This window comes from Gallalistipes aquisgranensis, from assembly GCF_014982715.1.
GTDB lineage: Bacteria > Bacteroidota > Bacteroidia > Bacteroidales > Rikenellaceae > Gallalistipes > Gallalistipes aquisgranensis.
In genome coordinates, this window is sequence record NZ_JADCJY010000001.1 from 1,613,272 (window position 1) to 1,670,942 (window position 57,671).

Genomic DNA, 57,671 nt, shown 5'->3' on the forward strand with positions numbered 1-57,671 from the left:
CTCCACCGTACTGCACGTTTCGCTGGCCTGCGCGATCGTCTTCCAGCTGCCGCTGCTGGTCTATTTCCTGACGAAAATGGGGCTCATCACGACCGCTTTCCTCAAACGCTACCGCCGCCACGCGATCGTGCTGCTCACCGTCGTTTCGGCCGTCATCACGCCGCCCGACCTGTTCAGTCTGGTACTGGTGGTCATTCCCCTCTACGCACTCTATGAACTCAGCATTCATTTGGCCGCACGGGTGGAGCGCAAAATGGCCCGGGAAGAGGAACAGGAGAGCGGAGGGACGGACGACACGCCCGACAACGATCCGGATACCCCCGAAAGTTCCGCTCCGGCGGCAGCGGCCGTAACCCGGGGAAACGGGGAGCCTTCACCCGCAGAAGAGACGCATCCGGAAGGTGCGGAAGCGCAACCGGAAACAGAAAACGCACCGCAGGCCCCGGTCGCTCCGGCCGAGCCCAAAATCCCCGAAGACGATTACCGGTACATTTCGTTCGAAGAAGACGACGAAGAGGAAGACCCGGACACCATCTACCGGTAGCCGTTCCCGATGATTTTCCGAAACAGAAAAATTCCCCTGCCGCAGACAGTGCGGCAGGGGAATTTCACAACGGAGACAGAACGTACGACGGAAAGGGAAGCATCATCCGCAACTCGTTCCTTTTCTCTCCCGAAATCTCCGGGACAGGCTTTCCCATCTTCCGAAAACAGAATCAGAACGAGAGCACGGCTCCGGCCATCACATTGATTCCCATGGAACGGTAATGGTCGAACAGATAGAGCTTGCTGCATGCCAGATTGTGTCCCGCCAGAAAGACCCGCACCATACGGCTGACCTTGAGCTGCGCTTCCAGATTGACATCCACCACGGGCGAAAGTCTGACCGTTTCGTAGTCCCAGACGGTCGCGTCCTCCTTCAAATAAGGCATTTCGTAACAGTAGCGGCGGCCGGACAGTTCGGCTCCGGCCCGGATCGTGAACTTGTCGCGGTAATCGTAGCGCAGATTCAGCGAAACATCGAAATCGGGACGGTCGCCGGCCTTGTCCAGGTTTTTCAGCGTATAACCGTAATAATGGGCGGCAGCCTCGAGCGAAAAACTGCCCGAAACGCGTCCGTCCAGTTCGGCCCCGACCGTAAAACGGGTGGCGTTGTCGGTCAGATAACCGAACGTTGCATCGGGCAGATAGGCGAAAAAGTTGAGTTTGCGGAAGAATGTCACCCCCGCATAGGCCTTGTAGGAGAACGATGAGGAAAAACTTCCCGTGATACCGGCCCGGCCGTTGTACTCGGCCGTATTGGGCATCACGAGACCGGCCGCTGCGAAAGGATTCTGCAACGAGGTGCTGCGGTAACCGTTGTTCTGCAAACGGCCGTCCACCTCCACGAAAGGCACGAAATAGCCGCTCGTCACGTCGAACGTGATGCGGAAATCGGGAAAGAACCAGTTGTCCTGCGTCCCGCCGTCATAGACGTAATCGACGCCCAGCATGAACTTGAAACGCTCCAGGTCGATCCCGTAACGGATGCCTGCCGAAGCGATCCGGTCCGTATAGTCGAGCTTGTCGTTCCCCCAGTAGCCGTCGAACCCGCCTTTCAGCATGAACGTGTGGACACCGAACTTACGGCCCAATTCCGCCACGGCCTGCAGCCCCGTCTCTTCATAGTCGTACCGGTCGGTCATGTAATACCCCTCCAGTCCGATGCGGAAATTGAGCCGCGAAAGGTCCTTGAAATCGTTTCCCAACTCGACCCGCGCACGGGGCGTCGAATAGTGCTGGCGGGTGACATCCGGGAAACGGGTATTCACCCCCTCTGCCGGAGCGTCCGCAGCCAGCTGCGGCATGATCCCGTAGCGGGAAACCAGCCGGTAGTCGTAACCCACTTCGCCCCGGACCGCCGTACGCCCCCAGGCGTGCATTCCGTACGCCCCCACACGGTTCGAAGTACCCGTGGCAGGCTCCTTGCGGCCCGCATCGCCCTCGATGTCGGCATATTGTCCGTAGTGATTGACATAGACTCCGCCTCCTCCCTGGCGGCTGTCCCAATGGCCGTAGAAGTCCAGCAGGCTCTGCAAGGGATAACCCACCCCGGCCTTCAGAAAGAACGGAGCCGACGGACGGTAGGCGGCGGTACTGAGCCTCACCGGATTGATGGCCGGAACGCCGAAACCGGTATGCCACACCGACGGACGGATCGAGTAGCCGATCTCCGGACGCAGCGACACGGTGTCGGTCATGCGGGGCACGATACCGAGTTTCACGGCCTTCCCCACGTCGGGCACATACTCCTTGTTGACCTCCACCTGTTTGTTCAGTTCGCCCTCCTGGGCCATGGCCGATCCCGCTCCGCCGCACAGGTGGAGACAGACTCCGGCCGCGATCACCCCTACTATCCGGTTCATATCGTCTTGCTTTCTTTTTTTCAGTTCTGTTTTTTCATCCGGCCGCTCTTCCCGCGGCACACGCATTCTATTTCAGTGCCTTGATCCGCTCGCGGGCAGCCTCCACGATACCGTCGTCGGCAGGAGAATACCCCTCCACGATGCTCTGGTACGTGGCCCGTGCCTGGAAGGCATCGCCGGCCTTGGCATAGATGTCCCCCAAAAGCAGGAAAGCCCTGGCCACCCAGTAGGTGTGGGGGGAGTTCTGTTCGGAAAAGGCGAAAATCCGCTTCTCGGCCTCTGCCGTATCGCCCGCATCATAGAGCGACTCGATCACCCGGTAGGTCGCCTCGGCCCCTTCGGCCGTACGGCTCTCTCCGGCGAGCATTCCGTAAAGTTCCAGGGCTTCGCTCCTCTTCCCCTCCTTCTCCAACACGGACGCCTTGAGGTAACGGGCCCGGCGCGTCACATCCGCGTCGGCATAGGGCGATTCGAGCACCCGGTCGGCAGCGGCCAGCGTCTCCGCCGCATCACCCTGCGCCTCCACAGCGTTCAGATAGCCGCCCAGCGCTCCGGCCACCGTGGTCGGATTCGTAGCCGCACGGCTCAGTTTCAGATAAGCGTCCGCCGAGGTGGGATACTCCTTCTCCTCGAAACTCAGCGTAGCCAGCTTTTCGAGACCGCGCACCGTAAAATCGTTGAAATAGAGCGAAGACAGCTCTTCGAGCGTACCGATCGCCCCGGCACGGTTGTTCTCCCGGAGCAGACTCTCGCTCAGGTAGTAGAGGGCATTGGGCCGGTAGGTCCCGCGCGGATAGTTTTTCAGATAAGCGTTCAGTGCTTCCGAAGAACGGGCGGCATCGCCCGTGAGATAGATGCGCTCGGCGCTCACATAGGCCAGCGAATCGCGGCGGCGGGCTGTCAGATCGGTCTCGATGCCCGTTTTTTTCGCAAAGTCGAAATAGGCATCCACGTCGTTCTGATCCACGTAGATACCCCGGATGGCCAGCAGGGCGTCCTTGGCCTGCGGCGACGAGGGGGCTTTCTCCACCACCGTCTTGTAGTATTTCAGCGCCTGCGCGTTATCCCCCAGATTCTGGTAAACGAGCCCCAGGTCGGAGAGGGCGGCCGTATAATGGGTCCCGGCAGGATATTTGGCGATGTAGCGCTTGAGCTGGGCGGCTCCGTCCGCAAACCGCTCCCCGGCGATGTAGGTACGGGCCAGTTCGTACATGGCATCGTCCACATAGTCGCCCTCGCCCGCCGAGATGATCTCCTGCAGGGTTTCGATCTTCCGCTGGGGACGGTTCACCAGCCCGAGCGCGACGGCCCGCTGGAACTGGGCATAGAAACGCTCGTCGGTCGCCAGCCGGATCGCCCGGTCGTAGGCTTCGATCGCTTTCCAGTAGGAACGCTCGGCATACAGGATGTCTCCCTCGCGGTTGTAGGTGTCGGCCCGGTAACGGTCGCCGGTCTTGTAGCGTCCGAGGAACTTGTCGAACCATTCGCGGGCCTCGTCCCAGCGCTCCAGGTTGAAATAGCAATACCCCAGATTGTAATGCGCCAGCACATTCTCCGGCTCGGATGCTGGCGACAGGCGGATATAACTGCGGTAGAGCGGAATGGCCTTCTCCCATTCGCCCTTCCGGCACAGGATTTCGGCCTTCCAGAACGAGGTGAGCGCCGTGTATTTCGGATTGAAACGGTTCTCCGTCGAAAGGTCGAGCAGGCGGTCGGCATTGTCCAGGTCGCCGGCATTGAAGAACTCCAGTCCCCGGAAATAGGCGATCTTCTGATAGGCCGTCCGGATGTTGTTGTCCGGGTCGGGAATACGGCTGATCGCCTCCCAGGCGGCCTCGTAATTGCGGGAATTGTAATAGGCAGCGATCAGATACTCCTGCACCTGGTCGCGGCGGGGCGAATCGGGATATTCCTTCAGATAGCGGGTCAGCACGTTGATCGCCTCGTTGAAGACGCCGCCGCCCAACTCATACTGCAGTTTGCCGTAATTGAACAGCGCATCCTCCCGGATCGCCTCGTCCCACTCCCCGGACGAGGCCACCAGAAACGAGTGCATGGCACGAGGCTTGTCGCCCAACCTCAGATAACAGTCGGCCAGATGGTAGCTGGCGTTCTGCGCCAACCGGTCGTCGGCCGCACAGACGGGAGCCAGCTCCTTCGCCGCCTCGGCGAAATACCCCTCCATATAGTCGGAAAACCCTTTCAGATAGAGCTCCTGCCGCTTCATCTCCCCGCCCAACTCCCGGTAACGGTCGAGATAGGAGATCGTCCGGGCATAGTCCCCCTTGTGGAACCACGCTTCGGCCAGCAGGCGGGCCGCCTCTTTCGCCCGGGCATCGGTCGTCCCCTGCATCAGGGCGTCGCCGTGAACCGTGACATAGTCGTAATCGTTCTGCAGAAAAGCGATCTGCAGGAGGTAATAAGGGATCACCTTCGCATAGGCTTCATCCGACTGCAACTTCTGAAACCCCTCCCTGGCGGCATTGTAATTCTCCTTGATATAGTCGATGTACGAAAGATGGTAAAGGGCATGGCGGCCGTACTCACCGGCGGCATCCACCTGCCGGAAACAGGGATAAGCCTTGTCGTACTCCTCCTGCATGAACAGCGTGTGCCCCAGTTTGAACTGGTATTCGTCCTGCTCCTCCCTGGGCAATTCGAAGGGATTGACGGCCAGCAACGCGTCCCGCGCCGCACTCCACTCCCCCTTCGCATAGCTGAGCGAAGCCGAAGCGAAGCGCACGTCGTTGTTGTAGATCGAGTTGGGATACTCCTGCAGGAAGGCGGCCAGCAACGCAGGAGCGGTCTCCTGCTCCAGTTCGGCGGCACACATGGCATCGTAATAGCGCAGCTTCATGGCCAGACGCGCGTCGGCTTTCCCCGTCAGGGGCAGGGCCCGGGCGAACTCGGCCTGCGCGGCACCGAACTTGCGGGCCCGGTAGAGCTCCACTCCCCTGCGGTAATGGGCTTCGGGCCCCTCCGTCTGTGCGGATACGGACCCCGTTATGAGGAACAGGGAGGCGGCCAGCGCCCCGAAGAGAATCTTTCGCATAATCGGACTGTTTTTCCCGGACAAATTTATAAAAATTTATCGGACTTTCGGGAATGATTCTTGCACAATCCCTTTCCGGCCACAAAATACGCCGGATATGGAAACGATCGCACTCGAATGGAGGGGCGGAACGGGATTCGAACTGCAGGAGACGCCCCCTGCCCGTACGCTGGGAGCCAGACACCTGATGCTTCTGGCACTGGGAAAGTGTTCGGCCTCCACGGCCCTCGCCCTGATGGGGCGGATGAGGCTCCACATCACCCGTCTGCGGCTCGAAGTGTCGGGCCGCCTGTCGGACGACGCACGGCGGGAGACCGCCGTGTTCCTCTCGTTCCACCAGGTTTTCCGGATCGAATGCACTGAGCGGGAGGAGGCCGGACGGATCGCCCGGGCAGTCGAGCTCGCACTCTCCCGCTACTGCGGCGTGTCGCTGATGCTGGAGATGATCGCACCGCTCTCCTACGAACTGTACGTCAACCGGGAGGCTCTCGTCCCGGAAGAGGCCGGGGCATAGACTAAGGGAAAGGTTCGCCCGCCGCACGGCGGTACTGGGCGATCGACACCTTCTGGTTGAAGTTGGCCGTCACCGCATTGGTATAGAGCTGTATCCACGAAAGCTGGGCCGACAGGACATCCAGAATCGTCAACTGCCCCTCGTTGTAACTGAACGTACTCAGGTCGAGATTCTGCCGGGCTATGTCGAGGCTGCGGAGCGAGGCGGACACCTGCACCGTACTCTCCTCGATCCCCGTCCACGCGTCGCGGACCTCCTGCACGATCCGGTCCTTCGTCTCCAGAGCGGCATATTCGCTCGAGCGGACGGCGGCCCGCCGGGCCGCCACGGCATGCCTCCGCTCGCCCCAGGCGAAGATCGGAACGCTCAGCCTCAGGAAAGCCAGCCCGTCGAGTTCCGTGGCACCCCGGAAATTGGGCGACGTATTGCGCCAGACGCCGCTGACCCCGAGCGAAAGCCGGGGATTGTAGGGTGCCGCGGCCAGTTTCATCCCGTAGGTCTCGTAACCGACCCGGAGCAGGGCGGCCCGGTAATCGGGCCTGCGGTCCAAAATACGGGCCGGTTCCACTCTCGGAGGAACGAGCACCCCGGTCAGAATGTCGTTGGCCAGTTTCACCTCCCGGTCGGCAGGCGCGCCCATCAGCAGATTGAAATTGTGGAGAGCCACCCGGTACCCCTTCTCGGTATTGACCGCCTGGTATTCCGCCTCGCTCAGGCGCGATTCGATCATCAGCAGGTCGGTCCTGGCGATATACCCGTCCTCGAAACGGATCGCAATCACTCTTTTCAGCTCCCGGATAATCTCCACATATTGCAGGGTGGCCTTGTGCAGCTCCTGCGCGGCGGCCAGGTTCCAGTAGGCATAGTCGGCTGCGTAGACCACGTCCAGCAGCGTGAACCGGCGGTCGAGAGCCGACATTTCGTAGGCGGTCTGCGCCTGCCGGAAAGCATTGCGCACGCCGCCTCCGCCGTAGACTGTCTGGATCACCTCCGGCTGCAAGGCAAAGGAGTAGGGGTGCAGCCACTCGAGACCGGAAGGGCCCGTCGCCCAGCGGTCCCTGAAATTGACCGAGAAATCGCCCGAGGCATCCAGCCGGGGCAGAAAGGCCTTTTTCCGGCCCAGAGCCTCCTGCCAGGCGGTCTGCACGGTCTGGTCGGATATTTTGAGCCGGTAGCTGTACGCCACCACGGCATCGCGGTACTCCTCGATCCGCAGGGACGGCTGGGACCGGACCGGAAGTGCCGCCGAAACGGCCGCAAGCAGAAAAACGAATGCTCGTATCATGATCTGAAGTCGGTTTTGTCGGGTTTTACGCCGAAGAAAACGGAATAGGTGACGGGCAGTACCAACACCGTGAGGAACGTGGCCACGAAAAGTCCCCCCATGATGGTCGCCGCCATGCCTCCGAACATCGAATCGAAGAGCAGGGGCAGCATGCCGAGGATCGTGGTGCCCGAAGCCATCGCCACGGGGACTACGCGCGACCGGGTCGCCGACAGGAGTGCTTCGTAAGGTCTCTTTCCGCTGCGGTTCTCGATACCGATCCGGTCGACCAGCACGATGGCGTTCTTGATGTTCATGCCGACCAGTCCGAGCACTCCGAGCAGGGCGAAAAAGTCGAACATCCGGCCCGTGACGAGCAGTCCCGCCACCACGCCGATAAAGATCAGGGGCACCATCAGCAGGATGACAAACGGTTTCTTGAACCCGCCGAAAAGGAGCAGCAGCGCGGTGAAAATCAGCAGGAAGGTGAGGGGCATGTTGGCGGCCAGCGCACGGTTCGACTGTTCCTGGCTCTCCTCCTCGCCGAACACCTTGAGCGAATATCCCTCGGGGAGCTCCACCTTTTCCCGGATCGAAGCGAGCAGCTGGCCGAACACCTCTTTCGTGTTGGCTCCCCGCACCGGATCGCACTGGGCCATCATCACCCGGCGGCGGTTGTAGCGCTTCACCACGCCGAAATCGTACCCGAAATCGAAACGGTCCACCACCTGCTCCAGCGGCACGACCCGTCCTCCGGGCGTGTAGAGCGGAAGAGTGCGCAGATTGCTCAGATCGTAGTTTCCCAGACGCTCGTCCTTCATCAGGACCGGCATGAAACGGTCGCCCTCGCGGAACTCCCCCAACCGGTATCCCGTGGAGGCAAGGGTGAGCTGCCGGGCCATCGCCTGGCGCGATATGCCCATACGGAGCCCCTTGACCTGCGAATAGACCGGCGTCCAGACCGGAATCTTGTTGCCCCAGCTGTTTCGCACGGAGGTGGTCAGCGGATGTTCGGACATGATCTGCCGGGCCTGTCCCGTGAGGGCGACCAGCGTGTCGATATTCTCCCCGACGAAACCGATTTCGATGGCGGCTTCCACGGCGGGCGAGAGTTTGAAGAGCGAGGAACGCACCAGGATGTCGGGATAGCACTCCCGCACGTAACGGTCGAACCGCTCCTCGACCACGGCCGTGGAGTCTTTCGAATGGAGTTCGACCAGGATGTTGGCAAAATTGGGCCGGGGACCGAACGAACTGCTGGCCAGATAGTAGCGCGGAGGCGAACTGCCCATCGTGACCGAAACGTGCTTCACGGCCGGCTGGCGCCGGAGCCACGACTCGATCCGGGCCATGTTGCGTTCCACGTCACGGATATTGTAGCCGTCGGGCAGAAAGCAGTCGGCCCGGAAATAGGGCTTGTCCAGGTTGGGGAAGAAATTCTGCGGCATCGCCCCCATGACCGCCAGCGAAGCGGCGAAAAGAAGCGCCACGCACCCGAGTGTCAGCCACCGGCGGCGGATCAGTCCGGCCAGCAGACGGTCGAATCCCCGGTAGAAACGGTTGGCATAGGGGTCTTTCCGGACGGCGCTCCCGTTCTTCAGGATATAGCTGCCGAACAGGGGGGTCTGCGAAAGGGCCAGCACCCAGCTCAGCACCAGCGAAACGGCCAGCACCACGAACAGCGGCCTGACGATCTCGGCCACGGACGAGGGTGCCAGATAGAGCGGCAAAAAGGAGCAGACGGCGATGAACGTAGCCCCGAACAGGCCCCACTGCGGGCCGGTCGCCCCGCCGATGAGGGCGTCGCGCCGCGGAACACCCTGCAACATCGCCTTCTGGGCATTGTCCGTCACCACGATGGCATTGTCCACGAGCATACCCATGGCGATGATGAATCCCGCCAGCGAGGTACGGTTGAGCCCCTCGCCGATGAACTGCATGACCAGCAGCGTCCCCCCGATCGAGAAGATCAGCGACGACCCGATCAGCAGGCCGGCCCGGAATCCCATGACGGCCATGATGATAAGGATCACGATGGCCACCGACTCCAGCAGATTCGCAATGAAGACGTTGTTCGCCTCGCGGGCGATCCGGTTCTCGGGATAGAGCGTCGTCAGGTCGATCCCCACGGGAATCTGCGGGAGCAGAGCCCGAAGGCGGGCCTCGATCTCCCCGCCCGTCTTCACCACGTCCCTGTCCGAAGCGGTGGATATACCGATACCGATCCCCTTTCGGCCGTCGATCCGCATCAGGGACGACGGAGGCTCGGCGTATCCCCGTTCGACCCGGGCGATGTCGCGCAGACGGATCTGACGGCCCGAAGGCGTGGTCAGCAACTGGTCGGCGAGATCGCCGAGCGTCTTGTAGGTTCCGCTTTCGATCATCTTGATCTCCATCTGTCCGGCCAACTTCTCTCCGCTGGAAACCAGCGTGTTCTGCGACTGAAGAATCCGGATCACGTCGTCCGGTTTGAGGGCGAAGTTACTCAGGGCCGAAAGACTGACGAAGACATTGACCACGGGGCTCTGTTCGCCGAACAGGGTCACTTTCTGCACGCCGTCGACGGTCACCAGTTCCGTTTTGATCCGCTGGGCCCATTCACGCAGATTTTCGTAGTCGTATCCCTCTCCGGCCGAAAGGCCGTAATAGATGCCGTAAACATCCCCGAAGTCGTCCGAAACGCTGATTTCGGAAGCTCCGGAAGGGAGAAGCGGCTGTACGCCCAACACTTTGCGGCGCAGTTCGTCCCACATCTGGGGCATCTCGTCGGCCGGGGTGGAGGGAAGCAGTTCGATCATGATCTTCGAAAGGCCGTAATAGGAATCGGACGTGATCTTGTAGACCCGGCGCATGGACTGTATCTCGCGCTCGATCGGTTCGGTGACGAGCTCCTCCACTTCGCGCGGCGTGGCACCGGGATAGCGTGTCACGATGGCCGCACTCTTGATGACGAAGGGCGAATCCTCCTTCTTTCCGAGTTCTCCGAAAGCCACCACGCCCCCGACCAGCAGCACGGCCAGAAAGAACCACACGATCTTCGCGTTGTCGAGCGAATATTTAGGCAGGTTCGGCATGGGCTCAGTTCGTTTTCAGGATTTTCACCGTCTCCCCTTCCCGTATCTGGTAGACCCCCGCGGTCACCACCTCGTCGCCCGGGGAGAGCCCGCTGCGCACGATCACCCGGTCGGTGCCGAACAGTTCGCCCAGGATCACCTCCCGGCGCTCCGCCGTCCGGTCCGGCGTCACGATCCAGACACAGGGCCGGTCGCTCCCGTCGGGCGTGAAAACGGCCGTCACGGGGACGGAGGTTTCGGGCGCTTCGGCCGGATTGTCGATCCGCAGATTGACGGTACAGGACATGCCCGGCGTGATGACATAGAGGCTGTCGTTTCCGGCCAGACGCGGATCGTCGAGCACGAGGGAAACGGGCACGCCCGTCCCCTCCAGCGAAGTGGGCACATACTCCCTGAGCACGGCGGCGAACTCCACGCCCCGGTAATTGTCGAATTCGACAGTGAAATGCTTGTCCCTCTCCCGCAGCAGGGACAGTCCGCTCTCCGGCATCGTGAAACGCACCTTGCGCGTGACGGGCCGCACCAGCCTCACGACCGATTCGCCCGCCCCGACACGCTGGTAATTGTCCACGTACTGCTTCTCTACCACGCCGGGAAACGGAGCCCGCAGACGCGTGTCGTAGAGCAATCCCTCGGCATTCTCGTAAGCCGCCTTCGCCTCGGCATACTGTGTCCGGGCGATCTCGTAATCCTGCTGCGAAATGGCCTGCTGCTCCACGAGCCGCTTGCTGCGCTGCAACTGTGCCTGCGCCGTAACGTACGCGGAACGGGCCGACTCGACCGACAGCCGGAAATCGCGCGGATTGATCTCGGCGATCACATAGCCGGCCGGAATCCGTTTCCCCTCCTCGATATTGAGGGCCACGATCTGGCCGGAAACGGTGAAAGCCAGGTTGGTCGCCTGGTCGGCCACGGCCATGCCGGCGTAATCCTGGTTGATATACCCCATGGAGTGTACCCGGAAGACCTTCACGGGACGTACGACAGGAGCCCGTTCCACTTCTCGGGCACAGGAGACGGCAAGGACGAGCAGAAAAAGCAAAATCGGAGGACGCAGCATATCGGACATGATTCAGGATCGTTTCTTTCGGGGGAAAGAAGCGCCAACAATCATGCCAACGACAAGAAAAACAACCGTTTGAAATAACGGGAAGAGGCAGATATGTACCCCTTTAGGAGCGGAAGGCTACCGGAGCGGGAGATCGCGGCAGTTCCGCTTCTCCACGATCGTACCGCCCTCGAGCACCACGAGGCCCGCCCGGGCCCGGAGCAGGGTCTTGAGCGTCGTGCCGTCGATATTGTAACAGGGAACCCGTTCGGCACCCAGCCGGATCACGGAGGGCCCCTCCAGCGGTGCGGGCGTCACGCAAAGCACGCGCGCGCCCTCCTTCCGGGCCCGGGCGGCAGCCTGTTCCAGACCGAGCAGACAACGTCCCTTCACACGGGCAGGATCGGTGACACAGAGCAGCCAGACACGGCCCGGATCGTCCAGCACGTCGGAGGTCACGTCCTGCCGGGCGTCGAAAACGGCGAACTCCCGGACAGCCGGAACGCCCGCCTCCCCGGTGACGATCCGCGTATCGACATACTCCCAACGCACCGTATCGTACCACACGGTGTCGTTCAGGGTGAATTCGTGTTCGCTGCCGTCGAACCGGTCCCGGTAAACGAGTGTCGTCTCCGTATCCCCGCCTTCCGGAACCTGCATCGCCTGCGGGATATTCACTCCCACACGGAACGGCAGGAAATCGATCACGGGCAGGTGCAGCAGGGCATATCCCCCCACCCCGCACGAAAGGAGGAAAAACAGGACGAGCAGCACGACATCCCGTCTGCGGGTGCCCCGGCAGTTATCGCCCCGTCCGGCATGGATGCCGCCCAGCGACCGGACATAGACTGCCGCCGGATCGGCATACCCCCCTCCGGAACCTTTCCGCCCCCTTCGGGCCCACAGCCACACGGCGGCGCTCATCGGCCACAGGACGACGTTCTTCCAGAAGGTCTGCCAGTTGGTGAGTTTCACCGCATCGCCGAAACAGCCGCAGTCGGCCACCGGATCGGCCAGCGCGATCCAGAGGGTCAGCAGCGTGAACCCCGTCATGAACCAGAACGTACAGAAACCCACCGGACGCAGGCCTACCGCGAAAAGCAGGCCCAGGCCGAGGGTCATCTCCACGGCCGAAAGCAGCACGGAAAGCACGAACGTGACATCGCCCGCACCTCCCAGCCCGAAGGCGGAGAAATACTCGCCCAACTTGATGGCCGTCCCCCACGGGTCGGCACCCTTCACGAAACCGGAAAAGAGGAATACGGCCGCCAGGATGAGACGGAAGACAAGGATCGCAGGATTTTTTCGGCGGAGGGACATATCTTCGCTACATCATTCGTTTCTTTCCAGCAGGGGAGCGATCTTCGCGGCGATGCGGGCGAAAATCCGTTCGGGAGCATCCATGCCTCCGGCTCCGTCCGAACAGTCCACCACCTGCAGGCCGGGATCGCACCGGGCACTGTCGATATAGACCTGCCGCACCCGCTCCTGCAGGGAGAGATCGGCTTCGTGTATGTCCTCGCCCCCCTTCAGATAATCGCGGTCGTCGCCCTGACGGGCTTCGGTGAGGCGGCGGCGCGTAAACTCGAACGGCACGTCGAGGAAGAGGGAAAGGTCGGGCCGGGGAAGACGGTTGTAGCCGAATTCCAGATCGAGAATCCAGCGGCGCAGGCTTTCGCGGGCCTCCCCCGTGAGTTTCGCGCACTGGAAGCCCACGTTGGAATAGACATAGCGGTCGAGAATCACGAATTTCCCGGCATCGAGCCATCCGCGGATCATCGGTCCGGCATCGGCCCGGTCGCCGGCATAGAGCAACGCCGCCACATAGGGATCGACGCTCTCCACCGATCCCAGCTCGCCCCGCAGGAAACGGGCGATCAGCTCCCCGTAAACGGGTGCGTCGAAACGCGGAAAATGGAGGTACTCGCATCCGAAACCGCGCTCCCGGAGCAGGCCCTGCAGCAACCGCACCTGTGTCGATTTTCCCGCTCCGTCCAGACCTTCCAATACAACCAGTGGCATAGTCGTCAGTAGTTTTATCATTCCGGACCGGCCTCCGCCGGTCCGTCCGTTGAACATCCCTTTTCCGCCGGCCACTACCGCAGCATGGCCAGCGCCCGCTCCACCCCGTCGGCCAATGCGTCCACCTCGGCCAGCGTATTGTAGAGGGCGAACGAGGCCCGGCACATTCCGGTCAGCCCGTAGTGGGTCATCACCGGCTCGGCACAATGGGTTCCCGTGCGGATCGCAATCCCCAGTTTGTCGAGGATCATGCCTATATCCGAGGGGTGGGTACCCTCGGCCGTGAAGGAGACGATACAGCACTTGTCGGGCGTCGTGCCGTAAATCCGCACACCGTCCAGCGCCTGCAACCGTTCGGTGGCATAACGCAGCAGGGCCCGTTCGTGTTCGGCCACGGCCTGCGGGTCGAACCCGGCAAGGTAGCGGATCGCCTCGGCCATGCCGATGGCCCCGATATAGTTGGCCGTACCCGCTTCGAACTTGAGCGGCAGCTCGGCATAGGTCGTTCCGTTGAACGTCACGGTCTGCACCATGTCGCCCCCCCCCATGAACGGGGGCATTTCGGCAAGGTATTTCTCCTTCCCGTACAACACGCCCACGCCCGTCGGCCCGTAAAGCTTATGCCCCGAAAAGGCATAAAAATCGCAGTCCAGCGCGGCGACATCCGCCCCGCCGTGGACGATGCCCTGGCACCCGTCGACCAGCACGGGCACGTCGGCCGCATGACACTCGGCGATGATGCGCCGCAGATCGGGCCGCGTGCCCAGCACGTTCGAAGCCTGCGTGACGGCCACGATCCGGGTGCGGCCGTCGATCAGCTCCGACAGCTTTTCCGCCTCCAGCCGCCCGTCGTCGTCGAACGGGAGCATCCGTATCTCGGCGCCCTTTCGTTCGCAGACCAGCTGCCAGGGCACGATGTTCGAATGGTGCTCCATCTCGGAGACGATCACGTTGTCGCCCCGGCCGATGTAACGCTCGGCGAAACTGTAAGCCACCAGATTGATTCCGGCCGTGGCTCCCGCCGTAAAGACCACCTCCGAACGGCTTCCGGCACCGATGAAGGCCCGCACCGTCTCGCGGGCCTTTTCGTAAAGGGCCGTACTCTCCTCGCTCAGATAATGAACGCCCCGGTGGACGTTGGCATTCAGCTCGCGGTGCAGGCGGTCGACCTCCCCGATCACCCGCAGCGGCTTCTGGGCCGTGGCCCCGCTGTCGAGATAGACCAGCGGACGGCCGTGTACCGAACGGCCGAGAATCGGAAAATCGGCCCGTATTTTCTCCAGATCGAGCATCGCTATATCGTCGCTATTTTGTTTTCCGCCTGCGCGGTCATCCAGTCGCAGAAGCCCTCGCAGCAGCAATGGGAGATAATGTCGTTCACGAAACCGTGCAACTGAAGACGCCGGGCCTCCTCCAGCCCGATACCCCGCTGGCGCATGTAGTAGATCGCCTCCGTGTCGAGCTGTCCCACGGTAGCCCCGTGGCTGCATTTCACGTCGTCGGCATAGATTTCCAGCTGGGGGCGCGTGTAGATATGCGCCGCAGGGCTCAACAACAGATTACGGCTCTGCTGGAAAGCATCGGTCCGCTGGGCGTCCTGCGCCACGTAGACCCGTCCCGTAAAGGAGCCCTCGGCCTCGCCGGAAGCCACCCCCTTGACCAGTTCGTAGCTGCGGCATTCGGGTGCCAGATGGTTGACGGTCACCCCCACGTCGCAGCGTTCCCGCCCGCCGTGCAGATAGAGACCGTACAGACGCGCTTCGGCTTCCCGGCCCGTCAGATCGGTCGTGTAGTCGAGCCGGGCGGTTCCCCGCCCCAGGTCCACCGTATGAATCTCGCAGCGGCTCCCGGCCTCCTGCCGCACGTAGCTGCCCAGCAGCAGATGGCTGCCCTGCGCGAAATCGCACACCTCGGTCAGATGGACGTCGGCACCTTCGCCCACACACACCTCGCGGATGTAGTCGGCCAGACAGGAACCTCCTGCAGGTCGCCCGCCCGTATGGACGAACTGTATCCGGGCCCGGCATCCGGCCCCGAAAACGAGCAGCGTGCGGCCGAAACCCATCACATCCTCGTCTCCGGCCGCATAACGGTGTTCGATAAGAATCGGCTCGTCCAACTGCACGCCGGCCGGGATACAGACGAAACTGCCGTCCTGCATGAATGCGCTGTTGAGCGCCGTGAGCGATGCCCCCTTGTTGTCTGCGACCGTGTTGTAGTACGGAAGCGCGAGCCCCTCACCCTCCTGCAGGGCGACCCGGAGCGAGCCGTACACCACTCCGTTCTCCAACCGCCGCAACCCCGCGCCCTCCGGGCAGAAGCCGTTGCCGACCTCGATTCCGTACCGGGCCGAGGGGAAATTCTCCGTCCGCCGGGAATCCGTCCGCACCGGGGTGAAGTAGTGTTCCCACTCCCGGCTGCCGAACAGCGTTTTCAGGTCGCTCAACCCGTAGCGTTCGTCTTTCCTTCCGGGGATACCCGCCAGATTGAACGCCTCGATATACTCCCGCCGCTGGCCGTTCAGGACTGCGGGAAAACCCTCGCCCACGATATCCACATTGGCGATATAGAGGTCCAGCAGCCGTTGTTCCACAGATCGGTTCATGGCCTATTGGTATTGGTTGATCAGCCAGTCGTAGCCCTCGGCTTCGAGCTTCAGGGCCAGTTCCTTCGTGCCGGAATAGATGATCCGTCCCTTGTAGAGCACATGCACGTAGTCGGGCACGATATAGTCCAGCAGACGCTGGTAATGGGTGATGACGATCGTGGCATTGTCGGGCCGGCGCAGTTTGGTCACGCCCGTAGCCACGATCCGCAGGGCGTCGATGTCCAGTCCGCTGTCCGTCTCGTCCAGAATGGCCAGCTTCGGTTCGAGCATCGCCATCTGGAAAATCTCGTTCTTCTTCTTCTCTCCTCCCGAGAACCCTTCGTTCACGGCCCGGGTGGTCAGTTTGCTGTCCAACTCCACGATCTTCCCCTTTTCGCGCATCATACGCAGGAAATCGGTCGAGGAGAGCGGATCGAGACCGAGGTACTTGCGGCGCTCGTTGACGGCCACCTTCATGAAGTTGGCCATGCTGACCCCCGGAATCTCCACCGGATACTGGAACCCGAGGAAAAGTCCCGCCCGGGCACGGTCCTCGATACTCATCTCCAGCAGGTTCATCCCCTCGAAAGTCACTTCGCCCCCGGTGACCTCGAACTTTTCGTTCCCGGCCAGCACCGAGGCCAGCGTACTCTTTCCCGAACCGTTGGGCCCCATGATGGCATGCACCTCCCCGGCCCGCACCGAAAGGTCGATGCCCCGCAGAATCTCCTTATTGTCCACACTGCAATGCAGGTTCTTGACTTCCAACATATCTCGATAGTTTTATCATTTTTCCTGTTTTCCGTTTCCCCTCCGGCCCGGTCGCCCGGACACAGCCGTCTCCGGCCGGAAGAGAGCCGCTATCCGACGGAGCCCTCCAGACTGATCGACAGCAGTTTCTGCGCCTCGATCGCAAATTCCATCGGCAGTTTGTTGAGCACCTCCCGGGCATAGCCCCCCACGATCAGCGCCACGGCATCCTCCGTCGAAAGCCCCCGCTGGTTGCAGTAGAAAAGCTGGTCCTCGCTGATCTTGGAGGTCGTGGCCTCGTGTTCCACCACGGCGCTCTTGTTCTCCACCTCCAGATAGGGGAACGTATGCGCCCCGCAGCGGTCGCCGATCAGGAGCGAATCGCACTGCGAATAGTTGCGAGCGCCTTCGGCCTTGCGCGAGACCTTCACCAGCCCCCGGTAACTGTTCTGGCTGCGGCCGGCCGAAATGCCTTTCGATACGATCCGGCTGCGGGTATTGCGCCCCAGATGGATCATCTTCGTTCCCGTGTCGGCCTGCTGGAAGTTGTTGGTCAGGGCCACCGAATAGAACTCGCCCACGCTGTTATCCCCGGCCAGGATGCAACTGGGGTATTTCCAGGTGATGGCCGATCCGGTCTCCACCTGCGTCCACGACAGGCGGGCATTTTCGCCCCGGCAGATTCCCCGCTTGGTCACGAAATTGTAGATTCCGCCCTTGCCGTCCTTGTCGCCGGGGTACCAGTTCTGCACCGTGGAATACTTCACCTCGGCATCCTTCATCACGACGATCTCCACGACGGCGGCATGCAGTTGGTTTTCGTCCCGGCGGGGCGCCGTACATCCCTCCAGATAGCTCACATAGGCGGCCTCGTCGGCCACGATCAGCGTCCGTTCGAACTGTCCCGTCCCGGCCGCATTGATCCGGAAATAGGTGCTCAGTTCCATCGGGCAGCGCACCCCCTTGGGAATATAGCAGAACGAACCGTCGGAAAAGACGGCCGCGTTCAGGGCGGCGAAAAAATTGTCGGTATAGGGCACCACGCTGCCCAGATATTTGCGCACCAGATCGGGATAGTCCCGGATCGCCTCGCTCATCGAACAGAAGACGATACCCAGCTCGGAGAGTGTATCCTTGAAAGTGGTCTTCACCGACACCGAATCCATCACGGCATCGACGGCCACCCCGGCCAGCGCCATCCGTTCTTCGAGCGGAATGCCGAGCTTCTCGAACGTGGCCAGCAACTCCGGGTCCACCTCGTCCAGGCTGCTGTACTTGGGCGCGGTGCGGGGCGCGGCATAATAGATGATGTCCTGATAGTCGATCTCCGGAATGTCCAGATGGGCCCAAGAGGGCATCGTGAGCGTCTTCCAGTGTTCATAGGCCTTCAGTCGGTACTCGGTCATCCACTCGGGCTCCCCCTTCTTGGCCGAAATCAGCCGCACGATCTCCTCGCTGAGGCCCCGGGGAATGGTGTCGGTCTCTATGTCGGTCACGAAGCCGTATTTGTACTCCTGCCCCGTGATATCGTTCAGTATCTGATTCTGATCTTCCATACTCATGCAATAGATGGCAAAGTTAATGATCTGGAAAGAGAGTGCAAAATTTTCACCAAAAATAAACAAGGAGGGCAGGATATGCTCCTGCCCTCCGTACAGTCCGCCGTCACACCCCTACTGAGCGGGCTGCTGCGGCATGTTTTTGAACATTTCGTTGTACTTGTTGTACTTCTCCATGATGCCCGGCTCGTCACGCAGGCGGAAACATACGTTCTTGAGAAGTTCGACCGTAGCCGGTTCCTTCGGATTGAGCTCGAGGGCCAGTTCCAGCGGAGCGATAGACTTGGCATACACGGCATTGACGGCAGCCAGCGCCTCGTTGTACTCGTTCTGGCTATCGTACTGACGGGCATTCATCTCCTTGTTCATCTCGTCACCCTTCTTGATGTAGAGAAGCCCCAGGTTGAAATGGGCGCCGAAATCCTTCGGCATCAGTTCGGCCGCCTTGGCGAAGGCCTCGATCGACTTGTCGGGCTGACCGAGCTTATCGTAGATACGGCCCAGACCGCTCCACAGATCGGGATTCTTCGGATCGTTCTCGATCGACTTCTGCACGATGGGGATGATCTCCTGCGGATCGCCGCCTCCGTTGGCGTAGAAGCTGAGCAGGTAGGTCACGATATTGGTGTTCTTGGGATACTTGGCCAGACCGTCCAGCAGAATCTGCTTGGCATTGACCGTATCCTTCATCCCGTTGTAGCAATAGTACATCAGGTAATAGATGTCGCCGTTGTTCTCGTAACCGAGGTCCTTGGCGACCTTCAGGTTTTTCGCACCGTTCTTGTAGTCGTTGGCCATCGTGTAGAGGTAGCCGGCATTGAAGATGGCGGCCGTGTCGATCCGGTTCAGTGCGGGATGTTTCTCAATGTCGTACGCCTTGCGGAACAGGCTGGCCGCATTCTTGTATTTGACCAGCGAATAGGCGTTCTGGGCATCCTGCTTGTAAGCGTTCACCAACGCCTCCATGTCGTCTTTCACCTTGGCATTCTTGTCCATTTCATACGCCTTCGCATAGGCTTCGTAAGCGGTTCCCAGCGGGTTTTCGGCCAGCTTCAGCGTCTGCTCCCACATCACGATCTGCCCCTTGTCGTCCGCATAGGCGCGGAAATAGGGGAAGCGCAGCGACTTGTAGTTCACATCGCCGATCTGCTTCGGAGAGGTTTTGGGCTTGCCGAACATAATGGTCGCGGCCTTTTCGTCCATTCCGGCATACAGGCCGGCCGTGGGCGCCGTGGCGGCTTCGTAATAGGCCTTTCCGCGGGTGATCCACGTAGCGGGCTTCGCATTCTTTTTGGGGTTCTGAATATCGGCGTCCGATTTGGCCAGTTTTTTCTTGATACCTTCCTCGTCGACCTTCATCTGAGCCTGTGCAACCGTAGCCGATACCAAAAGGGCCATGGCTGCCATTACAAGTGTCCGTTTCATATCCGTTGCGTTTTAGTTGTTGTTAATCGTTTATTCCTGGGCGGTTTCCGGAGCACTCGCCGCTCCTTCCCCCTGATTTTCCGTAGTTTCGGCGGCAGGAGCCTCTTCCGGCTCTTCGCTCTTGGGCACGGCCATCACCGAAGCTATCTGGTCGCCGTTGCGCAGGTTGATCACCTTCACGCCCTGCGTCGCCCGGCCGGCCAGACGGATATCCGTCACGGCCGTGCGGATCGTGATACCGCTGCGGTTGATGATCATCAGGTCGTTCTCGTCGTCCACGGCCTGAATGGAGATCAGCTTGCCGGTCTTCTCCGTGATCTGGATCGTCTTCACGCCCTTTCCGCCCCGGTTGGTGATCCGGTAGTCGTCCAGATCGGTACGTTTGCCGTATCCGTTCTCGCTCAGCACCAGAATATCCTTCTTGTTCTCGGGTTCGACACAAACCATGCCGATCACTTCGTCGCCCTCCTCGATACTGATGCCTTTCACTCCGGCACCCGTCCGTCCGATCGCCCGCACGGTATTCTCCGGGAACCGGATCGCCTTGCCCTCCCGGGCGGCGATCAGTATCTCGGCGTGCCCGCTGGTCAGCGCCGCGTCGATCAGTTCGTCGCCTTCCTTGATCGTGATGGCGTTCACACCGTTCTGGCGGGGACGGGAATAGGCCTCCAGTTTCGTCTTCTTGATGACGCCCTCCTTGGTGCACATCACGATATAGTTGTTGTCCACGTACTCCTTGTCGTCCAGGCGGCGCACGTTGATATAGGCGCGCACCTTGTCGTCCGGCTCGATCTGGATCACGTTCTGGATGGCCCGGCCCTTCGATGCCCGCGTGCCTTCCGGAATGGCATAGACCTTCAGCCAGTAGCAACGCCCCTTCTCCGTGAAGAAAAGCATCGTGTTGTGCATCGTGGTGACGTAGATATGCTCGATGAAGTCCTCGTCCCGGGTGGCGCTGCCCTTGACTCCCACCCCGCCCCGGTTCTGGGTGCGGTATTCGGCCAGCGGCGTGCGTTTGATATATCCCATGTGCGAAATGGTGATGACCATTTCGTCGTCGGCATAGAAATCCTCCGGATTGAACTCCTCGGCGCTGAAGACCACTTCGGTCTTGCGTTCGTCGCCGTATTTTTCCTTCATCTCCAGCAACTCGTCCTTGATGATTTTCATCTGGAGCGGTTCGCTGGCCAGCACTTCGTTGTAGTATTCGATCATCTTGCACAGGGCGTCGTACTCGTCCTGAATCTTATGACGCTCCAGACCGGTCAGGGCCCGCAGCCGCATCTCGATGATGGCCGACGCCTGCGCCTCGCTCAGCCCGAAACGCTCCATGAGGGAGGCTTTGGCGATGTCGGGCGTATCCGATCCCCGGATGATCGAGATGATCTCGTCGATATGGTCGAGGGCGATCAGCAATCCCTGCAGGATATGGGCCCGTTTCTCGGCCTGCGCCAGATCGTACCGCGTACGGCGCACCACCACGTCGTGACGGTGCCGTACGAAATGGTGGATCAGATCCCTCAGGTTCAGCATCACGGGCCGTCCGTCCACCAGAGCGATGTTGTTTACCGGGAAGACCGACTGGAGCTGCGTGTATTTATAGAGCGTGTTGAGCACGACGCTCGCCACGGCATCCTGTTTGAGGATCACCACGATACGCATACCGCTCCGGTCGCTCTCGTCGTTGATGTAGGAGATGCCCTCTATCTTCTTCTCGTTGATCAGGTCGGCGATCTTCTTGATCATCTCGGCCTTGTTGACCATGTAGGGAATCTCGGTGATGACGATACACTCACGTCCGCTGTGGGTATGCTCGATCTCCGACTTGGCCCGGATCACCACACGGCCGCGTCCCGTCTCGAACGCCTCGCGCACCCCTTCGTAGCCGTAGATGATACCGCCCGTGGGGAAGTCGGGAGCCTTGACGTATTTGAGCAGGTCGGCCACCTCGATCTCCGGATTGTCGATATAGGCACACGTGGCGTCCACCACCTCCGAGAGGTTGTGGGGCGGCATGTTCGTCGCCATACCCACCGCGATACCCGACGTTCCGTTGACCAGCAACAGGGGAATTTTCGTGGGCAGCACGGTCGGCTCGGGAATCGTATCGTCGAAGTTGAGCGTGAAATCCACCGTATCCTTCTCGATATCGGCCATCACCTCGTCGGCGATCTTCTTCATGCGGGCCTCGGTATAACGCATGGCGGCCGGCGAGTCGCCGTCCACCGAACCGAAGTTACCCTGCCCGTCCACCAGCGGATAGCGCATGCTCCACTCCTGGGCCATGCGCACCATGGCGTCGTAAACCGACGAGTCGCCGTGGGGGTGGAACTTACCCAGCACGTCGCCGACGATACGGGCCGATTTACGATGGGGTTTATCCGAGTAGAGATTCAGTTCGTTGCTCATGTCGTACAAAATCCGGCGGTGAACCGGCTTCAGCCCGTCCCTCACATCGGGCAGCGCACGAGAGACGATCACCGACATCGAATAGTCGATATAGGCGGTCTTCATCTCCTCCTCGATATTGATCTTAATGATCTTTCCTTCTTCTGACATAATATTTAAGTGACAACCAATAGTTTACTTCCGAACGTCACGGACCTTTCCCCGTCCGGCCCCGATCGTGCCGCCGATACGCCGGAAAGTCCCGTCTATAACTGTGCTAAGGTACTGATAATTTATCGAACGGCAAAAAATTTCTATCGAAAATCTATTATCTCGAACCCTTTGTAGCGGCTGCGGTCGAAGACGAAAACGGCCGGGTCGGCCGCGGCGCCGGGAACGATCCGGTCGATGCCGATCCCTATCGGCGCATCGCTCCCCTCCAGCCGGTAGGAGAGTCTCACGGGCAGGCCCGTCGCACGGTCCACATCCAGCGTCACTTCACTAAGTCCCAACGTTTTGTCGGAAGGGTGCAGCACGACCTCGTCGCAACGTTTGCCGTCCGCCGTCGCCTCGCCCCGGTAAGCGTGCGTAAAGGCCCCGTCCAGAAACTCGAAGGCGCGCGTGGGATTCGAGAGGATATTGCGGTCGGCGGGATCGACCCGGTCGAGGGTCACCTCCCGGTCGGCACCGCTCACTTCGTATTTGAGCTTGCCGTCGCAGTAAATCTCGCGGTCCTCCACGGTGATATAGTATTTGTCCCCGTTCACCAGGTAATACCCCTCTATCTGCTGAGGCGCGAGGCCGGGCACGTACACCGTAAACTCCACCCGATAGTTGCCGTATCCCCCGATCAGGGAGGAGAGCCGGTCCAGCAGAGCGGACGAGCGTTCGTCAGCCCCCGCAACAACGGCGGTCAGACACAGCATGGTCATCAAAATACACTTTTTCATCTTGTCCGAACGATTTTAACGTGTTCTGCCCGGGTCAGAGCTGCCCCAGATTCGAAAGCAGCATCTCCAGCGACTGCATGTCGCTGATGAGCACTTCGCGCGGCTTGCTGCCCTCGGCACGCCCTACGATGCCCGCGCCTTCGATCTGGTCCATGATCCGCCCCGCCCGGTTGTAGCCGATCGAGAAACGGCGCTGGATGGAGGAGGTCGACCCCTGCTGGTTCTGCACCACGAAACGGGCCACCTCCTCGAACATCGGGTCGAGCTGCCCCATGTCGGCATTCTTCACCGGACCGCCGCCATCCTCGGGCGTATATTCCGGCAGTTCATAGGCCGAAGGGTACCCTCTCTGGTTGCCGATGAATTCGGTCATGCGCTCCACTTCGGGCGTGTCGATGAAGGCACACTGCACGCGGGTGACATCGCTGCCCGTAGAGACGAGCATGTCTCCGCGGCCGATCAGCTGATTGGCCCCCGGCTGGTCGAGAATCGTGCGCGAGTCGATCATGGAGGTCACCCGGAAAGCGATCCGCGCAGGGAAGTTGGCCTTGATAAGCCCCGTGATGATATTGGTCGTAGGACGCTGGGTGGCGATCACCAGGTGGATACCCACGGCACGGGCCAGCTGCGCCAGCCGGGCGATCGGCGTCTCGATCTCCCGTCCGGCGGTCATGATCATGTCGGCGAACTCGTCGATAATCACCACGATATAGGGCAGGAAACGGTGTCCTTTCGCGGGATTGAGCCTCCGTTTGGTGAACTTCTCGTTATATTCCTTGATATTCCGCACTTCGGCCTTGCGCAGCAGGTCGTAGCGGTTGTCCATCTCGATGCAGAGCGAATTGAGCGTGTAGATCACCTTGTGGGTGTCGGTGATGATGGCATCGTCCTCGCCGGGCATTTTCGCCAGAAAATGCTTCTCCAGCTTGGCGTAAAGCGTCAGTTCCACCTTTTTCGGATCGACCAGCACCAGTTTCAGCTCGGAGGGGTGTTTCTTGTAGAGCAGCGAGGCGAGGATCGCGTTCAGACCCACCGATTTGCCCTGTCCTGTGGCCCCGGCCATCAGCAGGTGGGGCATCTTGGCCAGGTCGATCACGTAGGTTTCGTTCTGGATCGTCTTCCCGAGCACGACGGGCAGGTCGTATTTCGACTCCTGGAACTTCATCGACTTGATGACCGAATACATCGACACCACCTCCTTGTCCTTGTTGGGCACCTCGATCCCGATGGTTCCCTTGCCGGGCATCGGGGCGATGATGCGGATACCGAGCGCCGAGAGGCTTAGGGCGATGTCGTCCTCCAGGTTCTTGATCTTGGAGATGCGCACGCCGGGAGCCGGCACGATCTCGTAAAGGGTGACCGTAGGACCGATCGTGGCCTTGATTTTCTGGATGCTGATGCCGAAGTTCTCCAGCGTCTCGATGATGCGGTTCTTGTTTTCGTATATCTCCTCCTCGGTCACCCGCACGTCCACGCTGTGGTCCTCGAGAATCTCGACCGGAGGACGCTGGTATTTCGAAAGCTCCCGCGTGGGGTCGTAGAGGCTGTTCTCGATCTCGTCGTCTTCGAGCAGCACGTCCTTCTTGGCCGCCACGACGATCTCCATGCCGTCGTCCGACTTCACGAAACGTCCGTTGGCCGCCGACTCCACCACTCCGCCAACCGACAGGGGCGCCGCATCGGACTTCTCCACGATCTCGAAACCGTCCCCCGCCGCCGGGGTCCGTTCCTCCCACGGAGCGGGCTCCGGCTCCTGTTCCGAACCTTCGCCTCCTTCCGTAAGGTCGATCACTTCGGCCCCCCCGTCCCCGCTTTCCGCACGCTCCGGCACCGCAGCCGTTCCGTTCTCCTCAGCGCTTTCCTTCACGCGGACCACCTTGAACACGCCGTCCTCCTCTTCCTGCCGCTCCCGCAGGTCGGTGATCTCGAAGCCGGAATCGCCCTCGATCTTCTTGTCGACCACCAGCACGTCGTCCAGCAACCCGCTGCGCACGGCCTCCGGCGTCAGCGGAATCTCCTTCGGGCCGACCGGCACCGGTTCGGGTTCCGGCTCCGCACTTCGTTCCGGCTGCGGACGGGATACGGCAGCACTCTTCTCCCCGCCTGCGGCCGGCAGTTTTCCGGAAGGAGTCTCCTTCCCCCCCTTTCCCAGACCGATATGCGGCACCAGGTCGGCCGCCTGACGCGTCACGGCCTCCCCGACCTTGGCACCGTTGTCCAGAATCTCCTTTCCCACGCGGTTCACCACGCGGATCGTGTTTCGGTTGACATAGACGGCCAGCAGCACCCACGCCAGCAACAGCAGCAGACCGGTTCCCAGACCGCCCAGATACGAGGCGATCCATCCGGAGATCAGGATACCGTGGGCACCGCCCAACCCCGTTCCGAAAACGGCCCATTTCGACCCGAAAAGAAATCCGAGAGAGAGCGAACCGAGAATCATCACGATCAGCGACAGGCGGACGGACTTGCGCAGGAAGAGCGGACGGTAGCGCATGATACGCAACGAGAGGATCATCAGCACCACGGGGATGGCGATCCCGAAGAGACCGAACCACTCTCCCACGATCCAATGGCCCAGCAGGGCGCCGACCTTGCCGCCGTTGTTGAGCACCGCCACGTCTCCCTCCCAGAGCGAACCGCCCCGGACGGCCCCCTGGTCGTCGGCCCAGTAGAAATAGTAGGAGACGACCGACAGCAGCACGAACAGCGAAAAAAACAGCAGCGTGAAGCCATAGACCCACCGCTGGTTGTCGGTCAGTCCCCTGCGTTCCTTCGCGGGCTCCTCGGCGCCCTTTCCTTTTTTCACCACCATATTATTCGCCGGAATCATCCGGTCCGTTTCAAATCAAACGATTCAAAGTTAATCTTTATTTCCGTGCAACCGCACTCTCCTCACAAATCGAGCCGCAAGGCCTGTTCGCTCTTGGAGACGATCCCGAGGCGGTAGGCCTCGTCCGATGCGGTGAAAAAACCGTACTCCGGCACATGGCTCTCCCCGGCGGCCAGCCCCCTCTCCTCCAGCAACTGGGCCACGCGCCGCTCCACGGCGGGCGCCGGATCGACGAGCGTCACCCGACGGTCGCCGATCACCCGGCGCAGGGCTCCCGTCAGGAAGGGATAGTGCGTGCACCCCAGCACGATCCGGTCGGCCCCGGCCTCGAGCATGGGCTCCACCACCCGCCTCACGGTATCCACCGCTTCGGGACTCTCCTCCCGGTGCGCCTCGACCAGCTCCACGAATCCCTCGCCCACGGCCTCCAGTATCTTCACCCGGCCGGCATACCGTGCGGCCGTCTCCCGGTAGAGGCGTCCCTTCAGGGTTCCGGCCGTGGCCAGCACCCCGATCACGCCGCTCTCGGAGGAGAGCGCCGCCGGCTTCACGGCCGGCTCCATACCCACGAACGGCACCTCGTAGCGTGCCCGCAGGTAGTCGATCGCAGCGGCCGTCGCGGCATTGCAGGCCACGACCACCATTTTGGCACCCCGGCCGAGCAGCATCCGCACCGCCTCGTCCACATATCCGATCACATCTTCCCGGGGCTTCGGCCCGTAGGGACAATGCTTGCCGTCGCCGAAATAGCAGAGCGACTCCCGGGGAAGTTTCCTGCGAAGCTCCCGCCAGACGGAAAGTCCCCCCAATCCGGAATCGAATACGGCTATCGGCGCATCGTTCATCGGCCCTACCGTTTTGCGTTGGTCTCGATCCACTTGCGGGCGTTGACGAAGGCCTCGATCCAAGGCGACACCTCGTCCTGCGTCCGCTCCTCGGGATACCAGGCCCAGTTCCACGGACGGAGCGAACGCTCCAGGTGGGGCATCATGGCCAGATGGCGGCCGTCCGCGCTGACGATTCCGGCCACGTTGTAGTCGCTGCCGTTCGGGTTGGCCGGATAGGCTTCATAGGTATATTTCAGGGCTACGTTATAGTGTTCCTCTGCGTAGGGCAGGCGGAATTTTCCTTCCCCGTGCGCGATCCAGACACCCAGCCGGCTGCCGGCGAGCGAACCCAGCAAAACCGAATTGGACGGACGGACCTCCACGCCGACGAAGCCCGATTCGAACTTGTGGCTGTCGTTATGCAGCATCCGGGGCTTCTCCGCATCCGAAGGCGTAATCAGCCCCAGTTCGATCATCAGCTGGCAGCCGTTGCAGACGCCCAGCGACAGGGTGTCGGGACGCGCATAGAAGCGGTCGAGCGCCTGTTTGGCCTTTTCGTTGTAGAGAAAGGCTCCGGCCCATCCCTTGGCCGAACCCAGCACGTCCGAATTGGAGAAACCGCCCACGAACACGATCATGTTGACATCCTCGAGCGTCTCGCGGCCCGACACGAGGTCGGTCATGTGTACGTCCTTCACGTCCATTCCGGCCAGATACATGCACCAGGCCATCTCCCGGTCGCACTGGCATCCCTTCTCGCGGATGATCGCCGCCCGGATACCCGTCTTCGCCTTACGGTGCGGGTCGATACCGTACCGGGCATACTTCCCGGTGAAACCCTCCGGGAACTTATAAACCAGTTCCTGATTCTTGTAATTCGTGTAGCGCTCCAGCGCCTTTTTCTCACCGCTCTGGCGACGGTCGAGCAGATAGGAGCTCTTGTACCAGAGATCGCGCAGGTGATCCACCAGCAGGTCGAACTCCACGCCCGCATTGGAGATGCGGAAACGGCGTTCGAAATTCACCTCACCGATCCGGAAGGCGTTCACGCCGGCCAGTTTCAACTCCTCGCATACCGACACGGCATCCTCCACCTGAAGCACCACAGCGGGCTTCTCGCTGAAAAGCAGCCTTACGATGTCCTTTTCGCCCAACACGTCCAGATCGAGCGACATGCCGCTGCGGTTGTCCGCGAAGGTCATCTCAAGCAGGGTCGTCACCAGACCTCCGGCCGACACGTCGTGACCGGCCAGCACCCGTCCCGCGGCGATCAGCCGCTGAACGGCCGCGAAACCTCCGGCGAAATAGTCTGCATCGGCCACCGTGGGAACATCCATGCCCACACGGCCTCTCAGTTGTCCGAAACTGCTGCCGCCCAGCCCGAATCCGCCTCCGCTCAAGTCGACGTAGACCAGCTGGCTCGGACGATGCTTCAGCGCGGGCGAAACCGTCTTCTTGATGTCCGACACCTCGGCCGCCGAGGTGATGATCACCGTACCGGGGGCATAGACGACCTCCCCGTCGGGATACTTCTGGGTCATCGACAGCGAATCCTTACCGGTCGGAATGTTGATCCCCAGCGCGATGGCGAAGTCGCTGGCCGCCTGTACGGCGTCGTAGAGCCGCGCATCCTCGCCCTCGTTCTTGCAGGGCCACATCCAGTTGGCGCTCAGCGACACACCCTCCAACCCGCAGGCGAGCGGCGCAAAGACGATATTGGTGAGCGCCTCGGCGATCGCCAGCACCGACCCTTTGCCCGGATCGGCCAGCGCCGCCACGGGGGCATGCCCGAGGGCGGTGGCGATACCCGACGTACCCTGGTAGTCCAGCGCCACCACGGCACAGTCGTTCAGCGGCAGCTGCACGGCTCCCGCGCACTGCTGCATGGCGATACGGCCCGTCACCGAACGGTCCACCTTGTTGGTCAGCCAGTCCTTGCAGGCCACTGCCTCGAGCTGAAGCAGCTCCTCGATATATTTCACCACGTTTCCGGGCGTGTATTCGATCTCGCCGAACGTCTCCTCCACATGGCGGTCGTTCATCACCGTGCGGGGCGCCTTGCCGAACATGTACTCCAGCGGCCAGTCGATCGGCTTCTCCCCCGTTTCGTTATTGACGAAGGTGAAACGGCCGTCTCCCGTCGCCTCGCCGATCACGTACATAGGCGACCGTTCGCGGTCGGCGATCCGGCGCAGATGGTCGATTTTCGTACGGTCGATCACCAGCCCCATGCGCTCCTGCGACTCGTTGCCCACGATCTCCCGGGCGCTCAGCGTGGGATCGCCCACGGGCAGCTGCTCCATGTCGATCCGGCCGCCGGTGGCCTCCACCAGCTCGCTCAGGCAGTTCAGATGGCCTCCGGCCCCGTGGTCGTGGATCGACACGATCGGATTGATATCCTCCTCGCTCACGGCGCGGATGGCGTTGTAGGCCCGTTTCTGCATCTCGGGGTTCGACCGCTGCACGGCGTTCAGTTCGATGTCGCTCTGGTACTCGCCCGTAGCCACCGACGAGACGGCGCCGCCGCCCATGCCGATGCGGTAGTTGTCGCCGCCCAGCAACACCACCGGATCGCCCGCCCGGGGTTCGTCCTTGATGCTGTCGACCTTCTTGCCGTAACCGACACCGCCGGCCTGCATGATGACCTTGTCGTACCCGTATTTCTTACCGTTCTCGAAATGTTCGAACGTGAGGAGCGAGCCGCAGATGAGCGGCTGGCCGAACTTGTTGCCGAAATCGGAAGCTCCGTTCGACGCCTTGATCAGGATGTCTTCGGGCGTCTGATACAGCCACGGACGCTCGGCAGTGTACTGTTCCCACGGACGGTCCGGCTCCGTGCGCGGATACGAAGTCATATAGACCGCCGTACCGGCCACGGGGAACGCCCCTTTTCCGCCGGCGATCCGGTCGCGTATCTCGCCGCCCGTTCCGGTAGCCGCCCCGTTGAACGGCTCCACGGTGGTGGGAAAGTTGTGCGTCTCGGCCTTGACCGAAATGACGCTCTCGAACTCCTTCGTCTCGAAATAGTCGGGCTTGTCGTGCGTGGCGGGCGCGAACTGCTCGGCCACGGGCCCCTGCAGGAACGCACAATTGTCCTTATAGGCCGACACCACCCGCCCCGGGTGGGTCGAAGTGGTCTTCTTTATCAGTTTGAAAAGGGTTTCGGGCTTCGTCCGGCCGTCGATCACGAACTCGCCGTTGAAAATCTTGTGGCGGCAGTGCTCCGAATTGACCTGCGAGAAGCCGAACACCTCGCTGTCGGTGAGCGGACGCCCCATCCGGCGGCTCACCTCGCGCAGATACTCCATCTCCTCGGCGCTCAGGGCCAGCCCCTCCTGCCGGTTATACTCCTCGATGTTCTCGATATACACCACGTCATCCGGACGTTTGTCCACAGTGAACACATCCTGACCGAGACCGTGATACCTGCGGTTCAGCATCGGGTCGAAGGCCGCGTTCTCCTCTTTCGTCCGGCGGAACTCCTCGATGCGGACGATCCCTTCGAGCCCCATGTTCTGGGTGATCTCCACGGCATTGGTGCTCCATGGCGTAATCATCTCCCGGCGGGGACCGATAAAGTCGCCCTCCACCGAGAGGGTATCGAGGTAGTCGGCATTCCCGAACAGCCATTTGAGGCGGGCGAGCCGTTCTCCGGAAAGTTCCGTTTTCGTCTGGACGGCGAACACGGTGTCGTCCTTACTGAAAAAAAGTATCATCATTCGATCGTTTAGTTAGTCTTCTTCATTCACTGTCCGGGCTGCCGGAAGAATTTCGGGTCGAGCAGCGGACGTACCCGGTCCATCGGCAGCAGGTAGTCCGTCGGGCCGAACACGTAGGGAGCTATCTCGTACGGATCGTAGTGCATCCGCACACCCGCGCTGTCGACCGCGATATTCCGCGGCAAAGGTAATTCATCGGGAGCAACAAACAAAACGGCATCGGCCAGATCGGCACCCCGCGCCTGCATGAAGGCCTCCCGGTTGAGCCTCCGCAACTCCGCCGTGTCGCTGAACAGCTCGGCCATCTCCAACTCCCGGCCCGTGCGCAGGTCGAAATTGAGGAACGTCGCCGTCTGAAGTCCGTGGGCTCCGCCCAGGTAGACGTAGGAGTCGATCCGCACGGAAGCCACACGGCCGAACTCCTTCACCGAACCCTCCACGAACAGTTCGTAAGGCATGTGGCGGATCACCGTATCGTAATTCCTCGCGGCGAGCATCGAGTCGATCCGGACCGAAAGGGCCGTACCCGGCACCGCATCCTCCCCAAAGCCCACGAGGGCGGAGAGGACACGTCCGATCGCATCATTGATCGAATCGGCTGCGGCACCGCCCCGTGCCACGGGATAAGAGACTGAGATACTGTCGCCCGTCAGCATCTGCGAGGGGGCGGGCATCCGTTCCGTCTGCCAGGACACCGCGGGCTGCGAGCAGCCAACGAGGCACCCTGCCCATGCGGCCAGTACCGCCGCCCTGCGAATCATTCCGTATTTTTTCATAGTCGTCCAGGATTTATTTTACGCTGTTTTCCATATACCGCACCACGTGCTCCGCGATGTAGTCGTCGCTCACCCCGTCGCAGTCGATCACCAGCCGGGCCTGTCCGTAGAATGGCTCCCGCTGGGGCAGCCGCTCCCGAATGAAGGCCAGCAGCTCTCCGTCGTCCTTGCCCCGGAGCAGAGGCCGTTTGTCCCGGCCGTGCCGGAGCCTCAGGGCCAGTTTCTCGGGAGTCATCTTGAAATAGACCGTCACGCCGCAGCGGTTCATCGTCTCCATGTTTCCCACGCCGCAGGGAACGCCCCCGCCCGTCGCCACCACCGTGTCGGCCAGGCCGGCGTACCGCGCCAACGCCTCCCGCTCCCGTTCCCGGAAATAGGCTTCTCCGTGACGGTCGAACATCTCCGAGACGGTCATGCCCGCCTGCCGTTCGATGTCGGCGTCCATATCCACGAAGCCGTATCCCAGCCTCCGGGCGAGCTGACGCCCGATGCTGCTCTTGCCGCAGCCCATGAAACCGACCAGAAAAAGCACCATAACGCGTCAGAACAGATCCAGTTGCGAAGTCTCGGGATTACGCGTATCCTCCTCGCCGCCCCGCTCGATCGTAAACTCGATATCGGAATGGATGACGGTCGTTCCGGCCGGTTTCACCTCCGCTCCGGGCGTCCGGACGGCGGGTTTTCCCCCGGCCGGTTCTGCAGCCGGGGTCTCCGCGGCAGAGTGCTCCCCGGAAACTCCCGCCCCTCCTCCTGCCTCGGCAGGAAGTCCCGTTCCGTCGGCGCCCTCCTCCGGTTCGTTCCCGGTTTCGGCAGGGCCTTTCTGCAACGGTTCTACGAAACGCAGCGAAGCCACCTCGAACGTGGTGATCCGTTTGCCCCGGGCCCGGTGGCTCTTCACGCCGATGAACTCCTCCACGTCGATCAGGTCGGCGGGCCGGTTCTTGTGGGCGCCGCCGTAGGTCACCTCCAGCCGGGGATAGTCGTCCGTGGAGAGGCAGACCAGCCTCGACGCGGGATTCTCGTCCACGAAAGGCTGCATGCGGTCGCTCACCTCGGCCGAGAAACGCTTGATATAGTAATAGTTCTGTTCGGCATCGTAATAGGCCGCCGAATAGATCCGCGAAGAGTCGTACTTTTCCACCCGCACGGTATCGTCCGGGAAATGATGGCTCAGATCGTACCCCGTAATGTAATACTGGTTCTTGGCCGTCATCACGATGATCTTGTCGTCGCCGCTGAACTCGCCCAGCAGCATGCCCCTGCCGTCGGCATTGAGCCTGCGCACCTCGTCGTCGAACCAGATGTTCTGGCCGCCGAGCGTGGAGGTTCCCCGCTCCTTGAGCACGATCTTGTGGATGCCGTACCGGGAGAAGAGGTTGCCCTGGCTCTGCCGCCCCTTGATGGCCAGCGTACTGAAATCAAGATCGACGATCAGCTTCTTGAGGCGCGGCCGGGGTTTGAAATAGACCTTCAGCACTTCGGCCTCCCCGTTGGGATTGACGCTCAGGTAGAGAATCTCGCTCTTGGGCGTCCCCTTGGTGAGGTTGTACTCCTTGTCGCGCGTGATGCCCTTGATCGCACACCGCTTCATCATCAGCGGGCCGTTCTTGCCGTCCCGGTAGAGGACGTTGTAGATCGTCCGCTCGTCGTTGCGTTTGAATACACCTATATAGTAGATATTCTTGTCGAAGAAGGCCTTTTCGGAAACCTTCGTAATGATATAGCGCCCGTCGCGCAGGATCACGATCACATCGTCGATGTCCGAGCAGTCGCACACCAGTTCAGCATCCTTCATCGAACGGCCGATCCCGAAGAAACCTTCGGCCCGGTCGACGTAGAGCTTGGCATTGGCCACCACCACCTTCGTCGCCTCGATCGAATCGAACTCGCGGAGTTCGGTACGGCGTTCCCGCCCCTCTCCGTACTTCTGTTTGATCCGCTCGTAATAGGCGATCGTGTAATCGACCAGATGGTCCAGGTTATACTGCACCTCCTTCATCGACTTTTCGAGCCCCTTGATATACTCGTCCGCCTTGAAGGCGTCGAAACGCGAGATGCGCTTGATCCTGATTTCGGTCAGCCGGACGATATCCTCCTGCGTCACCTCGCGGCGGAGCCTGCCCTTGAAGGGCTCCAGCCCCTTGTCGATCGTCTCGAGCACCGACTCCCAGGTGGTACACTCCTCGATCATGTTGTAGATCTTGTTTTCGATGAAGATGCGTTCGAGACTCGACATGTGCCAGTCTTCCGAAAGCTCGTTCATCCGGATGTCCAGCTCCCGTTTCAGCAGCTCTTTCGTGCGCGCCACGCTGCGGCGCAGGATTTCGTTCACCCCGAGGAAATGGGGTTTGTCGTCGTAGATGACGCACGAGTTCGGAGAGATCGACACCTCGCAGTCCGTAAAGGCATAGAGGGCGTCGATCGTCTTGTCGGACGACTCGTCCGGACTGACGTGGATGATGATTTCCGCCTTCTCGGCCGTATTGTCGTCCACCCGTTTGATCTTGATCTTCCCCTTGTCGTTGGCCTTGATGATCGAATCCTTGATCGACTCGGTCGTGGTGCCGTAGGGAATCTCCGTGATGGCCAGCGTCCGTTTGTCCACCTTCGAAATGCGGGCCCTCACCTTCACCACGCCCCCGCGCAGCCCCTCGTTGTAACGGGAGCAGTCGGCCAGACCGCCGGTCGGGAAGTCCGGCAGCAGGTTGTAGGGTTCGCCCCGGAGCTCGGCCACGCAGGCATCGAGCAGTTCGTTGAAGTTGTGGGGCAGTATCTTGGAAGCCAGCCCCACGGCGATCCCCTCCACGCCCTGCGCCAACAGCAGCGGGAATTTCACGGGCAGGGTGACGGGCTCCTGGTTCCGGCCGTCATAGGAGAGCATCCACTCGGTGGTCTTCGGATTGAACACCACGTCGAGGGCGAATTTCGACAGACGCGCCTCGATGTAACGCGGGGCGGCCGCCTCATCGCCGGTGAGGATATTCCCCCAGTTTCCCTGACAGTCGATGAGCAGGTCCTTCTGGCCGAGCTGCACCAGCGCATCGCCGATCGAAGCGTCGCCGTGCGGATGGAACTGCATGGTGTGTCCCACGATGTTGGCCACCTTGTTGTACCGTCCGTCGTCCAGACGCCGCATGGAGTGGAGAATACGCCGCTGCACGGGTTTCAGCCCGTCTTCCACGTGGGGCACGGCACGTTCGAGAATCACGTAGGAGGCATAATCCAGAAACCAGTCCTTGTACATGCCGGTCAGTTTCTGCCGGCCTCCGCTCTCGCTCATCAAACGTCCGTACTTGCCGCCCGGCACACCGCTCCCCGAAGAGGCCGGCCGTGCCTCCTCCCCCGCGGTCCTTGCCGCCTCCTGCGAAGCGCCGCCGGCATCCGCAGGCGCTTTCCGCCCCGCTCCGTCCCCTGCCGGGAACATTTCGTCTTCCGCGTTCCGTTCGGTACTGCTGTTCTTATCTTCGTTCATTCCGTCTATCGGTACTTATCTCGGTTAAATCGCTTCTTCGATGTAGTCGGCCTCGATCCGCAGGTTGTCGATGATGAAGCCCTGCCGCTCGTAGCTGTTCTTGCCCATGTAGAACTCCAGCATGTCGTGGATCGGATCGTCCTTCGTGAGGCGCACCTTCTCCAGCCGCATGTTCTCGCCGATGAACTCCTTGAACTCGTCAGCCGATATTTCGCCCAGCCCCTTGAACCGGGTGATCTCCGGATTGGCTCCCAGCCGGGCGATCGCCCGCTCCTTCTCCTCTTCGCTGTAACAATAGACCGTCTCCTTCTTGTTACGCACCCGGAACAGCGGGGTCTGCAACACGAACAGGTGCCCCTGCCGGATCACGTCCGGGAAGAACTGGAGGAAGAAGGTCATCATCAGCAGCCGGATATGCATGCCGTCGACATCGGCATCGGTGGCGATGATCACCTTGTTGTAGCGCAGGTTGTCCATGTCCTCCTCGATATTGAGGGCGGCCTGCAGCAGGTTGAACTCCTCGTTCTCATAGACGACCCGCTTGGTCAGGCCGTAGCTGTTGAGCGGCTTGCCCCGCAGGGAGAAGACCGCCTGCGTGTTCACGTCCCGGCTCTTGGTGATCGAACCGCTGGCCGAATTACCCTCCGTGATGAAGATCATGGTCTGCTCCGCCCGATCGTTCTTGTCGGTGAGGTGAATCCGGCAGTCGCGCAGCTTCTTGTTGTTGAGACTCACCTTCTTGGCCATCTCGCGCGCCTTTTTCTGTACGCCGGAGATCGCCTTGCGCTCCTTCTCGTTCTCGACGATCTTGCGGTTCAGCGCATCGGCCGTCTCGGGGTTCTTGTGCAGGAAATTGTCCAGCTGTTCCTTCAGGAAATCGACCACGAAATTGCGCACCGTAGGCCCTTCCGGCCCCATGTCTTTCGAACCGAGCTTGGTCTTGGTCTGCGACTCGAACATCGGCTCCTCCACCTTGATGCTGATGGCGGCGATGATCGAGGTGCGGATATCCGAAGCGTCGTAGTCCTTGCGGTAGAACTCCTTGATGGTCTTGGCGATCGCCTCCCGGAATGCGGCCTGGTGCGTACCGCCCTGCGTGGTGTGCTGCCCGTTGACGAACGAAAAGTAGGTCTCGCCATACCCGCTGCCGTGGGTGATGGCCACCTCGATGTCAGGCCCCGAAAGGTGGATGGGAGGATAGAGCGGCTCCTCGGCGATCTGTTCGTTCAGCAGGTCGAGCAGTCCGTTCCTGGAGACGAAGCTATGGCCGTTGAGCTTGATGACCAGCCCGGCATTCAGGTAACAGTAGTTGCGGATCATCGCCTCCACGTAATCGAAATTGTAGGCATACTCCCCGAACACCGTGCGGTCGGCCACGAAACGGATCGTCGTCCCGTTCTTCTCCTGCACGCCGCTCTCCGAACGGTCGGCCAGCTCCTCGCCGGCGGAGAAATCGACGCTCCGGGCCTCCCCGTCGCGCACGCTGCGGATGGTGAACTCGCTCGAAAGGGCATTCACGGCCTTGATACCCACACCGTTCAGACCCACGGACTTCTTGAAGGCCTTCGAGTCGTACTTGGCTCCGGTGTTCATCTTCGAAGCCACGTCGGAGAGCTTACCCAGGGGCACGCCCCGGCCGTAGTCGCGGATCGTCACCACGTCGCCGTCGATCGTCACTTCGATGCTCTTTCCGAAACCCATCATGTACTCGTCGATCGAGTTGTCGAGCACCTCCTTGATAAGGATATAGATACCGTCGTCCGACGAAGTTCCGTCGCCCAGCTTGCCGATGTACATGCCCGGCCGGCGGCGGATGTGCTCCTTCCAGTCGAGGGTTCTGATATGTTCGTCCGAATAGTTCGCTGCGTCCATCTGTATTGCTTGCTTTTATTATTTTTCCTTCTCGTTTCCGTACAGGTCGGGACGCAGGGCTTCGTGCGCCTCCGTCGTCCGACGGTTCACCTCTGCGGCCAGCTCCTTGATCTCCGCTGAGGCGACCTCCCCGGCACTCACGGGGGGCAATATCCGCACGGTAAAGGAGTGCGGCATTCTGAGCCGCCATCCGTCGAGCAGACTCCCCGTCCCTTCGATCACGCAGGGCAGAATTCCCACCCCGGCGCTCTTGGCGATCAGGAAAGCCCCCTCCTTGAAACGGTGCACCCGTCCGTCCTTGGTCCGCGTCCCCTCGGGGAAGATAATCACCGACGTGCCCTCCCGGAGATATTCGTCGGCTTCGTGCACCATCTTCTTGGTGCTGGAAGCGGCTCCGCGTTCGATGGCGATATCGCCGTGCATCCAGAGCACCATGCCGAAAATCGGAATCCTATACACTTCGCGTTTCGAAACCCATTTGAAGTTGAATGGAAGCACGTACATCAGGGGAATGTCCAGCATGGCCTGGTGATTGACCGTCACCACGTAGGGCACCCCCTTTTCGATATGCTCCCGCCCCTCGACCTTCACCCGCCACAGGGGCCACGCATAGATCGCCTTCGCCCAGAAACGCGAAGCACGGTGCAGCACCGCCCGCTGGCGGTCGAACGGCACCGTCAGGGCGAAAATCAGCATGAAGACGACGCAGTAGGCGAGCGTAAAGAGTATCGTCACAACGTAATAGAGCACAGACTTCATCACAGGCCGCTTTTTCCCATTTTAAATCCTGCAAGTTTAACAATTTTTTTCGGCATTTCCCTTTTTCCTGAGCAGCATTTTATCAACATTTAATCACGGGAAGGAGCGCGTACGCATTTTTTTGACTACCTTTGGGGCCTCAACCATTTTAACGAACAACAGCTATGAAAGCATTTGTTTTTCCGGGACAGGGCGCCCAGTTCGTGGGCATGGGCAAAGACCTGTACGACACCGTCCCGATGGCGAAAGAACTTTTCGAGAAAGCCAATGAAATTCTCGGTTTCCGCATAACCGACATCATGTTCTCCGGGACGGACGAACAGCTCAAGCAGACCAACGTGACGCAGCCCGCCATTTTCCTCCACTCGGTCATTCTGGCCAAGTCGCTGGGCGACGCCTTCAAACCCGACATGGTGGCCGGACACTCGCTGGGCGAATTCAGCGCACTGGTGGCCGCCGGAGCCCTCGGTTTCGAAGACGGCCTGCGGCTGGTGGCCAAACGTGCCGCCGCCATGCAGAAGGCCTGCGAACAGAACCCCTCGACGATGGCCGCCGTCCTGGCCCTGCCCGACGAGAAGGTGGAGGAGATCTGCGCCTCGATCGACGAGGTGGTCGTTCCCGCCAACTACAACTGCCCCGGCCAGCTGGTGATCTCCGGCAGCAACGAAGGCATCGAGAAGGCCTGTGCCAAGATGCTGGAGGCAGGGGCCAAACGCGCACTGAAGCTCAACGTGGGCGGCGCGTTCCACTCCCCGCTGATGGAGCCCGCCCGCGTGGAGCTGGAAGCCGCCATCAGGGAGGCTCCGTTCGCCACACCGGTCTGCCCCGTTTACCAGAACGTGGACGCCAAACCCTACACCGATCCCGAAAAGATCAAGGCCAACCTGATCGCCCAGCTCACGGCTCCCGTACGCTGGACGCAGATCGTGCGCAACATGCTCGCCGACGGTGCCGACTCGTTCACCGAACTGGGTCCCGGCGCCGTTCTCCAGGGCCTCATCAAGAAGGTCAACAAAGAGGCCGCGTGCGAATCGAAACAGACGCTTTAATCTCCCGATAACGGCTGCCGGCGAACATCCGGCAGCCGTTTCTCGAAAACGGACTTTTTCCTGGTAAAGAGCCCGTTTTTTATTTATTTTTATATATTAATAATATGATTATGGAGAGTACACCGCTGGTCAGCGTCGTCATCCCCTGCTACAACCAGGCCCGGTTCCTCGACGAAGCAGTCGGGAGCGTTCTCGGATGCGGCTATGACGCCGTCGAGATCATCGTCGTGAACGACGGCTCCTCCTCGGAGGAGGACAACCGTCTCCTGCACGGTTTCATCCGGCCCAAAACCCGCGTGATACATCAGCGGAACATGGGGCTGGCAGCCGCCCGCAACGCAGGCATCGAAGCCGCTTCGGGCAAATACATCCTGCCGCTGGACGCCGACGACAAAACGGCCGAAGGTTTCCTTCCGGAAGCGGTCCGTATCGCTGAAAGCGATCCCGGCATCTGCGTCGTCACCGGAAAATACCGTCTGTTCGGGCTCACCGAATCGGAACCGCAGGGCGCCCCTTACGAAGGATTCGCCTCCGAACTGCTCGGCAACCGGATCGTGGTGAGCAGCCTGTTCCGCAAAGAGGGGTGGGAAAAAGCCGGCGGCTACTCCGCCCAAATGAAATACGGCATGGAAGACTGGGATTTCTGGATTTCCCTGCTCGAAAAAACGGGCGGGCGCGTAGTGCAGCTCGACCGCCCCACGATGTACTACCGGCAACACGAAACCTCCATGTTCCGGGACCTGGTCGGCGACCGCAGACGCAAGGAGGAGATGTTCGGCATGCTGGTCAGGCGGCACCTGGACTCCTATCTGGCCCATCCGGAAACGCTGGCGGAATACATGCTGGAAAAGTACGGCATCTTAGAGGAGAGAGCCCTCCGGCACGAGAGCCGCATGGAACGGAAATACGTGAAATACAGACGGCTTTTCAAATGCACGGCATGGCTGGGCGGCCTCCTGCTGCTGGCCCTGGCACTGCTTCTCGCACTCGGCTGAACGGCCGATTCTAAATATTCTTCAAATCCCCGCCGCCGTACACGGGCACGAAAAAATCCCGAAAAAGCAGAATTCCGCATCCGGACATTTTTTGCATCCGGACGAAATATCATATTAAAATAATTAATAAGAGAATCCGTTTTTAATAAAAATGAATATATTTGCACATTCTTACCAAACACAGTGCACGAAAAACAAGAGAGCAAGCGATTGAACATGGTATCATTAAAGGAATTTTTCAACCAGCACGAAGACGATGCCCAGAAAGGCATCGTCCACAAGAACAACCTGATTAAACGCAATATCATCGCCTACATGGCGGTCAACGGGGAGTGTACGCTGGCCGAGCTCACCAAAGAGCTCCACATCAGCATCCCCACCATCACCAAACTGGTGAACGAACTGGTCGTCGAGAAAATCGTGACCGATAACGGCAAGGTGGAAACCCCGGGGGGACGGCGTCCCAATATCTTCGGTCTGGCCAACTCGGCCATCTATTTCGCCGGGGTGGACATCGCCCGCGACCATATCGGTTTCATCATCACCGACCTGAAGAACAACGTCATCACCAGCGAAGAGGACACGAAGTTCGAACTGGCCGACACGCCCGAATGTTTCGAGCGCATCTGCACCTCGATCGACTCGTTCATCGAGCGCTGCGGCGTGGACCGCAGCAAAATCCTGGGCATGGGAATCGGAATCGCCGGCCGCGTGAACCCCAACACGGGCCGCAGCTACAAATACTTCACTTCAGGCGAGCGGTCGATCCGCGACATCATCGAGGAGCGAACGGGCATCCGCGTCCTGCTGGAGAACGACACCCGGGCCCGCTGTTATGCCGAATACTTCACGGGCAGCAACATCAAGGACGAGAAGAACATCCTCTACCTGCACCTGGGGCGCGGCGTGGCCATCGGGATCATCACCGACGGCAAACTCTTCTACGGCAAGTCGGGCTTCGCCGGAGAGTTCGGACACACGCCCTTCTTCGACAACGAGATCATCTGCTCGTGCGGCAAGAAGGGCTGCCTCGAGACCGAAGTGTCGGGAATCGCCATCGAGAACAAGCTCATCACCCGCATCCAGCAGGGCGTAAGCACCGTTTTGCAGGAGAAATACAACCGGGGCGAAACGATCCACATCAACGACATCATCTCCGCCGCCAAGAACGACGACACGCTCGCCATCGAACTGATCGAGGAGGCCGGCGAGAAGATCGGCAAGAGTATCGCGTTCCTGATCAACATCTTCAACCCCGAGCTGGTCATCATCGGAGGCAATCTGGCGCAGGCCGGCGACTACATCATGCTGCCGCTGAAAACGGCCGCTAACAAATACTCGCTGAGCCTCGTCTACAACGACACCAAATTCCGCCTTTCGAAAATGAACGAAAACGCCGGGGCTCTGGGCGCCGCCATGCTCATACGCAACAAGGTCATCGGTTTGTAACGGCGGGACGGACATGAACGCACTCGAAACGGACCTGATCCGTCTGCGGGCCATGGAACCCGAAGACATCGACATCCTCTACCTGTGGGAAAACGACACCAACGTCTGGAAGGTGAGCAACACGATCGCACCCTTTTCGAAATATATCCTGAAGCAATTCATCGAAAACCAGCGGTACGACATCTACGAGACCAAGCAGTTGCGCCTGATCATCGAGTCGAAAGAGCTGCGCAAGCCGGTAGGGGCCATCGACCTGTTCGACCTCGACCCCTACAACCGTCGGGCCGGCGTGGGCATTCTGATCTACGACCGCAGGGACAAGGGACAGGGTTTCGCCTCGGCCGCCCTCTCGACCCTCATCCGCTACGGGTTCCAGATGCTGGGCCTCAACCAGCTCTACTGCAACATTCCGGCCACGAACGTACGCAGCCTCGCCCTGTTCAAAAGCAAGGGATTCAACATCATCGGGCTGAAAAAGGAGTGGACGAAAACCACGTCGGACTGGCAGGACGAGTACATGCTCCAGTTGCTGAACCCGAAAAAGGGATAAAGCAGGCAAGCATCCGGCCTCCAGTGGCCCGGGCAAATCTCCCCGATAAACATCACCCCCGTTCGGAACCGAATTCCGGCGGGGGTGAAATAATTAAGACCGGGCTTCCCTGCCGGTTTTCTCGTCTTATCGTCCGGACCGCGCTTCCTCCCGTGCGCGGGCGTCCCGCCGGGCCGCTTTCTTCGCCGGATCGAATATCCGGAGGCCGATCGAAACACCGATCTTGTTGGGATACCATTCGCCGGAACCGTTGTAGGGGTCGGGCGATGCGGGCATCACCGGCCGGTGGGGATACAGGTCGATCTGCCCGTCCAGCGAATAGCCGTTGTACCAGCTCAGCATGTACGACCAGCCGAAAAAAAAGTCCAGCACCCACTTGCGGGCAAACAGATGTTCGTACCCCACACACAGGCCCAGCATCAGGCCTGCCCCCTTGCTGTACCGGTTTTCGAGATACAATTTTCCGTGGCGGAATTCCGGTTTCGACATTTTGAAGAGCATCATGCCCGCGTTCGCTCCCAGATACCATCCGTCGTTCCGTTCGCGGAAATAACGCCGGAACTCGTTCAGGCAGATGCCGAAATGCATCGGTTTGCTCACGCCGTGGTCCCGGATGCTCTGCCAGGGGGAATAGACGATCTCCGCCTGGTAGGTCAGCCGTTCCGACACACGGAACTCGACTGCCGGGTTGATCACGCCGACCAGCGCATACAGACCGTTCATCTTCAGATAGGTCTGTGCCCGGACAGTACCCGCGCAGCCCCACAGTAGCAGTATGAATAAAAAAATACGTTTCACTACCTTTGGGAATAGGCCGTAAATATACGCAATAATCGTGAAAAAGGTCCGTTATTCCGGGAAAAACGGCGGACGGCAGTAAGCGCCCAGGTCGGGAAGCGAGGAGAGCGTCCGGTACCCGCCCTTTCCGTCCGCCTCGTAACAGTAATGTTTCATGCCGTTGGTCAGCAGCAGGAAGCGCGCCCCCACCCGACTGTTGTAGCGGACGGCCTGCGCCAGCACCGCATCGTCGATCGGAACGTCCGCCGCCTTGCACTCGGCCAGCAGCAGGGGCTCCGGACGGCCGCCGCACGCCTCCGTTCCCTCCCGGCAGGCCCCTCCCGGGGCGAGCACCACCACATCGGCCCGCAGGGGCTGCCCCTGCAGATCGACGGGATACTCCTGCACCACGTAATGCCGGTCGGCACCCATACGCTCCACCAGGAAACGGACCAGATGCCTGCGCACCCACTCCTCGGGCGTGAGCAGCAACCAGCGTCCGCGCATCTCGTCCCAGACATACGACACACCCGCCCGCCGAACGATGCGGAACGGGAAAGAGGGAAAATTAAGTCGGGGATGTCGGTTCATCCTGAAAAAATTTTTACTATCTTGTGCCCAAATTGGCCTAAATCAAAATTTCGGGTTAAACATTTAACAAAGACAGACAAAATTACAAAAAATTATGATGAATACAAATCCGAAAAACCGCAGGGAAGAGGCTCTCGATTACCACTCGGAGGGCAGACCGGGGAAAATAGAAGTGATCCCCACCAAACCTTACAGTTCGCAGCACGACCTGTCGCTGGCCTATTCGCCGGGCGTGGCCGAACCGTGTCTGGAGATCGAAAAGAATCCGGAAGAGGCATACAAATACACCGCCAAGGGCAACCTGGTGGCCGTCATATCCAACGGCACGGCCGTACTGGGGCTCGGCGACATCGGGGCGCTGGCCGGCAAACCCGTCATGGAAGGGAAGGGACTGCTGTTCAAGACCTTTGCGGACATCGACGTATTCGATATCGAGGTCGGGACCAAAAATACGGACGAATTCATCGAAACGGTCAAAAACATCGCCCCCACGTTCGGCGGAATCAACCTTGAGGACATCAAGGCGCCCGAGTGCTTCGTGATCGAGGACCGGCTCAAGAAAGAGCTTTCGATCCCCGTGATGCACGACGACCAGCACGGCACGGCGATCATCTCGGCCGCCGCCCTGCTCAACGCCATGGAACTGACCGGGCGCAAGCCCGAAACCACCACCGTCGTGGTGAACGGTGCCGGAGCGGCCGCCGTATCCTGTTCCCGCCTCTATCTGGGACTGGGCATCCGTCCCGAGAACCTCATCATGTGCGACAGCAAGGGCGTGATTACCTCCTCGCGCACCGACCTCAACCCGATCAAGCGGGAGTTCGCCACCTCGCGCGACATCCGCACGCTGGCCGAGGCCGTCAAGGGGGCCGACGTCTTCCTGGGTCTATCCGTGGCCGACGTGCTGACCGAAGAGATGGTGCGCAGCATGGCCAAAGACCCGATCGTCTTCGCACTGGCCAACCCCAATCCCGAAATCTCCTACGAGGCCGCCATGCATTCGCGTCCCGACATCATCTTCGCCACGGGTCGCTCGGACTACCCCAACCAGGTGAACAACGTGCTCGGATTCCCCTACATCTTCCGCGGGGCCCTCGACGTGCGGGCCACGGCCATCAACGAACAGATGAAGATCGCCGCCGTGCGGGCGCTGGCCGCCTTGGCCAAAGAGCCCGTTCCCGACATCGTGGCCACGGCCTACAACAGTTCGCGCATCGCTTTCGGCCGCGAATATCTCATTCCCAAGGCGCTCGACCCGCGTCTGATCGTCTGCATCTCGATCGCCGTGGCCAAGGCCGCCATCGAATCGGGCGTGGCACGCCGTAAAATCGAGGACTGGGACGCCTATGCCCTGGAGCTGGAGAGCCGCATGGGACGCAACGACAAACTGCTGCGCAATGTCCGCTCGAAAGTGCTCAACTCGCCGCTCAAACGGATCGTATTCAGCGACGGCGACAAACCCAACACGCTCAAGACGGCCGCGCACCTGGTGGCCGACCACCTCGCCCGCCCGATCATGATGGGCGACCGCAAACGGATCGAACGGGTGGCCGCCGAAAACAACGTGGACCTGACGGGCATGGAGATCCTCGACTTCCGCAGCGACGAAGAGACCCCGCGCCGGGCCCGCTATGCCGCCATGCTGCACCAGAAGTTCAGCCGCCGGGGCCTGAGCATGAACGAGGCCATGAAACACATGAAGGAGCGCAACTGGTTCACGCTGATGATGGTGGTGGCCGGAGACGCCGACACGTCGATCCTCAATTACAGCCGCCGGTACAGCAAGGCGCTCGAGGCGGTCAAGGCGCTGTTCACCTCCTCGACCAACAAGACGCTCGCCTCGATGGTGATCGTCACCACCAAGAAAGGCCCGATGTTCTTCTCCGACATGGCCGTCAACACCAGTCCCACGTCCGAAGAGCTGGTCGACATCACCCGGGCCACAGCGGCAGCCGTGAAACGGTTCGGCATCGAGCCGGTGATCGCCATGCTCTCCCACTCCAATTTCGGAACCGACAACGAATACGAGGCTTCGAAAGTGGCCAAGGCCGTCGAAGTGCTCCACGACCGCTATCCGGAGATTATCGTGGACGGAGAAATGAAGGCCGACATCGCCCTCGACAAGAAGACGCGCAACGAGTTCTATCCCTTCAACCAGATCGGCGACCGGGACGTGAACACGTTCATCTTCCCGAACCTGTCGGCGGCCAACATCTCCTACAAACTGATGGAAAAACTGGGCGGCGCCGAGATCACGGGACCGATCCTGGTGGGACTGCCCGCAGGCGTCTACCTGATCGCCGACACGGCCAGCGTCCGGTCGCTCATCAACCTGGCCACGATCGCCGTGGCCAATGCGGAACCCGGCGAGTAGCCCCTCCGGGATTCTCCTGCGACAATACTCCGGAGACGACACGGTCTCCGGACGCGAATTTCACCCCCGCCGCGGTTCTCCGCTACGGGGGTGAAACCGTTAACATGCGGAGCCGCCGGAACTCCCCCGTTCCGCCGCAGCCCCGCCCCGTGTCGATTTACCCTCCTCCGTGCATGATATTCCCGCTTTATTATTACCTTTGCCTCAAAATTTCCAACCGATGATCCGCACCCTCCTTTTCGCCGCCTGTACGGCAGCCGCCGGAGTCTCCGCCCTCAGCTTATCCGCCGCGCGGAGCTCCTCGGACCTCTTCTCCGTCTCTTCCGCCGCACCGGCACGCAAGCCTGTAAAAAAACCGCAGGAACTCCCTGCCGTCAAACTGCTCCGTTACTCGGAAAACGCCCGTCCGGAAAGGCTCCCGTGGCCCCTCGATCCGGAAGCCGTCGCCGAAGGGAAAGACACCCCGCGGGGCGAAGTGCGCAGCTACGCTTCGGCCGCCGAGGCGCTGATACAGGGCGACACCTCCCTCTATCTGCAACCGCTGGAAGGAAAATGGAAGGGCGAGGAGTTCCGCGAGGGACGACTGGCGGGCATACGTTTCACCAGCCGTTTCAAGGTGCCCTTCGCCTGGGTGGACCGCCAGCTCTTCCTGCGGCTCGGCGGGGTCGGCGGCCCCTACGAGGTGAAGGTCAACGGAAAGCGGATCGCCCGCACGCAGGACGGATACACGCCGGCCGAATTCGACCTGACCCGTCACGCGAAAGAGGGAAACAACACGCTGGAGATCGTCGCCTATGCCGGAGGCATAGGACGCATGCTGGAGAATTTCGGCACCCCGGGAACCCTGCACGCACCGGACCGGAGCTACATCGTCGCCCAACCCCGCGTGCGCATCCGGGACATCGTGGCCGACACCCGGCTGGAAGGAGGCAGCGGACTGCTGTCGCTGGGGGTGATCCTCAAAAGCCATCTGCTCAACTTCAAGGAATACAACGTCTATTACGAGCTGACCGCCCCCGACGGCAGGACGGTTTCGTCCGGCCACCGGGAGGCCCGCTTCGACCTGCGCCGGGAGGACACGGTACGGTTTTTCGCCAACCTGCCGGACATCCTGCCCTGGAGCCACGAGGCACCGAACCTCTACACGCTGCAACTGAAAACCCAGTACGAGGGACGGTTCCAGGAGTACGTGTCGTTCGAAATCGGATTCCGGGAGGTCCGGATGCAGGAAGGCAGGCTGCTGGTCAACGGCCGGGAATTCCCGCTGCGGGCCGTGGAATACCGGGCCCCGGCCGATTCGGCCGTCCTCTGCCGGGAGTTGGCGGAACTGAAACGCAAAGGAGCGAACACGATCAAGGTGCTGCACCATCCCCAGCCCGCGGCCCTCTACCGCGCCTGCGACCGGTTGGGTCTCTATGTATGCGACCAGGCCGGCATAGACACCCACCTGGCCGGAAATTCCCGCAAGAAGGGAGGAAATCCCTCGAACGATCCCCGCTGGCGGGACGCCTATGTGGAACGGGCACTGGCCATGTACCACACCTCGAAAAACCATCCGTCGGTCATTCTCTTCTCGCTGGCGGACGATTCGGCCAACGGATACAACCTGTATGAGAGTTACCTCGCCCTGAAGCGGGCCGAAAGCGAACGCCCCGTCATCTACAACGGGGCCGGCAACGAATGGAACAGCGACGCCGTGACCGAACCCAGAAAAGGCGACGGACGGTTCGTCTTCGCACCGGCCTCACCGGAGAATCTGATCGTCGGGGAACCCGTCTCGATCACCGCGAAAGACGCTTCCCGAGGCATATTTACCGTCACGAACCGCTACGATCTGACGTCGCTCGGAGCGGGCGACATCCGCTATGCGGTCCGTGTGGGACGGAAAACGGTCGCGGCAGGGGAGCTCCCTGTGCGGCTGGCCCCGGGCGAAAGCGGAGAGTACACGGTTCCGCTGCCCGAGCGGCTGAAATCCGGCGCACGGATGGAGATCACGCTGCGCGTGGAACGGGACGTTCCGGCCGCTTACCGCTATGTTCCCTCGGCACAGGAACCGGAGATGCGGTCCGGCTCCCTGTTCCGCAAACCGGACGACAAAGAGCTCCCGGCCGGCACGCAGCGGGAACTGGTGACGGAAAAGACTTTTTCCGCCACCAGCCGGTAAACCCACCTTCCCGGAGGACACTCCATGAAAAAACCTCCCGACGGGAGGTTTTTCCGTATGCCTCTTACCGTACCGCCCGGAGCAATCCGATCAGGTGGCATCCGCGTCTTCCTTTTCCCGCGGAGGAGCGGCCGGAGCCTCGGCATACTTTTTCATGTACTCCTTCGGGGTGAGCCCATAGGCCTCCTGGAAATAGCGGACGAAACGGTAATGGTTGTTGATCCCCACCTCGAACATCACTTCGGCCACGCGCATCTGCCCGGAAGCGAGCAACTGGGCCGCACGCCGCAGCCGGATGTCCCGCACCATTTCGGAAACGGTCCTGCCGCCGGCGATCTTCTTCAACCGGCGGTAGAGCTGCATACGGCTCATGCCGAGCTCCTCGGAGAGCTGGTCGATGTCGAAGAGCGGATTTTGCAGGTTCCGTTCCACGATCCGGGAAATCCGGCGCAACAGCTGCTCGTCCGACGAAGGCACCTCGACCGGAGTCGGTTCCGTGATCTTCTCCGTACGGAGTTTCCGGGCATAGCTCTCCCGGGTCGATAGCAGGTTCCGGATACGGAATACGAGGTTCTCCGAATCGAACGGCTTGACGATATACTCCTGCGCCCCGGCCGTGAGCGCCTCCCGCACCGACGCCTTGTCCTCCTTGACGCTGTGCACGATGACCGGGATGAAATTGGTCCGGGGATTTTCCTTCAGGCGGCGGATGAACTCGATACCGTCCATGCCGGGCATCATGATGTCGGTGATGACCGCCGCCGGAATCAGTTTCTGGGCCATAGCGAGCCCCTGCTCGCCGTCGGAGGCAATCTCCACCCGGAAATGACCCCGGAGACACTCGCGGATATAATCGCACATGTCCCGGTTATCCTCGACCACGAGTATCAGATATTTCCGTGGTTCCTTCCCCTCCTCCGGCGGCCGGGAGACCGGCTCCGCCGCGGCCGGACCTTCGTCCCCGGCCGTCACGCACTGCTCGGGCCGGAACGCCTCCCGGTCGACGGGGAATTCGACCGTGAACGTAGACCCCTCCCCGCTGCGGCTCCGCACCGCGATGGAACCCCCGTGGAGCTCCATGAGCGCCTTGCACAGGGCCAGCCCCACCCCGCTGCTGTAACCGCTCAGCGGAGTACCCCGATAAAAGAGGTCGAAGATTTTGTCCTGTTCCCGTTCGGGAATGCCCACCCCGGAATCCTGTACCGAGACATGGGCCCGCCTGCGGCCGTTCAGGGTCTCCACCCACAGCCTCACCTCGATACGGCCCTGCTCGGGCGTGAACTTATAGGCGTTGGATAGGATGTTCTGCACCACCTTTTCGATCTTTCCCCGGTCGAACCACGCCTGTTCGATCCGGTCGGGACAGTCGAACCGGAGCACGATGCCGGTCTGCTCGCTCAGATAGCCGAACGAGTGCACCACCTCCCGGACGGTGCCGATCAGATCGCCCTGCGACACCGCCAGCGGCAGGCTCTGCACGGAGAGGCGCCGGATGTCGAGTATCTGGTTGATGAGCAACAGCAGTTTGTTGGTGTTCTTGTGAATGATCTGCAACCGGAAACGGGAATAACCGTCCACTCCCTTATGGTTCATCAGGTCCTTGAGCGGAGCGAGGATCAGCGACAGCGGCGTCCGCAGTTCGTGAGTGACATTGGTGAAAAAGTTCAGCTTCAGTTCGTTCATCTCCAACGTCTTCTCCTGCTCGACCTTCTGCATGAAAAGTTCGCGTTTCCATCGCTGTTTCGCCCGCACGTAGTTGACGACGGCCATGACCGCACCGCCCAGCAGCAGGGCGTAGATCGAGAACGCCCACCAGGTGGCCCACGGAGCCGGCAATATCTGCACGTTCATCTGGCGTACGTCGTCGCTCCATGCCCCGTCGTTGTTGGAGGACTGGAGCCGGAAAGTATAGGTACCCGCCGGGAGATTGGCGTACGAGGCGTAACGGTGCCCCGAGGAGACGGTGATCCACTCCCGGTCGTACCCCTCCAGCCGGTACCGGAACATGTTCTTTTTCGGCGTGACGTAGTGGTCGGACGTGAACTCCAGGGTGAAGTTGTTGAAACGGTGCCCCAGCGAAAAGCCCTCCACCGAATTGATGCTCCGGGGCAGGATCGTCCGTCCGCCGTACTCCTCCCCCACCCGCACGGAACGGTTGAAAACCTTCAGGTCGGTGAACACGGGCCGGCCGGAGTAGAGATTCTCCCGGAAACGGGCCGGATTGAAATAGTTCACCCCGTTGATCCCCCCGACGAAGACCCAGCCGTTATCCGACACGGCCGCCCCTTCCGTCCAGGTATTGCTCTGCAGACCGTCGTCCCAGATGTAGCGCCTCACGTGGCCGGAAGCCGGCTGGTAACGGTACAGCCCCTGGCTGCTGTTGAACCACAGGTCGCCCTCCCGGTCCTCGGTGATGGCCAGTATCTTCGCATCCCGGAGCCAGGGCAGGGTGACACGCTCCAGCGAGACGATCCGGCCGTCGGGAGCGGTCTCCATCCGGTTGAGCCCGGCATCGGTGCCGATCCAGATCACGCCACGGCTGTCCTTCAGCAGGCTCCACACCTGGTCGTGGCTCAGGCCGAAAGGCGTGTCCCCGTGGCGGATCGCCTCCACCTCGAGACTCTCCCCACGCCGGCCGTACCGTATCCGGGAAAGCCCCCTGTCCGAAGAACCCACCCACACCGTACGGGCGGCCGTATCCGACAGCAGGCAGTAGGGCGAATCGGAGGCGAGCCCGTAGTCCTGCGTGTAGACGACGCTCTGTCCGCTATCGCTGAAATAACGGATCAGTCCGTTCACCGTGGCCACCCAGATGTCACCGTAACGGTCCTCGCACAGGTCGATATAATACCGGTAATGCTGCCAGTCTTCGGGCGACACCCCGGCCAGCCTCAGCTTCCGGGAGGATACACCGCCCGAAGCCGTGCGCCGCACCCGGTAAACACCCTCGCGCGCGGCAAACAGCAGCGACCCGTCGCGGGTCTCGATGATGCGGGCCACAGGCGAGGAGGTCACCTCCGACGAAACGTTCCGAAGCGTGCGCGTCCCGAAATCGTAACGGTACAACCCCTCCTTATAAGTACTGATCCAGAGGTCGTCCCGGCTGTCGATAAAAAGCGCATTGATATGACGTCCCCGGTAGCCCAGTTCGGAGAGCTGACGGTCGACCAGAGGTTTGAACGTGAACAGGTTCGGCTGGGAGAGATCGGCATAGTTCACCCCCCGCCGGGTCCCGACCCACAGCACGTTCGACCGGTCGATGTAAAGCGTACAGACATCGTTATCCGTCAGCCGGCCGAAAAAATCGGACGTATCGTAGTGTACCGTCTCCAGCACCCGGAACTCCGGGTCGAACGACAGGCGGAACAGCCCCTTTCCCTTGACGCCGAGCCAGAGGTTCCCCTCCCGGTCCCGCAGCGCACAATCGACGGAGCCGCCGTCCAGACCGGGAAAGACGATTTCGGAGAAACGCTCCCCGTCCGCGCAGACAGCCAGTCCGTCGGCGAACCCGACCCACATCGTCCCGGCCGAATCGCAGTAGAGGCTGGCCACCGCCCGCCCCCGGAAACGCTCGACCATCGTCACCGTCCGCCTGCACCCCTCCGTCCGGCAGATGAACAGTCCTCGCGACGAGCCGATCCACATGCCGCCCTGCGGATCGCATGCGATCGAGGAGATCATGGCTCCGCCCAGTCCGCCCACCTCCCGGAAACGCATCTCGCCCTCCTCATAACGGCCGCACACCACTTCCGCATCGGTACCGATCCAGAGATCGCCCGCCTTGTCCCGGCAGAGCGACCGCACCCAGCGCGAGCGGAGCGCCCCGAGCGAAGGAGTGTGGTCGATATAACGGTTCCGGCCGGGATCGTAACGCATCAATCCCCCGTCCAGCCCCATCCACACCGTACCGTCGTCACAGGGCAGCATACAGACGATACGGTTGTTGACCGGCCCCTGCGGAACATCCAGCGAATGGCGGTCGGAGACGATCCGGTAGCCGTCGAAACGGTTGATCCCGTCGTAGGTGGCGATCAGGATCAGTCCGTCCTTGTCCTGCACGATGGAGGTCACGGAGTTCTGCGACAGGCCGTCGTTGACACTCAGGTAACGGAACTTGAGCCGAGTATCCACCTCAGGAAAAATATCGCCGCCCCGGGACGGGACCGCGCACAGCGAAAGGAGAAGGACAAACAGACAGGTCGGTAGTTTTTTCATGGCGGGCAGCGGGAACCGGGAAATAACCGGCTCCGCACGATAAACAAATATACGCAAAATTTCAGAATCCGCCACCCTCCGCCGCAATGCTTTCCGTCCGGCCGGACCGCGGCGCCTGTGGGATTTCCGGCCCGGAACAGACCCCAAACGGCCTCCGCCCGTCTCACACGGAGGCGGAGGAATATTCCCGCCGGAAGCTCCCGATTCCGCGTACGGACCGCCTGCGGGCCACTTTAACAGATTTCAAACCTTTTTTGATAGAAAACAAACCTCCGTTAGCGGGACAACTCCTAATATTGTAACGTGAAAAATCATATTATTCAATAAAACCAAAAAACTCAACCTATGAAGACAATTGCTACAAAATTGTTGTTGGTCGGAACCCTGTTCTCCCTGGCCGCCCTGCTGCCCGGCTGCAAGGACGATGAGACGGATGCTCCGTACAAGCTGTTCGTCCCGTCGAAAGCGACGGCCACGGCCGAATACAATACGATCACCGTACACTGGACCCAGACCAAAGACGCCGTAGGCTATGAGGTGGCGATGGCGACCGATAACACCTTTTCGGAGATTCTCGAAACCCGCAACCAGGAGTACATCCCCGACACGGACGACAGCCACAAGACGGAATACGACGTCGTATTCGAAGACCTGGAGCCCTTCACGACCTACTATTTCCGTCTGAAAACGCTCTCCGCCGATCCCTCCCGCAACTCCAACTACTCCTACCGCGAGGCCACGACCGGCGAAGAGGCCCCGTTCTTCGATCCCATCGAGGAGGGCGACCTGGGCTACAACTTCGTAAAACTGAGCTGGAGCGAAGCCGTCAACGCGGATAAAATCATCTTCACCGACAAAGCGTCCGCAGTCGAGGAACTGACCCTGAACCTTTCTCCGGAAGCTCTCGAACGGCAAAGCATCTCACTCCGCGGCCGTTTCGTGCCCGGGGTAACCTACCGTGCCAAAATGTACCTGGGAGAAGAATACATCGGTTATATCGACATTCCGTTCCCTTCGGCAGAGAACTACATCACCGAAACGAGCGTCGGCTTCGATTTCGCCACGCTGACGTGGAACGAAAAACTCTTCGTGAACAAGGTCGTGCTGACCTCCGCAGGCGGAACGGACGGCCCGTTCACCAAGGAGCTGACCACAGAGGAGATCAACGCCCACCAGGCAACGATCACCGGGCTCACCAGCGGCGCCACCTACAAGGCCACGCTCTACTGGGATGCCCAGGAACTCACCCAGTCGGCCGACATTACCACCAATGTTCTCGACGGTGAGATCGTCAGCGACCCCGCGACACTGAAGGAAAAGATTGAAAACGCTGCGGACGGAGCCAAACTCTACCTGCCGGCCGACCTCGTATTCGACTATTCGGAAGAGGATCTTCCCCTTACTAAAAATATCACACTGGTAGGACTTCCCAGCAGCACCACGGGCAAATCGACGCCGCTGATCTACGTCAAAGCATTCACGATCGGCGGAGCCGCTGCAACGGGCGACCTGCAACTGAATTCGATCCGTTTCGAGAATCTGGAAATTTCCGGTCTGATGCCGGAGCAGGACATCGCTACGACCGCACCCAACAACCGGTGCTTCTATGTAGATATCGCCGGCCGCAGCGTAACTCTCAATTCGTTCGAACTCGTCGGCTGTACGATCCACGGATACTCTCGCTACATGTTCGGCCTCGAACCGACCGATGCAGACGCCTTCTTCCGGGTCTACAATATCACGATAGACGATTGTATCATCTACGATCTCGGACGCAACCCCGGCGGTTTCCAGTCCATCTTCCATTTCAATGCGAACAAAGGAAATGCCAACTATGCGCTGGACGGCACGCTGACGATGAAAAACAGTACGATCTACAACATCTGGTACGGCATCATCGAACTCCAGAAGAACAGTTGTATCAAGCCTGAACCGTCCAATCTCAAAGTAGTTATCGAAAACTGCACGATGGATAAGTTCGGCGTACCGATGGAAGGCGTATATCTTCCTGTAAAAACGAACGGATCTACCCGTAACGGACTTGGGTTCAACAACTATACCAATGTCCCCGTCACTATTCAGAACACGCTGTTCGGCCAGTTCATCTACATTGAAAGCGGTACGCTGGAAACAGGTTCGAAAGGTCCGAAAGATTTCCACCGGAACTGTATCAACGCGATGCCGGATTTCGTAAATTCGAATTATGTCGGAGAAGGAACAAGACCCGATGGTTACTCGAATACCCGTCAACTGCGCGGTGCAGATAAATTCGCCTTACAGGGTATAAGCTACGATCTCATGTTCCCGAACCGGGCAACAGATGACTATACGCCCGCCGACGATTACAAGGCAAAAGGTCTGGGCGACCCCAGATGGTTGAAATAAACTGTAGGAAACGATAATGGAACAGGGTGGGAAATTCCCACCCTGTTTTTTCCCGGAGGCATCCGCTGCCGGAAACGACCGAAAAACGACGAAACCGATACACATGAACACATCACGCCACAATATCAGACGCACGGCGGCCCTGCTGGCCGCGGCGGCCTTCTGCCTTCTCGCCGCATGCGGCAAGGACGGCACGGACGGAGACGACGGAAACAACGGAAACGGAGGGGGCAACGGAGGCGGAGGCGTCACGCCGCCCCCCGTCGAAGAGCAAGTCATCTATGCCGCTCCCGGCGGTTTCAGCAACAACGAGGGGACGTTCGAAAGCCCGTACGACCTGAAAACGGCCATTTCGAAACTCCGGCCCGGCTGGACGCTCTACCTGCGCGGGGGAGAGTACAATATCAGGGCCCGGATCGACATGAACAAGAACATACAGGGCACGCCCACGGCTTCGTCCCCGATCCGGATATGGGCCTACGCCGACGAAAAACCCGTAATCAACTGCCGGCATGCGGTCGGAACGGCCGACAACCCCTACACGGAGGGAATCCGCAACAAGGACGTGGACTACGTGCACTGGAAGGGACTGGAACTGAAAAACGCCTGGAACCACGGGTTCCGCATCGAATACGCCTCGCACAACACCTACGAGAACTGCGTGTCGCACCACAATTCGGGAGCCGGTTTTTTCATCGGGTTCAGCAACGAGAAGATGGACCGGGACGACATCAATCCGGACGGTGAATCGTGTGCCTACAACGTCTATATCAACTGCGACGCCTACATGAATTTCGACTACCACACCTACAAGGGCGGCGGAGCCGAACACACTCCCGGCACGAATGCCGACGGTTTCGCGGCCAAGTGCAAGCCGGGCAAGGGCAACAAGTACTACAACTGCCGGGCATGGAGCAATTCGGACGACGGCTGGGACCTGTACGAAGCGACGGGCGGCGTGGAAATGATCAACTGCTGGTGCTGGAGGACCTCGATCTGGACGGACTACGAGGAGATGTACAAAGAGCGCATCCGATGGGAAAAGGAGGATGGAATATATAAGGGAAACTTTGCGGACGAACTGACGGAAGATATTTTTAAAGGCAATGGGAACGGCTTCAAGATGGGCGGGGCCTGCTATTTCAGCAACGGGGCCAACTGGGAGAACGACAACCACCTTTCGCGGGGCATCCATGTGCTGCGCCACTGCATTTCGTTCAACAACCTGCGCTGGGGATTCGACCAGAACAACCACGTGGACGGCGCCTACGTGGAGAACTGCATCGCGTTCAACAACGGGAACACAAAGAATCTCAGCAACTTCGGATTCCGTCAGATCAACATGCACGGCACGAAGTTCGTGTTCCGCAACTGCATTTCGTTCGGGGCCAAAAACCGGGACTCCTTCACCAACGCCACCTGCGAATTCGACCACAATTCGTGGAACGAAATCAAGGACAGAAGCAAGTCGTGGACGCCTTTCGACGCCACGGCCTCGTACAACACCTATAAAGCTCAGTTCATCTCCCTTTCCGAAGAGGATGCCGGAGCCCCGCGCAAGGCCGACGGTTCGCTGCCCGACCGTTTCGGACGCCTGGCGGCAGGCAGCATATTCATCGACATGGGAGCCCCGACGGCCGACATAGACACCTACGCGGAGACCTCTGCCCTGGGCGGATACGACCGGCCGGAGCGATACAATACGATCAGACTGTCGCCCATCCCCTACTCCGGCCCGGCTCCCGATCTGGGAATGTACGAATACGGCAACTGACCGGACAATCGGTTTCGGCAGAGCGAAACACGTGATTTCCGGGAAAAATCACTATTTTGTACCTTCGAAAATCCGGCGGCGGTACGCCGCCGGGAAGAAAGACACTGAAAACGACTGCAATATGATGAAGAAAATCGTACTGGCCGCTGCCGTCCTGCTCGGTTGTTGCGGCATGGCCAAAGCCCCCGAAAAAGAGATCACCGTCTATCTGATCGGCGACTCCACCTGCGCCACCAAGAGCGAGAGCGCCCGGCCCGAAACCGGATGGGGCGAAAAACTCGGCCAGCATTTCAGGAAGGGCGTGAAGGTGGACAACCGCGCCCTGAACGGCCGGAGCACCAAAAGTTTCCGTGACCAGGGACATTGGGACAAAATCCTCGGGACTCTCCGTCCGGGCGATTTCGTCTTCATTCAGTTCGGGCACAACGACCAGAAAGAGAGCGATCCCAAACGGTATTCCGACCCCGAAACGTTCGGCAGCAACCTGAAACGTTACATCGAAGAAACCCGGGCCAAAGGAGCCGTTCCGGTGCTGCTCACTTCGATCGCCCGCCGGAAATTCGACGCGAAAGGCAAACCCGCCCAAACGCTCAGACGCTATACCTCCGTCACCCGCCAGGTAGCCGAACAGACCGCCACCCCGCTGATCGACATGGACGCGAAGACCCGCGCCCTGCTGGAGGAGATGGGGCCCGAGGCCTCGAAAAGCATCTACCTCTGGGCCAAAAAGAGCGACTACCCCAACCTGAAAGCGGACAAGAAAGACGACACACACCTCAATCCCGACGGAGCCGAACGGTATGCGTCGATGGTCGTGGACGGCATCCGCGAACAACAGATCGAACCGCTGATCGAAAACCTGAAGAAAAAATAATCCACTGCCCCATGTTCAAGAAAATCGTACTGGCCGCCGCCGTCCTGCTCGGTTGCTGCGGCATGGCCAAAGCCCCCGAAAAAGAGATCACCGTCTATCTGATCGGCGATTCCACCTGTGCCGTCAAAAAAGAGAGCGTCCGGCCCGAAACCGGGTGGGGCGAGAAACTCGGCCAGCACTTCAAGAAGGGCGTCGTCGTAGACAACCGCACCCTGAACGGCCGGAGTTCAAAAAGTTTCCGCAACGAAGGACGCTGGAAAGAGGTCCTCGAAGTACTTCGTCCGGGCGATTTCGTCTTCATCCAGTTCGGGCACAACGACCAGTCCAGACACAAACCCGAACGGTTCTCCGATCCGGAAACTTTCGGAAAAAATCTGGCGCTCTATATCGAAGAGACCCGGGCCAAAGGAGCCGTTCCTGTGCTGCTCACCTCGATCGCCCGCCGGAAATTCGACGCGCAGGGCAAGCCGGTGGATTCGCACAAAAATTACATGCAGGTCACCCGCCGGGTAGCCGAACAGACCGGCACCCCGCTGATCGACATGGACGTGAAGACCCGCGCCCTGCTGGAGGAGATGGGACCCGAGGCCTCGAAAAGCATCTATCTCTGGGCCAAAAAGAGCGATTATCCCAATCTGAAAGAGGATAAACGGGACGATACCCATCTGAATGCGGCCGGAGCCGAAAAATATGCACAGATCGTCGCAGACGGCATCCGCGAACTGAAGCTCGAACCGCTGGCCGGTAAACTGAGAAAGATAAAATAACCCGCGCTCCCATGTTCCTCCGACGGAAAATATCGGCTGCGATCCGGATCGACCCGTTGACAATGAAGTAACAACACGGTAAAAAATACGACATTTCCCTTTCAAACGGTAACACCAAAACCCTAATCACTACATGAAAAAACTGATCTTCCTGATGTTGGGCGCGTGGCTGGGCGCCGCCCTCCCGGCAGGGGCCGCGGCAGTAAAACCGAAAGCCGTCCCTTCGTTCTGTTCCAGCAGCATCTATCTCTCCGCTCCACGCGGCAGCGAATGCAGACTCGCGTTCCGCGAAGAGGGCGAAAGCGAATGGAAAAAGGCCTACACTCCGATTTACGACACGATCGCCCGGGAATTCCGGGGCAGCATCGTGCGGCTGAAGGAGAACACCCCCTACGAAGTAAAAGCCGAACT

Annotated in this window: 38 protein-coding genes (2 of these 38 only partly in view); 13 read left to right on the forward strand and 25 right to left on the reverse strand. The window is 60.4% G+C overall.

Going from position 1 to position 57,671, the window contains the following annotated elements:
* Window positions 1-544 carry the 3' portion of a twin-arginine translocase subunit TatC gene (gene tatC / locus INF32_RS06555; RefSeq protein ID WP_226387558.1) on the forward strand. The gene continues 518 nt to the left of window position 1, outside the view, so the window shows 544 of its 1,062 coding nt (coding positions 519-1,062); the start codon falls outside the window, past its left edge; it ends in the stop codon at window positions 542-544.
* 172 nt (window positions 545-716) lie between these two features.
* Here the strand turns inward: tatC and INF32_RS06560 are convergent, their stop codons facing one another.
* Both INF32_RS06560 and INF32_RS06565 read right to left on the reverse strand, forming a co-directional pair.
* Window positions 717-2,405, reverse strand: a complete 1,689-nt coding sequence (locus INF32_RS06560; RefSeq protein WP_226387559.1) for an autotransporter outer membrane beta-barrel domain-containing protein — start codon at window positions 2,403-2,405, stop codon at window positions 717-719.
* 67 nt (window positions 2,406-2,472) lie between these two features.
* A complete protein-coding gene (locus tag INF32_RS06565; protein ID WP_226387560.1) occupies window positions 2,473-5,457 on the reverse strand; it encodes a tetratricopeptide repeat protein in 2,985 nt (994 codons plus the stop codon).
* Between the two features lie 97 nt (window positions 5,458-5,554).
* Between INF32_RS06565 and INF32_RS06570 the strand changes: the two genes are divergently transcribed.
* Window positions 5,555-5,971: an OsmC family protein gene (locus INF32_RS06570; protein ID WP_226387561.1), complete on the forward strand. Its 417-nt coding sequence runs from the start codon at window positions 5,555-5,557 to the stop codon at window positions 5,969-5,971.
* Between the two features lies 1 nt (window position 5,972).
* Here INF32_RS06570 and INF32_RS06575 read toward each other — a convergent pair whose 3' ends face one another.
* From INF32_RS06575 to INF32_RS06670, 20 genes are all read right to left on the reverse strand, one after another.
* Window positions 5,973-7,256, reverse strand: coding sequence for a TolC family protein (locus tag INF32_RS06575; RefSeq protein WP_226387562.1), 1,284 nt, complete (start codon window positions 7,254-7,256; stop codon window positions 5,973-5,975).
* A complete protein-coding gene (locus INF32_RS06580) occupies window positions 7,253-10,309 on the reverse strand; it encodes an efflux RND transporter permease subunit (RefSeq protein WP_226387563.1) in 3,057 nt (1,018 codons plus the stop codon). The genes INF32_RS06575 and INF32_RS06580 overlap by 4 nt, the downstream gene beginning before the upstream one ends.
* Before the next feature lie 4 nt (window positions 10,310-10,313).
* The gene (locus INF32_RS06585; RefSeq protein ID WP_226387564.1) at window positions 10,314-11,378 is read right to left on the reverse strand and encodes an efflux RND transporter periplasmic adaptor subunit; all 1,065 of its coding nucleotides are present in this window, start codon (window positions 11,376-11,378) and stop codon (window positions 10,314-10,316) included.
* Window positions 11,379-11,495: 117 nt separating this feature from the next.
* Complete coding sequence (locus INF32_RS06590; RefSeq protein ID WP_226387565.1) at window positions 11,496-12,677, reverse strand: DoxX family protein; 1,182 nt, start codon at window positions 12,675-12,677, stop codon at window positions 11,496-11,498.
* Window positions 12,678-12,689: 12 nt separating this feature from the next.
* Window positions 12,690-13,379, reverse strand: a complete 690-nt coding sequence (locus INF32_RS06595) for a dTMP kinase (protein WP_226387566.1) — start codon at window positions 13,377-13,379, stop codon at window positions 12,690-12,692.
* Between the two features lie 74 nt (window positions 13,380-13,453).
* Window positions 13,454-14,671: an aminotransferase class V-fold PLP-dependent enzyme gene (locus INF32_RS06600; RefSeq protein ID WP_226387567.1), complete on the reverse strand. Its 1,218-nt coding sequence runs from the start codon at window positions 14,669-14,671 to the stop codon at window positions 13,454-13,456.
* Between the two features lie 2 nt (window positions 14,672-14,673).
* The gene (gene sufD, locus INF32_RS06605) at window positions 14,674-15,984 is read right to left on the reverse strand and encodes a Fe-S cluster assembly protein SufD (protein ID WP_226387568.1); all 1,311 of its coding nucleotides are present in this window, start codon (window positions 15,982-15,984) and stop codon (window positions 14,674-14,676) included.
* A gap of 3 nt (window positions 15,985-15,987) precedes the next feature.
* Complete coding sequence (gene sufC / locus INF32_RS06610; RefSeq protein ID WP_226387569.1) at window positions 15,988-16,737, reverse strand: Fe-S cluster assembly ATPase SufC; 750 nt, start codon at window positions 16,735-16,737, stop codon at window positions 15,988-15,990.
* Between the two features lie 89 nt (window positions 16,738-16,826).
* Entirely contained in the window at window positions 16,827-18,278 is a 1,452-nt protein-coding gene (sufB, locus tag INF32_RS06615) for a Fe-S cluster assembly protein SufB (RefSeq protein ID WP_394368320.1), read from the reverse strand.
* Window positions 18,279-18,389: 111 nt separating this feature from the next.
* Window positions 18,390-19,700: a tetratricopeptide repeat protein gene (locus INF32_RS06620; RefSeq protein ID WP_226387570.1), complete on the reverse strand. Its 1,311-nt coding sequence runs from the start codon at window positions 19,698-19,700 to the stop codon at window positions 18,390-18,392.
* 30 nt (window positions 19,701-19,730) lie between these two features.
* Window positions 19,731-22,259 (reverse strand): DNA gyrase subunit A, encoded by a 2,529-nt coding sequence (gene gyrA, locus INF32_RS06625; RefSeq protein ID WP_226387571.1) that lies wholly within the window; start codon window positions 22,257-22,259, stop codon window positions 19,731-19,733.
* 143 nt (window positions 22,260-22,402) lie between these two features.
* Window positions 22,403-23,038, reverse strand: a complete 636-nt coding sequence (locus tag INF32_RS06630) for a LolA family protein (protein ID WP_226387572.1) — start codon at window positions 23,036-23,038, stop codon at window positions 22,403-22,405.
* Between the two features lie 34 nt (window positions 23,039-23,072).
* The gene (locus INF32_RS06635) at window positions 23,073-25,871 is read right to left on the reverse strand and encodes an FtsK/SpoIIIE family DNA translocase (RefSeq protein WP_226387573.1); all 2,799 of its coding nucleotides are present in this window, start codon (window positions 25,869-25,871) and stop codon (window positions 23,073-23,075) included.
* A gap of 62 nt (window positions 25,872-25,933) precedes the next feature.
* Complete coding sequence (gene murI, locus INF32_RS06640) at window positions 25,934-26,716, reverse strand: glutamate racemase (protein WP_226387574.1); 783 nt, start codon at window positions 26,714-26,716, stop codon at window positions 25,934-25,936.
* Between the two features lie 5 nt (window positions 26,717-26,721).
* Window positions 26,722-30,414, reverse strand: a complete 3,693-nt coding sequence (purL, locus tag INF32_RS06645; RefSeq protein ID WP_226388120.1) for a phosphoribosylformylglycinamidine synthase — start codon at window positions 30,412-30,414, stop codon at window positions 26,722-26,724.
* 29 nt (window positions 30,415-30,443) lie between these two features.
* Window positions 30,444-31,193, reverse strand: a complete 750-nt coding sequence (locus tag INF32_RS06650; protein WP_226387575.1) for a DUF3298 and DUF4163 domain-containing protein — start codon at window positions 31,191-31,193, stop codon at window positions 30,444-30,446.
* 13 nt (window positions 31,194-31,206) lie between these two features.
* A complete protein-coding gene (locus tag INF32_RS06655; RefSeq protein ID WP_226387576.1) occupies window positions 31,207-31,728 on the reverse strand; it encodes a shikimate kinase in 522 nt (173 codons plus the stop codon).
* A 6-nt stretch (window positions 31,729-31,734) separates the two neighbouring features.
* Entirely contained in the window at window positions 31,735-34,665 is a 2,931-nt protein-coding gene (locus INF32_RS06660) for a DNA gyrase/topoisomerase IV subunit A (protein ID WP_226387577.1), read from the reverse strand.
* Between the two features lie 24 nt (window positions 34,666-34,689).
* Entirely contained in the window at window positions 34,690-36,537 is a 1,848-nt protein-coding gene (locus tag INF32_RS06665) for a DNA topoisomerase IV subunit B (RefSeq protein ID WP_226387578.1), read from the reverse strand.
* An 18-nt stretch (window positions 36,538-36,555) separates the two neighbouring features.
* Window positions 36,556-37,296, reverse strand: coding sequence for a lysophospholipid acyltransferase family protein (locus tag INF32_RS06670; RefSeq protein WP_226388121.1), 741 nt, complete (start codon window positions 37,294-37,296; stop codon window positions 36,556-36,558).
* A gap of 164 nt (window positions 37,297-37,460) precedes the next feature.
* On the opposite strand from INF32_RS06670, the gene fabD reads away from it, so the two are divergent.
* The 4 genes from fabD (at window position 37,461) to INF32_RS06690 (ending at window position 41,339) form a co-directional block, all read left to right on the forward strand.
* Window positions 37,461-38,345 carry an ACP S-malonyltransferase gene (gene fabD, locus INF32_RS06675; RefSeq protein ID WP_226387579.1) on the forward strand — a complete coding sequence of 295 codons (885 nt, stop codon included), beginning with the start codon at window positions 37,461-37,463 and terminating at the stop codon, window positions 38,343-38,345.
* A gap of 110 nt (window positions 38,346-38,455) precedes the next feature.
* Window positions 38,456-39,340, forward strand: a complete 885-nt coding sequence (locus tag INF32_RS06680) for a glycosyltransferase family 2 protein (RefSeq protein WP_226387580.1) — start codon at window positions 38,456-38,458, stop codon at window positions 39,338-39,340.
* Between the two features lie 216 nt (window positions 39,341-39,556).
* Entirely contained in the window at window positions 39,557-40,789 is a 1,233-nt protein-coding gene (locus INF32_RS06685) for an ROK family transcriptional regulator (RefSeq protein WP_226387581.1), read from the forward strand.
* Window positions 40,790-40,802: 13 nt separating this feature from the next.
* Window positions 40,803-41,339 (forward strand): GNAT family N-acetyltransferase, encoded by a 537-nt coding sequence (locus tag INF32_RS06690; RefSeq protein WP_226387582.1) that lies wholly within the window; start codon window positions 40,803-40,805, stop codon window positions 41,337-41,339.
* 126 nt (window positions 41,340-41,465) lie between these two features.
* On the opposite strand, the gene INF32_RS06695 is transcribed toward INF32_RS06690, so the two are convergent.
* Window positions 41,466-42,137 carry a DUF3575 domain-containing protein gene (locus tag INF32_RS06695; protein ID WP_226387583.1) on the reverse strand — a complete coding sequence of 224 codons (672 nt, stop codon included), beginning with the start codon at window positions 42,135-42,137 and terminating at the stop codon, window positions 41,466-41,468.
* A 51-nt stretch (window positions 42,138-42,188) separates the two neighbouring features.
* Window positions 42,189-42,707 carry a type I restriction enzyme HsdR N-terminal domain-containing protein gene (locus INF32_RS06700; RefSeq protein ID WP_226387584.1) on the reverse strand — a complete coding sequence of 173 codons (519 nt, stop codon included), beginning with the start codon at window positions 42,705-42,707 and terminating at the stop codon, window positions 42,189-42,191.
* Window positions 42,708-42,804: 97 nt separating this feature from the next.
* On the opposite strand from INF32_RS06700, the gene INF32_RS06705 reads away from it, so the two are divergent.
* Together INF32_RS06705 and INF32_RS06710 are read left to right on the forward strand one after the other, a co-directional pair.
* The gene (locus INF32_RS06705; protein WP_226388122.1) at window positions 42,805-45,081 is read left to right on the forward strand and encodes an NADP-dependent malic enzyme; all 2,277 of its coding nucleotides are present in this window, start codon (window positions 42,805-42,807) and stop codon (window positions 45,079-45,081) included.
* A gap of 220 nt (window positions 45,082-45,301) precedes the next feature.
* On the forward strand, window positions 45,302-47,245 hold the full coding sequence (locus INF32_RS06710; RefSeq protein WP_226387585.1) for a glycoside hydrolase family 2 TIM barrel-domain containing protein: 1,944 nt from the start codon (window positions 45,302-45,304) through the stop codon (window positions 47,243-47,245).
* Window positions 47,246-47,335: 90 nt separating this feature from the next.
* On the opposite strand, the gene INF32_RS06715 is transcribed toward INF32_RS06710, so the two are convergent.
* On the reverse strand, window positions 47,336-51,460 hold the full coding sequence (locus tag INF32_RS06715; protein ID WP_226387586.1) for a hybrid sensor histidine kinase/response regulator transcription factor: 4,125 nt from the start codon (window positions 51,458-51,460) through the stop codon (window positions 47,336-47,338).
* A 345-nt stretch (window positions 51,461-51,805) separates the two neighbouring features.
* Here INF32_RS06715 and INF32_RS06720 point away from each other — a divergent pair, with 345 nt between their 5' ends.
* The 5 genes from INF32_RS06720 to INF32_RS06740 all read left to right on the forward strand — a co-directional run.
* Window positions 51,806-53,845, forward strand: a complete 2,040-nt coding sequence (locus INF32_RS06720; RefSeq protein WP_226387587.1) for a fibronectin type III domain-containing protein — start codon at window positions 51,806-51,808, stop codon at window positions 53,843-53,845.
* Window positions 53,846-53,948: 103 nt separating this feature from the next.
* Window positions 53,949-55,619 (forward strand): right-handed parallel beta-helix repeat-containing protein, encoded by a 1,671-nt coding sequence (locus INF32_RS06725; protein WP_226387588.1) that lies wholly within the window; start codon window positions 53,949-53,951, stop codon window positions 55,617-55,619.
* Between the two features lie 121 nt (window positions 55,620-55,740).
* A complete protein-coding gene (locus tag INF32_RS06730) occupies window positions 55,741-56,493 on the forward strand; it encodes a rhamnogalacturonan acetylesterase (RefSeq protein ID WP_226387589.1) in 753 nt (250 codons plus the stop codon).
* 11 nt (window positions 56,494-56,504) lie between these two features.
* A complete protein-coding gene (locus INF32_RS06735; protein ID WP_226387590.1) occupies window positions 56,505-57,260 on the forward strand; it encodes a rhamnogalacturonan acetylesterase in 756 nt (251 codons plus the stop codon).
* Between the two features lie 133 nt (window positions 57,261-57,393).
* Window positions 57,394-57,671, forward strand: partial view of a right-handed parallel beta-helix repeat-containing protein gene (locus INF32_RS06740; protein WP_226387591.1) — the start only. The gene runs 1,690 nt beyond the window's last position; 278 of the gene's 1,968 nt are visible here — the first part of the coding sequence; the start codon lies at window positions 57,394-57,396; its stop codon lies beyond the right edge, outside the window.

Excerpts from the sequence above, each read along its gene's own strand:
- INF32_RS06560 (WP_226387559.1), bottom strand. The coding sequence starts at position 2,405 with ATGAACCGGATAGTAGGGGTGATCGCGGCCGGAGTCTGTCTCCACCTG.
- INF32_RS06565 (WP_226387560.1), bottom strand. The coding sequence starts at position 5,457 with ATGCGAAAGATTCTCTTCGGGGCGCTGGCCGCCTCCCTGTTCCTCATA.
- INF32_RS06570 (WP_226387561.1), top strand. The coding sequence starts at position 5,555 with ATGGAAACGATCGCACTCGAATGGAGGGGCGGAACGGGATTCGAACTG.
- INF32_RS06575 (WP_226387562.1), bottom strand. The coding sequence starts at position 7,256 with ATGATACGAGCATTCGTTTTTCTGCTTGCGGCCGTTTCGGCGGCACTT.
- INF32_RS06580 (WP_226387563.1), bottom strand. The coding sequence starts at position 10,309 with ATGCCGAACCTGCCTAAATATTCGCTCGACAACGCGAAGATCGTGTGG.
- INF32_RS06585 (WP_226387564.1), bottom strand. The coding sequence starts at position 11,378 with ATGTCCGATATGCTGCGTCCTCCGATTTTGCTTTTTCTGCTCGTCCTT.
- INF32_RS06590 (WP_226387565.1), bottom strand. The coding sequence starts at position 12,677 with ATGTCCCTCCGCCGAAAAAATCCTGCGATCCTTGTCTTCCGTCTCATC.
- INF32_RS06595 (WP_226387566.1), bottom strand. The coding sequence starts at position 13,379 with ATGCCACTGGTTGTATTGGAAGGTCTGGACGGAGCGGGAAAATCGACA.
- INF32_RS06600 (WP_226387567.1), bottom strand. The coding sequence starts at position 14,671 with ATGCTCGATCTGGAGAAAATACGGGCCGATTTTCCGATTCTCGGCCGT.
- sufD (WP_226387568.1), bottom strand. The coding sequence starts at position 15,984 with ATGAACCGATCTGTGGAACAACGGCTGCTGGACCTCTATATCGCCAAT.
- sufC (WP_226387569.1), bottom strand. The coding sequence starts at position 16,737 with ATGTTGGAAGTCAAGAACCTGCATTGCAGTGTGGACAATAAGGAGATT.
- sufB (WP_394368320.1), bottom strand. The coding sequence starts at position 18,278 with ATGAGTATGGAAGATCAGAATCAGATACTGAACGATATCACGGGGCAG.
- INF32_RS06620 (WP_226387570.1), bottom strand. The coding sequence starts at position 19,700 with ATGAAACGGACACTTGTAATGGCAGCCATGGCCCTTTTGGTATCGGCT.
- gyrA (WP_226387571.1), bottom strand. The coding sequence starts at position 22,259 with ATGTCAGAAGAAGGAAAGATCATTAAGATCAATATCGAGGAGGAGATG.
- INF32_RS06630 (WP_226387572.1), bottom strand. The coding sequence starts at position 23,038 with ATGAAAAAGTGTATTTTGATGACCATGCTGTGTCTGACCGCCGTTGTT.
- INF32_RS06635 (WP_226387573.1), bottom strand. The coding sequence starts at position 25,871 with ATGATTCCGGCGAATAATATGGTGGTGAAAAAAGGAAAGGGCGCCGAG.
- murI (WP_226387574.1), bottom strand. The coding sequence starts at position 26,716 with ATGAACGATGCGCCGATAGCCGTATTCGATTCCGGATTGGGGGGACTT.
- purL (WP_226388120.1), bottom strand. The coding sequence starts at position 30,414 with ATGATACTTTTTTTCAGTAAGGACGACACCGTGTTCGCCGTCCAGACG.
- INF32_RS06650 (WP_226387575.1), bottom strand. The coding sequence starts at position 31,193 with ATGAAAAAATACGGAATGATTCGCAGGGCGGCGGTACTGGCCGCATGG.
- INF32_RS06655 (WP_226387576.1), bottom strand. The coding sequence starts at position 31,728 with ATGGTGCTTTTTCTGGTCGGTTTCATGGGCTGCGGCAAGAGCAGCATC.
- INF32_RS06660 (WP_226387577.1), bottom strand. The coding sequence starts at position 34,665 with ATGAACGAAGATAAGAACAGCAGTACCGAACGGAACGCGGAAGACGAA.
- INF32_RS06665 (WP_226387578.1), bottom strand. The coding sequence starts at position 36,537 with ATGGACGCAGCGAACTATTCGGACGAACATATCAGAACCCTCGACTGG.
- INF32_RS06670 (WP_226388121.1), bottom strand. The coding sequence starts at position 37,296 with ATGAAGTCTGTGCTCTATTACGTTGTGACGATACTCTTTACGCTCGCC.
- fabD (WP_226387579.1), top strand. The coding sequence starts at position 37,461 with ATGAAAGCATTTGTTTTTCCGGGACAGGGCGCCCAGTTCGTGGGCATG.
- INF32_RS06680 (WP_226387580.1), top strand. The coding sequence starts at position 38,456 with ATGGAGAGTACACCGCTGGTCAGCGTCGTCATCCCCTGCTACAACCAG.
- INF32_RS06685 (WP_226387581.1), top strand. The coding sequence starts at position 39,557 with ATGGTATCATTAAAGGAATTTTTCAACCAGCACGAAGACGATGCCCAG.
- INF32_RS06690 (WP_226387582.1), top strand. The coding sequence starts at position 40,803 with ATGAACGCACTCGAAACGGACCTGATCCGTCTGCGGGCCATGGAACCC.
- INF32_RS06700 (WP_226387584.1), bottom strand. The coding sequence starts at position 42,707 with ATGAACCGACATCCCCGACTTAATTTTCCCTCTTTCCCGTTCCGCATC.
- INF32_RS06705 (WP_226388122.1), top strand. The coding sequence starts at position 42,805 with ATGAATACAAATCCGAAAAACCGCAGGGAAGAGGCTCTCGATTACCAC.
- INF32_RS06710 (WP_226387585.1), top strand. The coding sequence starts at position 45,302 with ATGATCCGCACCCTCCTTTTCGCCGCCTGTACGGCAGCCGCCGGAGTC.
- INF32_RS06715 (WP_226387586.1), bottom strand. The coding sequence starts at position 51,460 with ATGAAAAAACTACCGACCTGTCTGTTTGTCCTTCTCCTTTCGCTGTGC.
- INF32_RS06720 (WP_226387587.1), top strand. The coding sequence starts at position 51,806 with ATGAAGACAATTGCTACAAAATTGTTGTTGGTCGGAACCCTGTTCTCC.
- INF32_RS06725 (WP_226387588.1), top strand. The coding sequence starts at position 53,949 with ATGAACACATCACGCCACAATATCAGACGCACGGCGGCCCTGCTGGCC.
- INF32_RS06730 (WP_226387589.1), top strand. The coding sequence starts at position 55,741 with ATGATGAAGAAAATCGTACTGGCCGCTGCCGTCCTGCTCGGTTGTTGC.
- INF32_RS06735 (WP_226387590.1), top strand. The coding sequence starts at position 56,505 with ATGTTCAAGAAAATCGTACTGGCCGCCGCCGTCCTGCTCGGTTGCTGC.